This is a genomic window from Pseudomonas serbiensis, assembly GCF_030580745.1.
Lineage (GTDB): Bacteria > Pseudomonadota > Gammaproteobacteria > Pseudomonadales > Pseudomonadaceae > Aquipseudomonas > Aquipseudomonas serbiensis.
In genome coordinates, this window is sequence record NZ_JAUQOO010000010.1 from 57,088 (window position 1) to 114,758 (window position 57,671).

47 protein-coding genes, 1 pseudogene and 1 riboswitch (2 of these 49 only partly in view) are annotated in these 57,671 nt (G+C 59.4%); of the genes and pseudogenes, 38 read left to right on the forward strand and 10 right to left on the reverse strand.

The features are described 5' to 3' along the window. The 7 genes from Q6A51_RS14485 to Q6A51_RS14515 all read left to right on the forward strand — a co-directional run. Window positions 1-2,092: the 3' portion of a TonB-dependent siderophore receptor gene (locus tag Q6A51_RS14485; RefSeq protein WP_304575085.1), read on the forward strand. The gene continues 314 nt to the left of window position 1, outside the view; 2,092 of the gene's 2,406 nt are visible here — the last part of the coding sequence; the start codon falls outside the window, past its left edge; its stop codon occupies window positions 2,090-2,092. Window positions 2,093-2,204: 112 nt separating this feature from the next. Beyond that, a riboswitch (cobalamin riboswitch) is annotated at window positions 2,205-2,410 on the forward strand. Window positions 2,411-2,518: 108 nt separating this feature from the next. Next, window positions 2,519-4,660 (forward strand): TonB-dependent receptor, encoded by a 2,142-nt coding sequence (locus Q6A51_RS14490; protein ID WP_304575086.1) that lies wholly within the window; start codon window positions 2,519-2,521, stop codon window positions 4,658-4,660. Between the two features lie 52 nt (window positions 4,661-4,712). After that, the gene (locus tag Q6A51_RS14495) at window positions 4,713-5,495 is read left to right on the forward strand and encodes an ABC transporter ATP-binding protein (protein ID WP_304575087.1); all 783 of its coding nucleotides are present in this window, start codon (window positions 4,713-4,715) and stop codon (window positions 5,493-5,495) included. Further along, on the forward strand, window positions 5,489-6,460 hold the full coding sequence (locus Q6A51_RS14500; protein WP_304575151.1) for an ABC transporter substrate-binding protein: 972 nt from the start codon (window positions 5,489-5,491) through the stop codon (window positions 6,458-6,460). Before Q6A51_RS14495 ends, Q6A51_RS14500 begins: the two co-directional genes overlap by 7 nt. Window positions 6,461-6,474: 14 nt before the next feature. Further along, complete coding sequence (locus Q6A51_RS14505; protein WP_304575152.1) at window positions 6,475-7,476, forward strand: FecCD family ABC transporter permease; 1,002 nt, start codon at window positions 6,475-6,477, stop codon at window positions 7,474-7,476. A 148-nt stretch (window positions 7,477-7,624) separates the two neighbouring features. Beyond that, the gene (locus Q6A51_RS14510) at window positions 7,625-8,557 is read left to right on the forward strand and encodes a LysR family transcriptional regulator (RefSeq protein WP_304575088.1); all 933 of its coding nucleotides are present in this window, start codon (window positions 7,625-7,627) and stop codon (window positions 8,555-8,557) included. A 110-nt stretch (window positions 8,558-8,667) separates the two neighbouring features. Then, entirely contained in the window at window positions 8,668-9,453 is a 786-nt protein-coding gene (locus tag Q6A51_RS14515) for a putative hydro-lyase (protein WP_304575089.1), read from the forward strand. Between the two features lie 159 nt (window positions 9,454-9,612). On the opposite strand, the gene Q6A51_RS14520 is transcribed toward Q6A51_RS14515, so the two are convergent. From Q6A51_RS14520 to Q6A51_RS14530, 3 genes are read right to left on the reverse strand one after another with little or no spacing between them, the layout of a single operon-like run. Next, entirely contained in the window at window positions 9,613-10,944 is a 1,332-nt protein-coding gene (locus Q6A51_RS14520) for an OprD family porin (protein ID WP_025260414.1), read from the reverse strand. A gap of 51 nt (window positions 10,945-10,995) precedes the next feature. Next, window positions 10,996-12,546, reverse strand: a complete 1,551-nt coding sequence (locus Q6A51_RS14525) for an MFS transporter (protein WP_304575090.1) — start codon at window positions 12,544-12,546, stop codon at window positions 10,996-10,998. A gap of 9 nt (window positions 12,547-12,555) precedes the next feature. Further along, the gene (locus Q6A51_RS14530; protein WP_304575091.1) at window positions 12,556-13,764 is read right to left on the reverse strand and encodes an aspartate transaminase; all 1,209 of its coding nucleotides are present in this window, start codon (window positions 13,762-13,764) and stop codon (window positions 12,556-12,558) included. Between the two features lie 288 nt (window positions 13,765-14,052). On the opposite strand from Q6A51_RS14530, the gene nac reads away from it, so the two are divergent. The 25 genes and pseudogenes from nac (at window position 14,053) to Q6A51_RS14655 (ending at window position 41,455) form a co-directional block, all read left to right on the forward strand. Continuing rightward, window positions 14,053-14,967 (forward strand): nitrogen assimilation transcriptional regulator NAC, encoded by a 915-nt coding sequence (gene nac, locus Q6A51_RS14535; protein WP_304575092.1) that lies wholly within the window; start codon window positions 14,053-14,055, stop codon window positions 14,965-14,967. Window positions 14,968-15,072: 105 nt separating this feature from the next. After that, a complete protein-coding gene (locus Q6A51_RS14540; RefSeq protein ID WP_304575093.1) occupies window positions 15,073-15,519 on the forward strand; it encodes an acetyl-CoA carboxylase biotin carboxyl carrier protein in 447 nt (148 codons plus the stop codon). Between the two features lie 29 nt (window positions 15,520-15,548). After that, window positions 15,549-16,901: an acetyl-CoA carboxylase biotin carboxylase subunit gene (gene accC / locus Q6A51_RS14545; RefSeq protein ID WP_304575094.1), complete on the forward strand. Its 1,353-nt coding sequence runs from the start codon at window positions 15,549-15,551 to the stop codon at window positions 16,899-16,901. Further along, the gene (gene pxpB / locus Q6A51_RS14550) at window positions 16,898-17,569 is read left to right on the forward strand and encodes a 5-oxoprolinase subunit PxpB (protein WP_201019175.1); all 672 of its coding nucleotides are present in this window, start codon (window positions 16,898-16,900) and stop codon (window positions 17,567-17,569) included. The genes accC and pxpB overlap by 4 nt, the downstream gene beginning before the upstream one ends. Next, window positions 17,566-18,537: a 5-oxoprolinase subunit C family protein gene (locus Q6A51_RS14555; RefSeq protein ID WP_304575095.1), complete on the forward strand. Its 972-nt coding sequence runs from the start codon at window positions 17,566-17,568 to the stop codon at window positions 18,535-18,537. The genes pxpB and Q6A51_RS14555 overlap by 4 nt, the downstream gene beginning before the upstream one ends. A 10-nt stretch (window positions 18,538-18,547) precedes the next feature. After that, window positions 18,548-18,976, forward strand: a complete 429-nt coding sequence (locus Q6A51_RS14560) for an acetyl-CoA carboxylase biotin carboxyl carrier protein (RefSeq protein WP_201019173.1) — start codon at window positions 18,548-18,550, stop codon at window positions 18,974-18,976. Further along, window positions 18,973-19,740: a LamB/YcsF family protein gene (locus Q6A51_RS14565; RefSeq protein ID WP_201019172.1), complete on the forward strand. Its 768-nt coding sequence runs from the start codon at window positions 18,973-18,975 to the stop codon at window positions 19,738-19,740. The genes Q6A51_RS14560 and Q6A51_RS14565 overlap by 4 nt, the downstream gene beginning before the upstream one ends. Before the next feature lie 172 nt (window positions 19,741-19,912). Continuing rightward, window positions 19,913-20,665 (forward strand): SDR family oxidoreductase, encoded by a 753-nt coding sequence (locus tag Q6A51_RS14570; RefSeq protein ID WP_198727739.1) that lies wholly within the window; start codon window positions 19,913-19,915, stop codon window positions 20,663-20,665. Between the two features lie 106 nt (window positions 20,666-20,771). Further along, window positions 20,772-21,473, forward strand: a complete 702-nt coding sequence (locus tag Q6A51_RS14575) for an amino acid ABC transporter permease (RefSeq protein ID WP_095066991.1) — start codon at window positions 20,772-20,774, stop codon at window positions 21,471-21,473. A gap of 6 nt (window positions 21,474-21,479) precedes the next feature. Next, complete coding sequence (locus Q6A51_RS14580) at window positions 21,480-22,223, forward strand: amino acid ABC transporter permease (RefSeq protein ID WP_201005301.1); 744 nt, start codon at window positions 21,480-21,482, stop codon at window positions 22,221-22,223. A gap of 22 nt (window positions 22,224-22,245) precedes the next feature. Continuing rightward, window positions 22,246-22,974, forward strand: a complete 729-nt coding sequence (locus Q6A51_RS14585; protein ID WP_198727776.1) for an amino acid ABC transporter ATP-binding protein — start codon at window positions 22,246-22,248, stop codon at window positions 22,972-22,974. A 68-nt stretch (window positions 22,975-23,042) separates the two neighbouring features. Then, on the forward strand, window positions 23,043-23,876 hold the full coding sequence (locus Q6A51_RS14590; RefSeq protein WP_304575096.1) for an ABC transporter substrate-binding protein: 834 nt from the start codon (window positions 23,043-23,045) through the stop codon (window positions 23,874-23,876). A gap of 278 nt (window positions 23,877-24,154) precedes the next feature. Then, window positions 24,155-24,343: a hypothetical protein gene (locus tag Q6A51_RS14595; protein ID WP_304575097.1), complete on the forward strand. Its 189-nt coding sequence runs from the start codon at window positions 24,155-24,157 to the stop codon at window positions 24,341-24,343. 242 nt (window positions 24,344-24,585) lie between these two features. Further along, a pseudogene (locus tag Q6A51_RS14600) lies at window positions 24,586-25,176 on the forward strand (SrfA family protein); the annotation flags it as partial. Between the two features lie 78 nt (window positions 25,177-25,254). Beyond that, the gene (locus tag Q6A51_RS14605; RefSeq protein ID WP_201019229.1) at window positions 25,255-26,589 is read left to right on the forward strand and encodes an SrfA family protein; all 1,335 of its coding nucleotides are present in this window, start codon (window positions 25,255-25,257) and stop codon (window positions 26,587-26,589) included. A gap of 11 nt (window positions 26,590-26,600) precedes the next feature. Next, complete coding sequence (locus Q6A51_RS14610; RefSeq protein ID WP_304575098.1) at window positions 26,601-29,738, forward strand: virulence factor SrfB; 3,138 nt, start codon at window positions 26,601-26,603, stop codon at window positions 29,736-29,738. Further along, window positions 29,735-32,428 carry a putative virulence factor gene (locus tag Q6A51_RS14615; RefSeq protein WP_304575099.1) on the forward strand — a complete coding sequence of 898 codons (2,694 nt, stop codon included), beginning with the start codon at window positions 29,735-29,737 and terminating at the stop codon, window positions 32,426-32,428. The genes Q6A51_RS14610 and Q6A51_RS14615 overlap by 4 nt, the downstream gene beginning before the upstream one ends. Window positions 32,429-32,431: 3 nt before the next feature. After that, complete coding sequence (locus Q6A51_RS14620) at window positions 32,432-33,457, forward strand: hypothetical protein (protein ID WP_095066986.1); 1,026 nt, start codon at window positions 32,432-32,434, stop codon at window positions 33,455-33,457. A 2-nt stretch (window positions 33,458-33,459) separates the two neighbouring features. Then, window positions 33,460-35,439, forward strand: coding sequence for a vWA domain-containing protein (locus Q6A51_RS14625; protein WP_405046152.1), 1,980 nt, complete (start codon window positions 33,460-33,462; stop codon window positions 35,437-35,439). 1 nt (window position 35,440) lies between these two features. Then, window positions 35,441-36,133 (forward strand): ABC transporter ATP-binding protein, encoded by a 693-nt coding sequence (locus Q6A51_RS14630; protein ID WP_122321365.1) that lies wholly within the window; start codon window positions 35,441-35,443, stop codon window positions 36,131-36,133. Further along, entirely contained in the window at window positions 36,117-37,340 is a 1,224-nt protein-coding gene (locus tag Q6A51_RS14635) for an ABC transporter permease (RefSeq protein WP_304575101.1), read from the forward strand. The genes Q6A51_RS14630 and Q6A51_RS14635 overlap by 17 nt, the downstream gene beginning before the upstream one ends. 85 nt (window positions 37,341-37,425) lie before the next feature. Further along, window positions 37,426-38,877 carry a formylglycine-generating enzyme family protein gene (locus Q6A51_RS14640; RefSeq protein WP_304575153.1) on the forward strand — a complete coding sequence of 484 codons (1,452 nt, stop codon included), beginning with the start codon at window positions 37,426-37,428 and terminating at the stop codon, window positions 38,875-38,877. Window positions 38,878-38,910: 33 nt separating this feature from the next. Continuing rightward, window positions 38,911-39,645, forward strand: a complete 735-nt coding sequence (locus Q6A51_RS14645; RefSeq protein WP_201019163.1) for a hypothetical protein — start codon at window positions 38,911-38,913, stop codon at window positions 39,643-39,645. A gap of 7 nt (window positions 39,646-39,652) precedes the next feature. Then, window positions 39,653-40,153, forward strand: coding sequence for a hypothetical protein (locus Q6A51_RS14650; RefSeq protein WP_025260439.1), 501 nt, complete (start codon window positions 39,653-39,655; stop codon window positions 40,151-40,153). 48 nt (window positions 40,154-40,201) lie between these two features. Then, the gene (locus Q6A51_RS14655; protein ID WP_201019162.1) at window positions 40,202-41,455 is read left to right on the forward strand and encodes a vWA domain-containing protein; all 1,254 of its coding nucleotides are present in this window, start codon (window positions 40,202-40,204) and stop codon (window positions 41,453-41,455) included. Window positions 41,456-41,517: 62 nt separating this feature from the next. On the opposite strand, the gene katG is transcribed toward Q6A51_RS14655, so the two are convergent. Beyond that, on the reverse strand, window positions 41,518-43,779 hold the full coding sequence (gene katG, locus Q6A51_RS14660; protein WP_304575102.1) for a catalase/peroxidase HPI: 2,262 nt from the start codon (window positions 43,777-43,779) through the stop codon (window positions 41,518-41,520). A 278-nt stretch (window positions 43,780-44,057) separates the two neighbouring features. Then, window positions 44,058-46,481 carry a glucose/quinate/shikimate family membrane-bound PQQ-dependent dehydrogenase gene (locus Q6A51_RS14665; protein ID WP_304575103.1) on the reverse strand — a complete coding sequence of 808 codons (2,424 nt, stop codon included), beginning with the start codon at window positions 46,479-46,481 and terminating at the stop codon, window positions 44,058-44,060. A 324-nt stretch (window positions 46,482-46,805) separates the two neighbouring features. Between Q6A51_RS14665 and Q6A51_RS14670 the strand changes: the two genes are divergently transcribed. The 6 genes from Q6A51_RS14670 (at window position 46,806) to Q6A51_RS14695 (ending at window position 53,465) form a co-directional block, all read left to right on the forward strand. Further along, window positions 46,806-47,525, forward strand: a complete 720-nt coding sequence (locus Q6A51_RS14670) for a response regulator transcription factor (protein WP_201019159.1) — start codon at window positions 46,806-46,808, stop codon at window positions 47,523-47,525. Beyond that, on the forward strand, window positions 47,522-48,859 hold the full coding sequence (locus Q6A51_RS14675; protein ID WP_304575104.1) for a sensor histidine kinase: 1,338 nt from the start codon (window positions 47,522-47,524) through the stop codon (window positions 48,857-48,859). Before Q6A51_RS14670 ends, Q6A51_RS14675 begins: the two co-directional genes overlap by 4 nt. 112 nt (window positions 48,860-48,971) lie before the next feature. Then, window positions 48,972-51,209: a FepA family TonB-dependent siderophore receptor gene (locus Q6A51_RS14680; RefSeq protein ID WP_304575105.1), complete on the forward strand. Its 2,238-nt coding sequence runs from the start codon at window positions 48,972-48,974 to the stop codon at window positions 51,207-51,209. An 82-nt stretch (window positions 51,210-51,291) separates the two neighbouring features. Then, the gene (locus Q6A51_RS14685; RefSeq protein ID WP_304575106.1) at window positions 51,292-51,579 is read left to right on the forward strand and encodes a DUF3649 domain-containing protein; all 288 of its coding nucleotides are present in this window, start codon (window positions 51,292-51,294) and stop codon (window positions 51,577-51,579) included. Continuing rightward, window positions 51,576-53,129, forward strand: coding sequence for a PepSY-associated TM helix domain-containing protein (locus tag Q6A51_RS14690; RefSeq protein ID WP_304575107.1), 1,554 nt, complete (start codon window positions 51,576-51,578; stop codon window positions 53,127-53,129). The genes Q6A51_RS14685 and Q6A51_RS14690 overlap by 4 nt, the downstream gene beginning before the upstream one ends. Beyond that, on the forward strand, window positions 53,130-53,465 hold the full coding sequence (locus Q6A51_RS14695; RefSeq protein WP_201019154.1) for a DUF3325 domain-containing protein: 336 nt from the start codon (window positions 53,130-53,132) through the stop codon (window positions 53,463-53,465). It abuts the gene before it with no gap. Between the two features lie 57 nt (window positions 53,466-53,522). Here Q6A51_RS14695 and Q6A51_RS14700 read toward each other — a convergent pair whose 3' ends face one another. The 5 genes from Q6A51_RS14700 to Q6A51_RS14720 all read right to left on the reverse strand — a co-directional run. Then, entirely contained in the window at window positions 53,523-53,723 is a 201-nt protein-coding gene (locus Q6A51_RS14700) for a hypothetical protein (RefSeq protein ID WP_201005312.1), read from the reverse strand. Window positions 53,724-53,817: 94 nt separating this feature from the next. Beyond that, complete coding sequence (locus Q6A51_RS14705; protein WP_201019153.1) at window positions 53,818-54,546, reverse strand: GntR family transcriptional regulator; 729 nt, start codon at window positions 54,544-54,546, stop codon at window positions 53,818-53,820. Between the two features lie 20 nt (window positions 54,547-54,566). Beyond that, window positions 54,567-55,166 carry a nicotinamide riboside transporter PnuC gene (gene pnuC / locus Q6A51_RS14710; RefSeq protein WP_304575108.1) on the reverse strand — a complete coding sequence of 200 codons (600 nt, stop codon included), beginning with the start codon at window positions 55,164-55,166 and terminating at the stop codon, window positions 54,567-54,569. A gap of 24 nt (window positions 55,167-55,190) precedes the next feature. Continuing rightward, window positions 55,191-56,027: a 5'-nucleotidase, lipoprotein e(P4) family gene (locus Q6A51_RS14715; protein ID WP_304575109.1), complete on the reverse strand. Its 837-nt coding sequence runs from the start codon at window positions 56,025-56,027 to the stop codon at window positions 55,191-55,193. A gap of 8 nt (window positions 56,028-56,035) precedes the next feature. Beyond that, window positions 56,036-57,671: the 3' portion of a TonB-dependent siderophore receptor gene (locus Q6A51_RS14720; RefSeq protein WP_304575154.1), read on the reverse strand. It continues 512 nt past the right edge of the window; 1,636 of the gene's 2,148 nt are visible here — the last part of the coding sequence; the start codon falls outside the window, past its right edge; it ends in the stop codon at window positions 56,036-56,038.

Below are 57,671 nucleotides of genomic sequence, written 5' to 3' on the forward strand. Positions count from 1 at the left end.
CACCTTGAGCATCGAGCCACGCCCCGAGACTTCAGCCATGGAGCTTTCGGACATCAATGTAAGCGCTGCCAGCCATGAGCAGGACGCCTGGGGGCCGGCTCACAGCTGGGTCGCGCAACGCAGCGCGACCGTGAGCAAGACCGACACTTCCCTGATGGAGATTCCCCAGTCGGTTTCGGTGATCACCCGTGAAGAAATGCAAGCGCGCAAGCACGACAGCCTCGCCGACGCACTCAACTACAACACCAGCGTGATCAGCCAGCCGAACGGCTACAGCCGCGTGGCCGACGACTACCGCATGCGTGGTTTCGATATCGGCCCGCGCACGGGCGGTGTGATGCGCGATGGCATGAAAATGCAAAGCACCCAGTTTGAAGGAGGCCAGGAGCCTTATGGCCTTGAGCGTGTGGAAGTACTCAAGGGCGCGTCTTCGGTGCTGTACGGGCAACTGGCACCCGGCGGGCTGATCAACGCCATCAGCAAGCGACCCACGCTCGACCCGCTGCATGAAATCAATCTGGAATATGGCAACCATGACCGGCAGCAACTCTCCACCGATCACGGCGGACGCCTCGATGAAGAAGGCCGTTTCAGCTATCGACTCACAGCCCTGGTGCGCGACAGCGGCACCCAGTACGACGCCATCGACGATGACAAGCACTACATAGCCCCGGCACTGACCTGGCAGATCAACGACGACAGCCGCCTGACACTGCTCGCCAGCCATCAGCGTACCCGGACCAGCCTGACGCCGCCCATGCGCTATGACATAACCACTTTCAGCTCGACCCCAGGTTACAAAGTGCCTTATGACCTGTTTGCGGGCGAGCCGGATTTCGACGACTACGATGGCACCTTGCAGACCTTCGGCTATCTGTTCGAGCAACGCCTGAATGACAACCTGCAACTGCGTCACGCGGCACGCTACTTCGAGTCACGCACCGACTATGACTACATCACCCTGAACAACAGCCGGATCAGCGGTGCCAATCTGTCGAGCCTGTCGCGTACTTACAACTCACGCGAAGACATTGCCACCGGCTGGACCAGTGACAGCAGCCTGCAACTGGATCTGGAAAGCGGGCGCTGGAAACATACCCTGCTGGGCGGCCTGGACTACTACCGCAAGACCTACGACAGCCACCGTTTCAGCGGCAGCGCACCGGCGCTGGACCTTGCCAACCCGGTATACGGCAACCTGCCAAACGTGAACCGCAACATCGACAGCGGCTCGGACCTGCACAGCCATCAGCTCGGCATTTATTTGCAGGAACAACTGAAACTCGATGATCGCTGGCTGCTGATGATCGGCATGCGACAGGACTGGGCCGACAACAGCACCCGCAACTACCGTGACAATTCGCGCAGCACCACTGACGACAGCAAGACTACTGGACGCATCGGGCTGGTCTATCTGGCCGAAAACGGTCTGGCGCCCTATATCAGCTATAGCCAGTCCTTCCTGCCTTCGTCCGGTACCGACGCCAATGGCGATGCCTTCCTGCCGACCGAGGGCGAGCAGTATGAAATCGGTATCCGCTACCAGCCTCCTGGCCGGGAAATGATGATCAGTGCTGCGGTCTACCAGTTGACCCAGAGCAACGTCATCACCTCGATTGCCGGCTCGGACTTCGACGAGCAGACCGGCAAGGAGCGCAGCACCGGTTTTGAAGTGGAAGCCAAGGCCCAGTTGACCCCGCAACTGGCCATGAACGCCGCCTATGCCTACACCGATGCCCATATCATCAAGGATAACGATGAGGTGCTCGAAGGCTCACGTATCGAAGGTACGCCTTACCATAACGCTTCGTTGTGGCTGGATTATCGTTTCGACTCGATGGGCCTCAATGGCCTGTCGATTGGCAGCGGCGTGCGTTATGTCGGCACCACCCACACCTCGCCCAGCGTCACTGACCGCAAGATCCCGGCCTATACGCTGTTCGATGCCCGAATCAGCTATGACCTGGACGACAACTGGCAAGTCAGCGCCAAGGCACAGAACCTCACCAACGAGAAATACCTGTACTGCGCCAACTCATGCCGCTATGGCGATACCCGTAGTCTGGTGGGGGCTGTCAGTTATCGGTGGTGATCTCTTCGCGAATGAATTCGCTCCTACACGGGCTGCGTAGGAGCGAATTTATTCGCGAACCCCCTCACCGCCAACAAACATCAGTCATTGACGACCTCCAGATTCAATGATCTGATGCGCGCCAGTTTCAGGTGTCCCATGCCGCCGTGCATGGGATTAAACGGGAAGCCGGTGCGTCACTCCCAGTGATCAGTCCGGCGCTGCCCCCGCAACGGTAAGCGAGCGAAGCATTCGACAGACCACTGTGCCAAGGCATGGGAAGGTGAATGCTTCATGACCCTCGCAAGCCCGGAGACCGGCCTGCAACCTTGTTTGGCAAACCCGCGGTGGGCGGGCGCAGGCCGGTCTTCGCGGGCTTTTTGCGCCCGCGATTCCCTATGCGTTGTTCCCTCCGGGATTCATTCATTCCTGATTGGCTGGAATCGCATGTCCCGTTCTTCCCTGCTTCAATCCCTGGCGAATCGTTCGCTACAGATCAGCCTTCTCGCGCTCCCGTCCCATGCGTGGGCTGCTGACGAGCAAACCCTGGCACTGCCCTCGGTCGCAATCACTGGCAGCGCCGATACGCCAGTAACCGATCTGGCAACCCCGACGCCCACCGGTTCGCGCCTGAACCTCACGGCACTGGAAACCCCGGCCAGTACCAGCAGCCTCGACAGCCAGATCATCGAAAGCCGCAATAACCTCACCGTTCAGGATGCGGTCACCCGTTCGCCAGGCATCACCAGCATCGCAACGCCTGGCGATGGCAATACCGCGTTGTCCGCACGTGGTTTTACGGGGCATTCCTCGGTCATGACCCTGTTCGACGGCTCGCGCCTGTATACCGGCGCAGGTACTCAGACCTTCCCGGTTGACCCGTTCATGGTCGAGCGTATCGACGTGATCCGTGGCCCGGCTTCAGTACTTTATGGCGAAGGCGCTACCGGCGCCGTGATCAACGTGGTGCCCAAAAAACCTTTCGAGGGCGAGATCCGCAATCGCCTGCGCCTGGGTTACGGTTCCAATGACCGTCAGCAACTGGGCCTCGACAGCGGCGGTTCGCTGAGCGACACCCTGAGCTATCGCCTTACGCTGAATCAGCAGGAAAGCAATGGCTGGGTCGATAACGGCAATTCCCGCAGCCTGGCCATGAGCGCAGCCCTGCGCTGGCAAGCCACCGATGACCTGAGCTTTACCCTCGCCCATGAACGTGGCGACAGCGAGCCGATGAACTACTTCGGCACACCGCTGATCGATGGCCACTACCGCGACAGCCTGCGCGACAAGAACTACAACCTGCGCAATGCCGTGCAACGCTACAACGATGAATGGACCCGCCTGAACACCGACTGGACCATCAACGATAACGTCAGCGCCAGCAACCAGCTCTACTACATCAAGAGCCGCCGCCACTGGCGCAACGCCGAAGTCTATAGCTGGAGCAGCGCTCAGGGTCAGTTGTTGCGTGGCGACTACCTGGAGATCAAGCACGACCAGGAGCAGATCGGCGACCGCCAGAGTTTCACATTCAACCATTCGCTGTTCGGCCTGGACAGCCGCACGGTGGTCGGAGCCGAATACAACAGGATTCGTTTCGACGTCGCCAACAATTCGCCTTACACCGATATCGGTGGTGACTTCATAGACCCATGGAATCCGGCATCCGGTGATTTCCAGAGCCAGTCACCCTTCCTGCCGCTGACCGAAAGCACCACGCGCACCTTTGCCCTGTTTGCCGAAAACCGCCTGCAACTGTCAGACCGCTGGTCCTTGGTGACTGGCATCCGCCGCGACCAGAACCACCTGGACCGCAACGCCCTGCGTACCGATACCCGTAGCGACCGAAGCCTCACCGGCGGTAACTGGCGCGCAGGCCTGGTGTTTGCCGTGACCGATCAACTGTCCCTGTATGGCCAGTACTCCACCAGTGAAGACGGCGTCAGCAACCTCATCAGCATGAACCCGACCCAGCAGCAGATGGACCTGACCGAAGCGAAACAGACCGAGTTCGGCCTCAAGCAACAGTTCTGGGATGGCAGTGGCGAATGGACCCTGGCGGCCTATCACATCGTCAAGAAAAAGCTCCTGGCCATCGACCCGGTGACCCGCCTGACACAACAGGTCGGCCAGCAGTCGTCCGACGGCCTGGAAGCTTCTCTGGAACTGGCACTTGCCAATAACTGGCACGTATCGGCCAACGCTGCGCTGGTACGTGCCGAGTACGACGATTTCGACGAAAACGTTTCCGGGCAGGTCGTGTCCCGCGCCGGGAATCGCCCGACCGACGTCCCGCGCCGAACCGCCAATCTGTGGGTGAGCAAGGCACTGAACGAAGACCTGGATGCCGGCATGGGCCTGCGCTATGTGGATAAACGCTATGCCGACACCGCCAATACCACCTCGATACCGGGCTACACGGTGCTGGATGCCAACCTGGGCTGGAAGGTGCAGCGCGATGTGCGCCTTGGCTTGCAACTGAACAACCTGCTCGACCGACGCTACGCCGCGGCGCAGGACAACAATGGGCAACAATGGCTGATGGGCGAACCTCGCTCCTTCTTCGTCACGGCTGATTACAGCTTCTGATCCAGTTGGCGGCAGGCTTGCAACCTGTCGCCAGCATGCCTGGAAATCGAGCATGTCCACCCTGAATATCCATCGCCTGAACTGGGCACCGCCACATAGTCAGGGCAAACCCTGGCAACTTGAAGGCATCGACCTGCACATCGCACAAGGCGAGTTCGTCGGGCTGATCGGCCCCAATGGCAGCGGCAAGACCAGCCTGTTGCGTTGCGCCTACCGTTTCAACGAACCGGACAGCGGCTCGCTGCACCTCGACGGGCAGGATATCTGGCAACAGAAGCCCCGCTGGAGCGCTCAGCGCATGGCCGTGATGATGCAAGAGTTCCCGCAGGAGTTCGGCCTGACCGTACAGGATGTCGTGGCCATGGGGCGTACACCTCATCAGGGCTGGTTCGACGGCGAAAGCGCCGAAGACCTTGCCCTGATCGACAAGACCTTGAACCAGGTGGGCCTGCATGGGCTCAGCGGGCATTTGTTCGCATCCCTGTCGGGCGGCGAGAAACAGCGCGTATTGCTGGCCCGCGCACTGGTGCAACAACCTGGCCTGCTGATCCTCGACGAGCCCACCAACCATCTCGATCCCCGTTACCAACTGGAACTGCTGCACTATTTGCGGCAACTGAAACTCAGCACACTGGCCAGCTTTCATGACCTGAATCTGGCTGCGGCTTTCTGTGACCGGTTGTATGTCATCGACCAGGGCCGGATCGTTGCCAGTGGCACGCCGACCGAGGTCCTGACCGAGCAACGGCTGCTGCACATATTTGGTGTCCACGCGCTGGTGGATACCCATCCACTGGCACCTCATCCACGCATTACCTGGATCAGCCCATCATGACCCGAGCCCTGGCCTGCCTGATGCTGCTTGCCGCCCTGCCCCTGGCCGCTGCCGCGGATAACTTCCCCCTGACCGTACAGAGTTGCGGGCGCGAGGTCACTTTCGAGCAACCGCCACAGCGGGCAGTCAGTCACGACATCAATCTGACCGGCATGCTGCTTGCCCTTGGCCTGCGACCACGCATGGTCGGTTACACCGGCATCACCGGCTGGAAAACCCTCGACCCGGCACTGCGCGAGGCTCTGGACGGCCTTCCCGAACTGGCAGAACGCTACCCGTCGGTGGAAAACCTGCTGGATGCCAATGCCGACTTTTTCTTTGCAGGCTGGAGTTACGGTATGCGCGTCGGTGGCCCGGTGACGCCGCAAACCCTGCAACCGCTCGGCATTCCCGTCTACGAGTTGAGCGAATCCTGTTCGCGAATCATGACCCGGCGCGAAGCCAGCCTGGACGATCTGTACCGCGACCTGCACAACCTGGGGCGAATCTTCGACGTCAAGGAACGCGCCGATACGCTGATCGAGGGCCTGAAACAGCGGGTTGCACAGGTCACGACCAGACTGAGCCAGGTCCGGCAACGCCCCCGTGTGTTCTTGTATGACAGCGGTGAAGACCGGCCCGCCACCTCAGGCAAACTGGGCATGCCCCAGGCCTTGATCGAAGCGGCTGCCGGGCAGAACATCATGGACGATATCGCCGCCAGCTGGACTCAGGTCAACTGGGAGAGCGTGGTGGAACGCAACCCGCAGGTGATCGTGATCGTCGATTACGGCCCGACCTCCTGGCAGCACAAACGCGATTTCCTTTTGCAGAACGCAGCCTTGAGCAGTGTCGAAGCCATCCGCCAGAAACGATTCGTGGTGCTGCCCTATGTCGCCGTAACGCCTTCGGTCGATAACGCTGAGGCCATCGAAAAACTGGCCGAGGCGCTGCATCCCGAGCTGTTTGGCGGGAGCGAACTGTGAAACCGATACGCAGCGTGGCCGGTTATCGCTGGCTGATCGGCACTCTGTTCGTTCTGCTGGCGCTGTCGTGCCTGATATCCCTGGGCTTCGGTCCGGCACGGGTGCCGCTGGCCAAAGTACTGGGCATAGTTCTGCAACAAGCCGGAGTCGATGCCGTAGTGGACTGGAGCAAGGGTCAGACGCAAATCATCTGGCTGATCCGCGCACCACGGGTATTGCTCGGGGCGCTGGTGGGTGCAGGTCTCGCGCTGGTCGGTACGGCTCTGCAAGCGGTGACCCGCAATCCGCTGGCTGATCCGCACCTGTTGGGCGTCAGTTCCGGCGCTGCTCTTGGGGCTGTGGTCGCGGTGTTGTATCTGGGGGAATTCATTGGCGTATTCAGCCTGCCGCTGGCCGCCTTCATCGGCGCACTGGGCAGTATGTTGCTGGTACTGGCCATCGCCAGCCGGCAAGGACGCCTGGAAAGCGAGCGCCTGTTGCTGTCAGGGGTCGCGGTGTCATTCGTGCTGATGGCTCTGGTCAATCTGCTGCTCTACACCGGCGATCAGCATGTCGCCAACTCCGTGATGTTCTGGATGCTCGGCGGTCTGGGACTGGCGCGCTGGGAATTGCTATGGCTGCCGGGTGCCTGCGTACTGAGTGGCTTTGTCGTCCTGATGAGCCTGAGCCGCGCCCTCAATGCCTTGATGAGTGGCGAACAGACTGCCGTGAGCCTGGGTTTCAACACCCGACATGTACGCTGGCAGGTGTTCGTCAGCACCTCATTGCTGACCGGCGTGCTGGTCTCACTCTCCGGTGCCATCGGCTTCGTCGGCCTGATGCTGCCGCACATGGCGCGTCGTCTGGTCGGAGCCGAGCACCGCAGGCTGCTGCCGGTCAGCGCCCTGCTTGGGGCATTGTTCATGATCTGGGTGGACGTCGCGGCCCGCACCCTGATTGCGCCACAGGACCTGCCCATCGGTATCGCCACGGCGGCCATTGGCGGTGTGTTTTTCATATTGCTGATACGCCGATAGGGGTTGAGCAAACGCCCTCTCACCAGATCATGCGTTTCATGCTTCAATAGCCCGACAGCAGAGAACAGGCAGCTACCTCTGTTCAGATTTACTGAACAGAGGCCATGTGGTGTGCATGCGGGATTGTCCGCACAAGGTTGTGACCTTCATGAATACACGATTCGTTGAGACCTTCATCCTGTTGGCCCATGTGGGCAGTGTTCGTCAGGTTGCAAAGCAGATGCATACCACACCGGGCGCTATCTCCATGCGTGTGCGCAAGCTGGAAGCCGAACTGGGTCTTGTGCTCTTCAACTGGGACCACAAGACCCTTCAGATAACGCCTCAAGGCGCCAGCCTGCTACCTCATGCCGAGCGCCTGCTGGAAGCCACGCAGGCCTTTCAGCGTGCGGCCAGCTCTCCAGCAAAAGAGCAGGGCCGGATCCGGATTGCGGTAATCGAGACAGTCGTTCACACATTTCTACCGGACTTCATGAAACTCATGAGCCGGACAATGCCCGATGTCACCATCGACCTGTCCGTTGAACTGACTTCAAACTCGAAAGAGCAGTTGATGCGACGTGAAGTCGACCTGATCATCCGGGTCATCGCCGATGACGGCGACAATCCGTTTGCGATTACCAAACCGATTGCAGAGCTGCCCATTCATTGGGTTGCACGCCCACGTGCTGTGCCGACACGGGATATGGTGCGTAAAGTGCTGAGCAAGCAAATGCTGACGCAGATGCGAGGCTCGGCCCCCTATGAGTCCGCCGTTACCATCGCGCAACAGTTGGCATCGGAGCACGGGGTATTGGCCAGTGAACTGCGCATATCCGGTTCCCCTTCCCTGGCAGCGCTGGTATCGCTGGTGAAAGAAGGTGTAGGCGTGGCGATCATGCCGGGCATTCTGGTCAAGAACAGCCTGCAACATGGCGAACTGCAAGAACTCCCGCTGCCCAGCCCGCCCTCGTTCAAGATCGCGACATCCCATATGAAAAATGCGCCTGCGCTGGTATCAGGGGTCGCAGACATCGTGCACAAGGTCTGCCGCACGTACTGTAAACGCCAGGGGGAACACTGGATCATCAGTCACGGCTAAATCACCTGTTCAGTTAAATTGAACAGGCATGGCGATTATTGTTGGATAGACACTGCCTGCAAGCTGTTCAAAGAATGACTCCCCTACTTCGTAATGCTGGAGCCTTCACGATGAGCACGCCCTGGACCAACCCCGCCGAGTTTCGCGCAGCCGTCAGAGCTGGCCTTCATACTGGCCCCACCGCAGACGTCTGCCCTGGCTACACCCAGGGAAACCTGGCCATTCTGCCTCGTGAATACGCAGACGAGTTCTTGCGATTCGCCTGCCTCAACCCGAAGTCCTGCCCGATTATCGGCATGACCGAACCGGGAGACAGCCGGGTTCCTGAACTGGGCGGCGTGGATTTGATGGCCGACGTCCCGGCTTATTGCGTATTCCGCAACGGTGAACAGGTTGATGAAGTGTCGGATCTCAAAGGGCTGTGGAACGATGATCTGGTAGGTTTTGTCATTGGCTGCTCCTTCTCCTTTGAAGGCGCGCTTCTAGATGCAGGCGTACCGATTCGCCACATCGAACAGGGCTCCAATGTCCCGATGTACGTTTCCAATATTGCCAATGGCAAGGCAGGACGTTTCGGCGGGACCACCGTGGTCAGCATGCGTCCGATGACTCCGGCACAGGCCATCCGGGCGGTGCAGGTCACTTCCCGCTTCCCGAGTGTCCATGGAGCGCCTGTTCACTTGGGTGACCCGTCCCAGATCGGCATCCGCGATGTCGATTCGCCCGACTTCGGCGAACGCTCGATTATCCGCCCAGGCGAAATCCCGGTGTTCTGGGCCTGCGGCGTAACCCCCCAACAAGCGATCCGCAGCGCACGCCCCTCATTCGCCATCACCCACAAACCTGGGCATATGGTGGTGACCGATATTCTCAATAGTCATCTTGCGGTGTTTTAAGAATGACGTACTTGCAGGAGGCAGCTTGCTGGCGATAGGGCCTGTTGCAGTTTGACAACACCGCAGTAGTAGCGAATTCATTCGCGAAGGGCCAGCACATCCGACAGAGATATGTCGTTTGATATGCCGTTTTCGCGAATAAATTCGCTTGTGCCAGCTTTAGAGGATATCCAGCGGATAAGTCACAATCACCCGATGCTCATCGCTGTCACGCTGGGAGGCGACTTCGCTGCGCAGCGAGGCATGTCGCAACTGGACGCCTAGCTTCTTCAGCGGGCCGGATTGCACCACGTAGCCCAGGGTCAGGTTGCGTTCCCATTCTTTCTGGTCGCCATTGGCCGTGCGAATGTTCGAGCCGCTTTCGTACATGCCCATGAAAGTCAGGCCCGGAACGCCCACCTGAGCGAAGTCGTAGCCATAGCGAACCTGCCAGGTGCTTTCGCCGGCACGCTGGAATTTGCCGATCATGGATTCGGTCATGAAGTACGCCGTAGAGCCATCGCCCTGGTTGAGCCATACAGCATCGCTGTCGCCGCTGACCTGCTGGAAACCGGCCGCAATGGTGTGGCCGCTGACCAGATAGGTGAACAGCGCGCTGGACAGGCGGCTGTCTACCTTGCCTTTCACCACACCGCCGCCGTAATAGCCGTTGGTGTAGAACGCCGGATCATTGCCATTGGCGCCATCGGACTTGTTATCGAAATAGCGCAGGTCGGAACGCAAGGTGCCCGGCCCGACAGCAATATCGTATTTCACACCCAGGAAGTTCTGTTTGTAGAAGTCTTCCAGATGGCCGTAGTAATACTGCAAGGTCAGGTCTTTAGTGACTTTGTAATCGACACCACCGTAATAGAACTTGTTGACGAACTCGCCAGTACGGGCGTTGTTCGCGCCAGGAATGGACATGCCCATCTGGTTGCTCGACCCGCGCCCTTTTACATGTTCCAGCTGGCCCAATGTAAAGGTGAAGTTATCGATATCCCTGGACTGAACCTGGCCACCATTGAAAGTCTGTTGCAACATGCGATCGGTGGACATCACTACCGGCAACATCGGCACCAGCGTGCCGTAACGGAACTCGGTCTTGGAAACCAGTGCCTTGGCGGTCAGGCCAACACTGCCGAATTCATCGACGGCACGACCATCGCCGTCGGTAGGGAACACGTTACCGTTGAACGCTGAACTGGTCGGGTTGTAATGACGGCCCTTGCCGGAGTCCAGACGAAAACCGGCCATGCCCAATGCGTCGACACCAAACCCTACAAGCCCCTGGGTATAACCGGAACGAAAATCGAGAATGAAACCTTGCCCCCACTCCTGGGTGTAGTTCGGGTTGTCCGCCCCGCTGCGGTTATCGGCATTACTGAAGAAGTTACGGGCCAGCACACTGGCCTTGCTGTCCTCTACAAAACCGGCACTGAATGCCTGTTGGGCCATGACCATACCGCAAATACCAGCCACCAGACGGGGCGAGCGATTGATAAGCTCCATCGAAATATCCTTTGCTGTAAGTAAGTGGTGTAAGCAGTCAGGAGTAGGCAGTTAAGTTTTATTGTTTTGAGGAGCAACGAGAGTCGGCGCGGTGACTAACTTGACCGCGGGCAAGCGATACAGAACCAGTAATGCAATTACCCCAAGGCCTGCGCACATCAGCAGCCCGATCCCCACCGAGCGTGCCAATGCCTCACGGGCCAGTTCCAGCAGGTGCCAGGCTTCGCCCGAATCATCAGAAGTCGATGTCAGCAACACTTGTGGATTGATATAACGGGCAATCGAACTTTCCTGGCCAGCCGCCAGAAACGCACGGTTCAGATGAGTGACATACAGCAGGTTGACCAACACCCCCATGACCGCAGTGCCCAGCAGGCCGCCGACCAGCCGCAGTGACTGGATCAGGGCCGTGGCAATGCCCAGAAACTGCCGTTCTGCCAGGGTTTGCGTGAATACGGTCAAGTTGAGCAGGATGAACCCAAGCCCTACCCCCGCCAGCAGGATCAGCATCAACAAGGTATTGAATGATGCCGTGCGCCCCGCCAGCGCCAGGCCGGCACAAGCCAGCAGCAAGGCAAGAAAACCGGCCAGCGGCAGCAGGTTCGGGTTGCTCAAGCGGGTCACGATGCGGCTGTTGACGATGGCACCCAAGGTGATGCTCAAGGCCAGTGGTGTAATCAGCAGACCGGCATCTTTCGGGGAGTAGCCGTAACTGCCTTGCAGCAGCAGCGGCAGATAGAACAACAGGCTGAACATGATCGCCCCGGCCAGCACCGACAGTAGAAACAGTGTGCGCATGCTCGATACGGCGAACATCGCCGGTGGTAACAGCGCTGACGTGCAGCGCCGCTCCCAGAACCAGAGCGTCGCCCCGCAAATCAGGCAGATCAGGGCCAGGGATGCACTGAGCAAAGTGCTCGAATGCCCCATCCACTCAACACCCAATTGCAGGCTGCCCAGTGCGACCGCGATCAACAACGCGCCGAACCAGTCCAGGCGAATGCCCTGGGTCTGCACGGGCCGGTAATACGGCAGGTAGCGCCAGGCAAAGAACAGCGCGATACAACCCAGCGGCAAATTGAGATAGAACACCGAACGCCAGCCATAAGCCTCCGTCAGCAAACCACCCAGACCAGGACCAATGGCGTTGACCACACTGAACAGCGCACTGAGCATCATCTGCCAGCGCAACCGTTGCCGGGTATCCGGGAACAGCTCGGGAATACAGGCGAATGCCGTACCGATCAGCATCCCTCCTCCGACACCCTGCAACGCCCGACCGATCACCAGCACCAGCATGTCGGTGGCCAGCGCACAGATCAGTGAAGCCAGGGTAAAGACGATGGTTGCCGCAATCACGAAGGGCTTGCGTCCGAAGTAATCGCCCAGCCGACCGAACACTGGAATGGTCACGATCGAGGTCAGCAGATAACCGGTGGCGACCCAGGCATAGAGTTCAAAGCCCTGCAGTTCGGCGACGATGCTGGGCAACGCATTGCCGATCACCGTCTGATCGAGCGCCGAGAGCATCAGCACCAGCGAGATGCCAAGCATCGCCAACAGCGCTTGCCTGAAGCTCAAGGCACTTACCTGAGTCGTCATCGGCACGCCTCAGACCAATGCTGCAACGGCAGTGGCGATTCGCGAGCAACCCTGTTCAAGGGTTTCCAGCGCCGTGGCAATGGACATGCGAAAGAACGGCGCCAGGCCATAGGCTGTACCGGCAACCACCGCCACGCCCTGGCTTTCCAGGAGGTACATCACCACGTCAGTGTCGGTTTCCAGAAGCTTGCCATCGGGCGCGCGCTTGCCGATCAAGCCCCCGCAGTTCACGTAGAGATAGAACGCGCCGTCGGGTTTGAGGCAGCTCAGGCCGTCAATGGCATTGATCAGTTCCAGGCAGCGATCACGGCGCTGCTGATAGACCTTCACGCTCTCTTTGACGAAAGACTGATCACCGTTCAAGGCTGCCACCGCAGCCGCCTGGCTGACAGAGCTGGCATTGCTGGTCGACTGCGACTGCAAGGTGGCCATGGCATTGATCACATCGGCAGGCCCGGCCGCATAGCCAATCCGCCAGCCGGTCATGGCGTAGGTCTTGGAGACGCCATTGATGACCAGCACCCGGTCACGCAAGTCAGGCTCGACGCACAGGATGTGCGCGTTATCCGAACCCTCGAAACGAATGTGCTCGTAGATGTCGTCGGTCATCAGCATCACATCGGGGAACTCCAGCAACACGTCAGCCAGCGCACGCAACTCCTGCGCGCTGTAGCTGGCCCCGGTCGGGTTGCTCGGCGAGTTGAGCAACAACCAGCGGGTACGCTCGGTGATCGCGCCACGCAACTGTTCGGCGGTGAGCTTGAAGCCGTTCTCTTCCGGGCAAGCCAGCGTCACCGGCTCGCCTTCACAGGCCAGCACCATGTCCGGGTAAGAGACCCAGTAAGGCGCGGGAATCAATACCTCATCGCCTGCGCCAAGGGTTGCGGCGAAGGCATTGAAGATGGCGCTCTTGGCTCCGCTGGTCACCACGATCTGCGAAGCCGGGTAATCCAGACTGTTTTCCCGGGCGAGTTTGGCGGCAATGGCCTGACGCAGTTCCAGTGTGCCGACGTTCGCCGTGTAGCGGGTTTCACCACGCTCGATGGCAGCGCTGGCAGCCTCGCGGATGTGTTTGGGGGTATCGAAGTCGGGCTCGCCGACGACCAGATTGATGATCGACTTGCCCTGACGACGCAGTTCGTTGGCACGGTCGGAAGCCGCGCTGCTTGGCGAAGGTTTGATGCGTTGCACGCGGGCGGCGATGCGGGAGGCGTTCAAGGTCGTAATCCTCGGAGGTGACATTCGAGGCTCTACGTTACGAGTCGGGATCGTTGAGCGGATAAGACCGTTTCGTTCTGGTTTGATAGGAAGTCCTTATGACCGCTTGCAGACCGGCAACGCACCAAAATGAAACAGCCTCGGGACTGTTGCGCCTCACGCAGGCAGAACCGGCTGCTGATCAGCACGCCATAGCAAAGGCTTATATGTAGCGTCCGGCCTGCTGCGCGGCATGGCCTGTCTTTTGCTATGACCCATGGGATGTCAGCCCCAGCATGAGTCCGTCTCTTGAATCTCCGTCGTCTGAAATATTTCGTGAAAATCGTCGACATCGGCAGCCTGACCCAGGCCGCCGATGTCCTGCACATTGCGCAGCCCGCCCTCAGCCAGCAGTTGGCAACCCTGGAAGCCGAGCTGCATCAGCAATTGTTGATCCGCACCAAACGCGGCGTGACACCCACCGAGGCGGGCAAGGTGTTGTACGGTCATGCGCAGCACATTCTGCGTCAGTGCGAACAGGCCATCAGTGACGTGAACGACACCGGACACGCCTTGTCCGGCCAGGTTTCGGTCGGGCTGGCACCGGGCACGGCAGCGTCCACCCTCGCCCTGCCGCTGCTGCGCCGGGTTCGCGAGCGCTATCCGGGGATTCTGCTGTACCTCAATGAAAACTTCGGCACCACCCTCAGCGAACTGATCATGAATGGCCGCATGGACATGGCAGTCTTGTATGGCGGGCGCGAAGTGCATGGCCTGAGCTTCGTCCCCCTGCTGCGGGAAAACCTGTATCTGGTCAGCGCAGACGAACACCTGGACGAACGTGATGAAATCGCCCTGGCAGAACTCGCAGCCATGGAGATGCTGCTGCCGCGCCCCTACAACATCATGCGCAAACTGGTAGACGAAGCGTTTCTGGGCATCAGCCTCAGCGCCCGAGTGGTGGCTGAAGTGGAGTCCTCGGCAACCCTGACTGCCGCCGTGGCCGAGCGCTTCGGCTCGACGATTCTTCCCGAGTCGGCCGCCAAGGTGCTCGTTGCCGCCACAGGTGCGCGCATGTTGCGCATTATCGAACCCGGCATTCAGGCACCGTTGGCGTTGTGCCTGTCCGGTCACCTGCCATTGTCGGTGCCTGCTCAGGCAGTGAAAGCCATCCTCCTGGAACTGGTGGCAGAACTGCGTAACCAGACCGAGCCCGGGTCATAAGCGAGCCTTATCACCCCACAGCCAAACCGTCTTGGCGGTCCTGCGCGGCCCTCGTTAGATTGAAATTCATTCAATACGGCAAGCGGCATAGGTAAAGGCAAGGGTATGGATCAAGAACGTATCAAGGCACTGATCGGGTTACTGGCAGAGTCCGACCTGATCGAGCTCAGCCTGACGGAAGGTGACAGCACCCTGCGTCTGTTCAAGGAAGCCACGGGCAATGTCGTTCAGGCACCTTCGATATCCGCCAGGGCGGCAATCGGCAAGACAGCCAGCGTATCGGCACCGACCATGAAGGCCAGCGCTCCTGCGCCCGCCAAAGGCGAGATCAAGGCCAGCCTCTACGGCGTCTTGCACCTGACCCCGGCAGTGGGTGAAGCGCCCTTTGTACAGGTCGGCGATAGCGTGGAAGCAGGACAGACTCTGGCGATCATTGAAGCCATGAAGATGTTCCATCCGCTCAAGGCCAGTCGCTCAGGCATCGTCGAAGCGATTCTGGTGGACGGTGGCACGGAAGTCGAAGCCGGCCAACCCTTGTTCCGTATCGGTTGACCCCGACGCACATTTTTCAGGTATCTCGAATGTTCGATAAAGTGCTGATCGCCAACCGTGGCGAAATTGCCCTGCGTATCCAGCGCGCTTGCCGTGGCCTGGGTCTGAAAACCGTCGCGGTCTACTCCGAAGCCGACCGTCATGCGCAGTACGTCACCCAGGCCGATGAAGCGCTGTGCATCGGCCCTGCCGCGCCCACCCAGAGTTATCTGAATCAGGCGGCCCTGCTCTTCGCCGCCAAGGTCAGTGGCGCACAGGCCATTCATCCCGGTTATGGCTTTCTGTCGGAAAACGCCACCTTTGCCGAACGTATCGAGGCGGCCGGCATGACCTTTATCGGCCCCAGCGCCGAGTGCATTCGCACCATGGGCGACAAGGTTTCCGCCAAGCGGGCCATGCGTGAAGCCGGTGTGCCTTGCGTACCGGGGCCGGACTCAAGCATGTCCAGCGACCCGCAAAGCATTCTCGCCGTCGCCCGGGAAATCGGTTATCCGGTGATCGTCAAAGCCGCTGGCGGTGGCGGCGGTCGTGGCATGCGCGTGGTGCAGCAGGAACCGGAACTGCTGGAAGCGATTGCCCTGACCCGTGAAGAAGCGCGTCTGGCGTTCGGCAATCCCGAACTCTATATCGAGAAGTTCCTCGGCCATCCTCGCCACGTCGAAATTCAGGTGCTGTGCGATGCCTACGGCAATGCCGTGTGGCTCGGCAGCCGCGACTGCTCCTTGCAGCGTCGCCATCAAAAGGTACTTGAAGAAGCCCCAGCGCCCGGCATCGACCCGCAATTGATTGCCCATGTGAGCGAGCGCTGCGTCAAGGCCTGCCAGCAGATCGGCTATCGCGGCGTCGGCACCTTCGAGTTCCTTTATGAAGACGGCCAGTTCTTCTTCATCGAAATGAACACCCGCTTACAAGTCGAGCATCCCGTCACCGAGATGACCACTGGCATCGATATCGTCCAGCAGCAGTTGCGCATGGCCCGAGGTGAGCGCCTGGAGTTGCGTCAGGCCGATATCGTCGCCCAGGGCCATTCACTGGAATGCCGGATCAACGCCGAAGACCCGCTCAGTTTCATGCCCACTCCAGGGCTGGTCACGCGCTGGGAAGTGCCGGGCGGTTTTGGGGTCAGGGTCGATTCCCATGTCACCACCGGCTACCGCGTACCGCCCTACTACGACTCCATGGTCGCCAAGGTCATCAGCCACGGTGCCACTCGGGAAGAAGCCATGGCCCGCATGCGTCTGGCCCTCAGCGAGCTTCATGTGGAAGGCATTTCCACCAATATTTCCCTGCACCGGGAAATCCTCGACGACCCGGCATTCTGTGCAGGCGGCGTCGATATTCATCACCTGGAGCACTGGCTGCAACAACGGAGCCCACAATGAGCATCGCGCACACGGACACAGGTCCGACCATCAGCCTGCTTGGCACCACGGCCCTTTTGTTTGAAGCACCGGGCAGCCTCGATCTTGCCCCGCAACAACGCATCTGGGCCATGGCTCGCGTGACCGCACAGTGGCCGGAAATCAGCGAATCGGTGCCGGGCATGAACAACCTGATGCTGACCTTCAGCACCCCGCCACGGCACTTGAGTGCCCTGACCGAACGCCTGCTGGAAGCCTGGCAAACCTGCGAGCCGCTGCCGTTGGAAGGCCGCATCATTGAATTGCCGGTGACCTACGGCGGCGAACACGGCCCGCACATGAGCGACGTGATTGCCCATACCGGGCTGGACATCGAAACCATCGCCCACCTGCACAGCGAGCCGCTGTATCCGGTCTATGCCTTGGGAAGCCACCCTGGTTACTGCTATCTGGGCGGCATGGACCCACGCATTGCCACGCCACGGCGCAAGGTTCCGGTGCTCAGCATCGGCGCTGGCGCGGTGTCCATCGGCGGCATACAGACCGGCGTTTCCGCCTCTGCCGGCCCCAGCGGCTGGAACACCATCGGCCGTACCGAAATGTCTTTCTTCGACCCCGAGCAATCGCCACCAGCACTCTTGCAGCCGGGCGACCTGCTGCGCTTTCGCATCGAGAGGATCATTCGATGATCGAGATTCTATCCGCCACCGCCCTGGCCACTGTCCAGGATCTGGGCCGCATCGGCAGCCTGGGTTACGGCGTAGGCACGTCCGGGGCCATGGACACACTGGCCGTGGCGACCGGCAATATTCTGCTGGGCAATGCCGATGACGCAGCGGCCATCGAGATTCCGGTGTTCCCTTTCGAGGTCCGCCTGCTGGAAGACTGCGCCTTTGCCGTGACCGGCGCAGCCTGTGCCTTGAGCCTGGACGGCGTCGCCTTCCCGCCGAACTGGGTGATGCAGGGCCATAAGGGCCAGACGCTGCTCATCGACCACCCCACGGCAGGTTGCCGCGCCTATCTGTGTCTGGCTGGCGGCGTCGATGTGCCGGTGGTGCTCAACTCGCGAAGCACTCAACTGCGAGGCGAGTTCGGCGGTTTTCAGGGCCGTGCCTTGCAGCAAGGCGACCGTTTGCATGCCTGCTCGCCGGGCATCAGCACGCGGGCCACGGATTTCGGTGTACTCAACCCTGCCCATGCCTTGCCGTTGAGCGTGGACGGCGTACACGCCATGCGCGTTCTGCCTGCGGCGGAATACCAGGCATTCAAGGCGGATTCCCGAGCGTCATTCTGGAGCGACGACTGGAAGATCACATCCCAGAGCAATCGTTATGGCTATCGCCTTGAGGGCACACCGGTCTTGCCCGAGCACGCCATGGAAGTGCGCTCCCACGGCATCGTACCGGGCGTGATTCAGGTACCTCACGGCGGCCAGCCGATCATCCAGATGCGTGATGCACAGCCCAGTGGCGGCTACCCGAAGTTCGGCACGGTGATCGAAGCCGATCTGTGGCGTCTGGGCCAGGCAGCCATCGGCAGCCGGATTCGTTTTATCGAATGCAGTTACGACGAGGCCCTGGATGCCCTTGAGCAGAATCAGGCCTATCTCGCCGAAGTGCGACGTCTTGTGACCCTGCATGACCTGGCCCGGCGCTGAGGAAATGAACATGAACATTGAAGAGATTCGTCAACTGGTGGCTGATCTGACACTGGCAGGTTTGTATGGCGCAGAGATCGAGAAGCCGGGGTTCAAGCTGAGCCTCAAGCGCGGCGTTGCCTGTCAAACCTTGCCTTCTTTATCCGTAGAGATCGCGGCAGCAGAGTCGGCTTCCAGCACTCTGGACATCAAGTCCAGCGGCATCGGCCACTTGCTGGATGCCCACCCGGACAACGGCATCGTACTGGCACCGCCTGGCAGTGAAGTGCAGGTTGGCCAACTGGTCGCACTGCTGGCCGTCGGCAATCTGATTCTGCCAGTGCGCAGCCAGCATGCAGGTCAGGTTTGCAGCCTGCTGGTGCCCAGCGGCACAGCGGTCGGTTACGGCCAACCGCTGATACGTCTTTCTCCCAATGCCACAGAAGCGGAGCAACCATGAAGATCGACCTGAATGCAGACATGGGCGAAGGCTTCGGCGCCTGGCGCATGGGCGAAGACGAAGCCCTGATGGAGATCATTTCCTCGGCCAACGTCGCCTGTGGTTTTCATGCCGGTGACCCTCTGATCATGGATAACACGGCGCGACTGGCCAAGGCCCGAAGTATCGATCTGGGAGCCCATGTGGGCTTCCCCGACCTGATGGGTTTTGGTCGTCGCCAGATGAACATCGATATCAATGAACTGAGCACTTACGTGACCTACCAGTTGGGCGCACTGGCAGCGATGGCCAAGGTCGCGGGCCATCGCATGACCCACATGAGCTTTCATGGCGCACTGGGCAATATGGTTGCCGCCGATACGGAGATGGCTGCGCACCTGATTCGCAGCGTGGCGGCGTTCGACCCCGGGATCATCATCAGTTCGTCCAGCAGCCGCGCCATCGAAAGCGCCGCCAGCCAGTGCAACCTGCGGGTGGCGACAACCTTCCTCGCCGACCGCGCTTACGACGATGACTGTCTGCTGGTGCCACGCAAGATCGCCAACTCGGTCATCAAAGACCCCGCGACGGTACTGCAACGGGTTCGACAACTGCTGGAAGACAGCACCGTGACCAGCATCACCGGCAAGGTCATCAAGGTCAGCGCCTGCTCGATATTGCTGCACGGCGATACACCCGGCGCGGTTGAGCTGGCGCGTACGGTGCGCCATGAAATCGAATCGGCGGGCGGGCAGATCGTGCCGATTTCGCAGCTTGTGGCGTAAGCCGTCGCGGCCAAGGCCCCTCCCACATGAGCCGTACAATCCTTGTGTGAGGCTGCATGAAACGAATCATAAGAGACGCTTATAGCCACACAGCCAATCCGTCTTGGTCGCCGGGGTTTGTGCTGGATAGAGTCGATGCATGAGCAACACACAGCATTCAGAGGTAAACGCAATGCCATTTTCCGATTACAAAACCGCGCTGGTCACGGGCGCATCTTCCGGCATCGGTGCCGCCGTGGTTGAGCGTCTGTGCCAGGAAGGTATCGAAGTTCACGCGCTGGCCCGCAGCGCCGACAAGCTGGCCGATCTTTCAGCACGCACCGGCTGCATCGCACACGCAATCGATGTCACCGATCTGGCAGGGCTGACGGCACTGTTCGGGCAATACGACTTCGACATTCTGGTCAACAACGCCGGCGTCGACCGTCCGGGCTCGATCCTAAAGGCTGACGCCGAGGGCATCGACTTCCTGATCGACGTCAACCTGCGTGCCGTGCTGCATCTGGCACGCCTGGCCTTGCCAGGCATGGTCGAACGCGACAGTGGCCATATCATCAATATCAGCTCGATTGCCGCAGCCTATAACTTTGGCGGTAACTCGACCTACCACGCCACCAAGGCGGCGGTGAGCATGCTTTCTCGCCAGTTGCGCATCGATGCCTTCGGCAAGCGTGTGCGGGTCACCGAGATCTGTCCGGGCCGGGTCGCCACCGACATCTTCGCCCACGTCCATGGCGACTCCGAAGAGACCTACAAGCGCTTCGTCGAAGGTTTCGAGCTACCCGTCGCCGCCGATATCGCCAATGCCATCGCCTTCGCGATTGCCGCGCCGGTGTCCATGAACATCGGCCATATGGAAATCACCCCGACGCTGCAAGTGCCTGGCGGCCTGTCCACTGCACGCCCACAGGACTATCAGGGCTGAAAGCGTCACCCCCGAGAACAGAACGGATCAATCCGTCACATGCTCCCTGGCCGGGCCGGACGCCCGGCATTTTTTCTGCCCCTACCCATGCTGATAGGGATTGACCATGAAGCAAGACTTCGATTTAGCCCCGATCCTGCAAGGCGAATACGCCGAGCTGATCCTCAAGGGCATCGAAATGACGCTGCAACTGGCTTTGTTCGCCTGGTGTCTGGCCATGGCCCTCGCGCTTGTGCTGGTGACCGTGCGCCTGACCGGTAACAAATACGCCAATCGTCTGGTAGCGGCCTATGTCTCCTACCACCGCAACGTGCCGACACTGGTGCAGTTGATGCTCTGGTATTTCGGCATCCCGACCCTGCTGTCCAGCTCCACACAAATCTGGCTGGCAGGTTACAACACCGAATACCTGTTCTCGATCATTGCCCTTGGCCTGTGCCAGGCCGCGTATTTCAGCGAAGACATCCGCAGCGGCCTGCGCGCCATTCCTGCCGGGCAGACCGAGGCTTCTCGGGCGCTGGGCATGGGCTATGTACGCTCGATGCGTTACGTGATCCTGCCGCAAGGCGTGCGCAACTGCCTGCCGTCGCTGATCAACCATACGGTGCTGTTGTTCAAGAACACCAGCCTGGCCATGGCCATCGGTGTCATGGAGCTGACTTACGCAACGCGGGAAGTCGAGAACTACACCTTCCGCACCTTTGAAGCCTTTCTGGTGGCTTCGGTGGTGTACCTGGCCTTTTCGCTGCTGCTGATGGCCCTCGGTGCCCTGCTGGCCAAGCGATTCAACAAAGCTTTGGCGAGGTAAGCGACCATGTTCGATATCTTCACGATTCTCCAGCAGAACTGGACGCTGTTCCTGATCGGCCAATACCCTCACGGCCCTTTGGGCGGCCTGGCGAGCACCCTGATCCTGGCGATTCTGGCGCTGCTGTTCGCCTTCCCCCTCGGCCTGTTGCTGGCACTGGCAAGGACGTCGCCCTGGAAAGCACTGCGCTGGCTCTCGACCGTCTGGGTCTATGTGCTGCGCGGCATTCCGCTGCTGATGGTGATCTTCTGGACCTACTTCCTGGTGCCCTTGATCATCGGCCACAACATCACCGGCTTCACCACCATGCTCTGCACCCTGGTCATTTACCAGAGTGCCTATCTGTGCGAAATCATTCGCGGCAGCATCCAGGCGTTGCCGAACGGCCAGTACGAGGCCTCCCGCGCTCTGGGCATGGGCTACATGCGTACCACGGTCTGGGTGATCCTGCCTCAGGCGCTTTATAACGCGCTGCCCAGCCTGCTCAGCCAATTCATTTCCATCATCAAGGAAACCTCGCTGGGCTATGTGATCAACGTTCAGGAAATAACCTTCGCCGCCAATCAGGTGAACAACCAGTTACTGACCAAGCCCTTCCAGGTGTTCTTCATTCTGGCGGTCATTTACTACCTGCTCTGTTTTGGCCTGACCCATCTGGCCGACTGGCTCGAGCGTCGCATCGCCCGCAAGCGCCAGGGCACCACCGTTGCTGCCGTTACCGACAGCCCTTTGCCTACCCCTATCAATTGAAGAGGGCTGACTCATGCGTCCAATGATCATGTTTTCCAACGTCAACAAGTGGTACGGCGAGTACCAGGCCCTGACCAATCTCACCGCCCAGGTGAATACCGGTGAAGTCGTGGTGCTGTGCGGCCCTTCCGGCTCGGGCAAGTCGACGCTGATTCGCACCGTCAACCGCCTGGAAGACATTCAGGAAGGCCAGATCCTGTTCGACGGACAGGACGTGAACGGCACCGACGCCAACGTGAACCGGCTGCGCAGCCGGGTGGGCTTCGTATTCCAGAGCTTCAACCTGTTTCCGCATTTGTCGGTGCTGGACAACATCATCCTGTCGCCCACCAAGACTCTCGGCCTCAAGGGCTCGGCGGCAAAACAACGCGCAATGCAACTGCTGGAGCGTGTCGGCCTGGCGCACAAGGCCGGCGCCTATCCCGCGCAATTGTCCGGCGGCCAACAGCAGCGCGTGGCGATTGCCCGTGCGCTGGCCATGGAGCCACCGGTCATGTTGTTCGACGAACCCACCAGTGCCCTGGACCCGGAAATGGTCGGCGAAGTGTTGAGCGTGATGAAGGGCCTGGCAAAGGACGGCATGACCATGATGTGCGTGACCCACGAAATGAACTTCGCCCGCGAAGTCGCAGACACCATCTGGTTCATGGATGCCGGACAGATTCTGGAAAAAAGCGACCCGGAAAGCTTTTTCAGCCAGCCCCAACACCCGCGCGCGCAGCGTTTCATCGCTGACTTGCGTGCTCATTGATTGGCAAGAACGATTTGTAAGAACTGCCGCTGGACCGATTACTGATTCTTAATCTTCTGGAGTTCCCCATGCGTATCAAGCATCTGTTCGCCGCTGTAGCGTTGAGTCCCTTGGCAGTAACCCTGGCCCATGCCGATCAATTGAGCGACATCATGGCCAGACAATCCATGAGCTGCGGCGTGTATGCCGACGTTCCGCCCTTCTCCGCACCGGACCCGAAAACCCGTGAGCTGGTGGGCATGGATGTCGATCTGTGTACCGCGCTGGCGAAAAAACTGGGCGTGAAGCTGGAGCTCAAGCCGATGTCGGTGGAAGCACGGGTTCCGGAAGTGAAAATGGGCCGCGTCGATGTGCTGTTCGCCAACCTGGCCTACACCCAGACCCGCGCCGATCAGATCCAGTTCAGCGACCCCTACTACATCGCCAAGGAAACACTGGTAGTGCATGCCGTCAACGCTGACAAGGACAAGGCCTTCTTCAAGGGCAAGCGCATCAGCTCCACCAAAGGCTCCACCTCCGAGCAATCGATCCGCATCGCTGGCGCAGTGCCGGTGACCTTCCAGGACACAGGTTCTGCTTACATGGCCCTGCAACAGAACAAGGTTCTGGGCCTGGTCACCAACACCATGACCGCCATCAAGCTGGTCAACCAGGCCAAGGCCTCAGGGGTGGAGCTGGCAATCGTCAAAGAACCGATGGCGCTGGAGCCGATTGGTGCCGGTATGCGCAAAGGTGAGCCCGCTTTCCTGGCCAAGGTCAACGAGTCCCTGAAAGCCATGGACGACGCAGGCGAAATCGACGCCATCTGGGACCGCTGGATTGGCCCGAACACCGAATACAAGATGGTGCGCGAAGACAAGGTACAAAGCCTGAGCAGCCTGAAGTTCGATCCATTGCCTTGATCGACGCATAAGTCCCAAACGCCCTAATGCCGATCAGTTAAGGCACAAACAACACTTGTGGGAGGCAGCTTGCTGGCGAAAAAGGCCTGAAACTGGCAGATATTCTACGTCGTACGCCGAAGTCGCCAGCAAGCTGACGCCCACAAAGTGATTCATTGACCTTAACTGATCGGCATTACCCAAACGCCCTGCTTTTGCAGGGCGTTTCTTTTTCGGGTTCTGTTATGAAACAAGAGCCTGTAGCATCCGGTTGCATGTAAAACCAGAGACAGACAAAGATGGCACATTCGCTTCAATATCAAGTGTCAGACTCCATTCGCGGTATCGAGACCGAAGTCGGCAGGCTGCTTGATCTGGTGACCATGCTCAAGGAAGCCGGCAATGAAGACCTGGCCGCAAAAGTCAGCCTGCAGGCGCACAAACTGCTTGAGGTGGCAGTGGCGTTGAGGATGGCTTTGGCGGGGTGAGTCATACGAGGTTAACCACCGCAATAACAGCCAAAAACACCGTGTCGCTGCACACTTCCTCCCCCCGGCAATACGCCGTCTACCCGCCAAAACTGCCCGAAAAGACCCGCTGATGATTTTTCATCACGGCCCGGAAACCTTTTGTATAAAAATTGACGTAAACATCACTTTGCCATTACTGTTGCGCCTTGCGGCAGCATCATTGCTTCGCCAACGGATTGAATTACAAGGGAATGTAAAGCATGCAGGCTGCGCTGCTTCGTACGGGCAAAAGTGACGAATTCATCGCTGTAGGCGAAACCGGGCAATCCGTTTACAAAGCCGCCCTGCAGTTAATCGCAGCCCTCACCCGCAAAGATCCCTCTCTGGCCAGATTCCTTGCCGTGCCCAAAAGCAACGAGCAAGGCAGCGTGATCGACTGGTACAGCCCGGTCCCCGGCGACGTGGTGCCCTGGAGTTCGGCAAGCGAAGACGAGCGCGACGACGCCAGGGCACAACTGCTCCGATTCAAGGACGCCGTCGCAGGCATGAGCAAAGCCTTGGTTCAGGCCGCAAACAAGGATGAGCAAAGAGACCAGATCATCTTTGGAAAATTGCTGGGGCTGATTCCTCATGCACCTGCCGAAGACTACCTGTATCTGGTCCAGACAACTCGCACTGAAACCAACGGCGGCAACGAACCCTGCATACAGCCGGTGCTGACTTTCTGGGGTTTCGTAAAGAGCGAAGCCGACCGCTATCATGACCCGCTATATTTTCTGGCCCAGAGTCCAATCGTCCCAGACATCTCCTCCTCACCAAGTCCGGCATCTGCTGCAGATGTGACGAAACCGCAGATTACAACCACCTCCGTTACATCTGGCCAGCCTAATCCATTGCTTCGTACGGGCAAAAGTGACGAACTCATAGCAATGGGTGAAACCGGGCAGGCGGTATACAAATCTGCCTTGCAGCTCATTTCAGCACTCGCTCGTAAAGATCCCTCCCTGTCCAGATTCCTTGCCGTGCCCAAAAGCAACGAACAGGGCAGTGTGATCGACTGGTATAGCCCGGTTCCAGGCGATGTAGTGCCCTGGAGTTCGGCCAACGAAGACGAGCGCAACGCAGCACGGGCCCAACTGTCCCGTTTCAAGGAAAACATCGCTGCGATGAGTCAGGCGCTTGTGCAGGCGGGTAAAAAGGATGGGCAAAGCGACCAGGCCATATTTGGCAAATTGCTGGGGCTGGTTTCGCATGCACCAGACGAAAGCTATGTGTATCTGGTCCAGACAACACGTACCAATGCCAACGGCGATAACGAGTCCTACCTGCAGCCGGTGCTGACTTTCTGGGGTTTCGTAAAAACTGAAACAGATCGTAATCGTGAACCACTGTACTTTTTGACACAACAGCCAAAGGCCCATGCCCCATCACCCGACTCGACACCGTCTGCAAGTCCAGCTACGCCCCAGATGACAGCAACTCCTGTTGTTCTGCGCCCTTGGTGGCGTCGCTTCTGGTGGTTATGGCCACTGCTGCTCTTGTTGCTGGCCTTACTGTTGTTCGGCCTGCTTCGCGGTTGCTTGCCAACGGCAACGTTGCCTGTGGGCGGCCTTTCAATACCACCGACAGGTATCTCCACAAACACAAACACCATCAGTGCAAGTAGCCATCCAGTAGATGGCATAGCGCTCAATGGTTCGACACTGCCAACCAGCAGGGCCACTGTGAGCACCACTCAGCCTCAGACACAGACGACCGATCCAGCATCGATAGCGCCTGAGCCGACAGCACAGCCTCAAGCCAGCGAAACCGCTGCAGCCGAATCCGAAGCTGCACCTGAACTCCCAGCAGAACAACCGACAGCCGGAGCCCAGACACCGCAATCCGGAACGCCTGGCGAACCGTTAAGCATTCCACAGGACACAGCCGAAGGCCCGGCCTCCTTCCTCAACGGCAACTACCGTGCAGGTGCAGGCATCATGGATGCCAAGACTTCAAGACCCTTGCGCCTCCAGTATGCATTCGAGAAAGGCAAGGGCAACGTCACTATCCGCCGTCCTGACGGTGTGTCCTGTACAGGTGCGGTCAATGCCGCCATGAATGGCGGAAGCCTGGGCATCAACAGCCAGGATCAAGCCAACTGCACCGACGGCAGTCGCTATGACATGCCACAAGTGTCCTGCAAACCAGGTGCCCAAAGCATCGCGGATTGCCAGGGCAACTACGGCAACACTCAATTCCCCATGTCCATGCGGCGCGAATAAAGGCTGGACCCATGCTGCCAGAACTGACTCAATTTGAAGAAACCGTCCACCTGATCAATGACAGCGGGCTCCAGTTCATGGACTTCGCGGTCAAGCTTGATCTGCGTAACGAACCCGCCGGGCGCTTTGCCAGGATGGGCAACACCTTGATCGCACGCCTGTTGCAGAATCAGGAAAGCAAACAGTACTTCCACTTCGGCCCGGTGGGCACGGCCAGCCAATCCGGCGAAAGGCTGGCACAGTCACAGGCTCAGGAACGCCTGATCAGTGAAGTCGACGACGAAGATCTGACTCTGAGCATGCAGACCAGCCTCAGGCTGCTCGATGGATTGTGGCTGCCCGTCCCCTTCTTTCGTTTCCTGCCGCCAGAGCGTTATGACGAAGGCCCGACCAACTGGGCAAGAGCGCGCCTGGTCGAGCTTGAGCAAGCCGATGTAGACGGCAACACTCACCGCCTGACCCTGGCGTTCGACACTCGTGCCATGGCCTCGGCAGCAGGCATGCAGTATCTGGCACCTACCCGCGACGACATCAATGCCGGTTCATCTTTCCGTCTGGCGTGCCATGCACGTCAGAGCCGCTGGTTTCTGGACCAGAAATGGGTGCAGGACTGGCTGGCGGAAATCTATCGCGAAAGCAACAAGCATCGTCCCAGCGAAGACATCGACGAAGAACTGATCGAGCAACGCCACATTGGTCACTACCTGAACCTGCTGAGCCTGATGGCCCGGCCAATTCCCGAGCAGCGTACCAGCGAGCCCGCACGCATCGAGGTGCCGGAGGTCAAGCTCACCGCCAACGGCGTCGACTCCATCGACCCGCCCATTCCAGTGGATCTGGTGCTGGACGTCGGCAACTCACGCACCTGCGGCATCCTGATCGAGAATCACGGGCAATCCGGCGATGGGATGAAGCACAACTACATCCTGCAGATACGTGACCTAGTACGTTCAGAGCGGGTTTACAACCAACCCTTTGAAAGCAGGATCGAGTTTTCCCAGGCAGCCTTCGGCAAGGAAAACTTTTCGGTACAAAGCGGTCGCCATGACGCTTTCCAGTGGCCGACCATCGCCCGCGTCGGGGTCGAAGCAGGACGTTTGTCCGCACGCCGCCGTGGCACAGAGGGCTCGACCGGTCTGTCGAGCCCCAAGCGTTATCTCTGGGATGAAAACGCCTACACCCACGGTTGGCGCTTCAACAATTCCTACGTGCAGACCGACAACGAGCCCAAAGCCACTGCTGCGCCCTTCTCACACAAGATCACCAAACTCGGCCAGGCGTTCTACAAGCTCAAGAACGAGGACGATCGCCTGCCCGCGTTCTCCCCACAGTACTCACGCAGCGCGCTGATGACGTTCATGCTCGCCGAGGTGCTGACCCAGGCTCTGTCGCAGATCAACAGCCCGGCGCAGCGGACCCGCATGGGCCACACCCAGCGGCCACGCCAGTTGTCCAGCATCACCCTGACCGTGCCGCCGGGCATGCCGCAAGTCGAGCGCAGCCTGCTCAATGACCGTCTGCTACAAGCCCTGGCGCTGGTCTGGAAATGCATGGGCTGGCACGAAGGCGACCTCGACCCGAGCAAGGCCAAGGGCCTGAATTCAACGGTACCGGCGCCACGGGTCCCATTGCCAAGGGTAAAAGTGGAATGGGATGAAGCTACCTGTGGCCAACTGGTTTACCTGTACACCGAAATCCGCGAAAACTTTGCCGGTCATGCCCAGGAGTTCTTCGACACCATCGCACGCCCGGACAAGTCCAATCGGGAACAGATCACCCTTGCCAGCATCGATATCGGTGGCGGCACCACCGATCTGGTCATCACCGATTACGCGCTGGAGCGTGGTGCCGAGCATGCAAGCGGCAGTAACGTATCGATCATCCCCGAGCAGCGCTTTCGGGACAGCTTCAAGGTCGCCGGTGATGACATCCTGCTGGATATCATTCAGCGTTTCGTACTGCCGCCGCTGGAACAGGCACTCAAGGACTTCGGCGTGGTATCGCCACGCTCGCTGCTTTCGCGGTTGTGCGGCGATGAAAGTACCAGTGCTCAGGACGCCATTCTGCGCCAGCAACTGAACCTGCAAGTGTTTGTTCCTCTGGGCCTGCGCCTGCTCAAGGACTACGAGGCATACGACCCGGAATTGCCAAGCCCGGTCCATGACTACAGCTTCGCCGAACTGCTGGAAAAAGACGCGATCAGCGAACGTATCCATGAATACGTGGCCGGTGGCGTACGCCGTATCGATGGTGGCCGTGACGGCTTCGACCTAAGCAAGGTCGTGCTGCTCATCGACTTGCCTGCCATTCATCAGGCCTTCCTCAAAGGCCAGATCAACCTGAGCAAGATTCTCGATGCCCTGTGCGAAGTGGTGTTCCAGTACCCTTGCGACGCGCTGCTGCTGACCGGTCGGCCATCGCGCTTGCCGGGCGTGCAGGCTTACATACGCCGAAAGGTGCCACTGCCTCCGGGACGCATCGTGCCTATGAACGGTTATCGCACTGGCGGCTGGTACCCGTTCCACCGCAATGGCCAGATCGACGACCCAAAGAGCACGGCAGCCGTTGGTGCCATGCTGTGCCTGCTCAGCGAGCAGCGCAAAGTGTCGAACTTCTATTTCAGCGTTGGCCGCCTCAAGCCGTACTCGACCATGCGCCATATCGGAAAGCTGGACGAAAACAATCTGGTCATCGACCACGACATGCTCTACCGGGACGTGATCAAGAGCGACGCCCTGGGCAATGAGTTCCTGCAACTGCACGAACCACAACTGGAAGGTCCACAACTGCGGGTACTGGGCAAGACGCGCCTGGGTTATCGCCAGTTGAATGCAGAACGCTGGGTCGCGGCACCGCTGTACCTGATCGAACTCACTGAGCGCGGCACTCGCAAACTGGTGGGAAAACCAACAACCGACGGTAAAGAAGCCTGCCTGCTGTTGCGCTTTCGCGTAGAGAGCGCCGACGCAGACCGCAGCGACGCCGACATTATCGCCGAGACACTGGTGATCGACGACAACATCGAAAGCAACGTCCTGGATCAATCCTTCGACCGTAAGGACGTGAGGCTGCAGCTCTACACCATGTTGAGCGCTGAAGGCGGTGCCTCCAACTATTGGCTCGACAGCGGGAGCGTGAGTCCGAAATGACTACTCTGACCACCGAACAGATTCAACTCGCACACGCATGGACATCAGTACACAAGGGCGCTGGCCTGGCCCTGGACTGGGTGGAAGAAGTGGCGGGCAAAGTCGAGGAAGTAGCGGCCAAGGCCGTCCCGCTCAATCGCGACCTGCACCGCGCCCGCAATCTGGCACGCAGCCTGGGTCGCGTCTCCACAACGCCCATGGGCATAGGTTTCTTCGGTTTGTCCCAGGCAGGCAAGAGCTACCTGATTTCCGCCCTGGCTGCCGACAGCAAGGGCCAGCTTCTGACCCAGTTCGGCACCCAGTCACTGGATTTCATCAAGCATGTAAATCCAGTGGGTGGCGGCAAGGAGGCTACCGGTCTGGTCACCCGCTTTACCCGCCGTGCCGAGCCCGGCAAGGACCCTCAGTATCCGGTGGAGTTGCGTCTGTTCCGCGAGATCGAGATCGCCATTATTCTGGCCAATGCATGGTTCGAGGACTTCGATCATCAGCGCCTGAACAGCCAGATCACCGACTCACACATCGACGCTTTGCTGCAACGCTTTGAAGATCATGCAGCGACCGAACCGACGCCGGGGGTCAACAGCGATGACGTCGTGCTGCTCTGGGACTATCTGGAACACAACTACCCCAACGCCGTACGCCCACTGAATGCCCGCTACTGGCCACGGGTGGTCAAGCTGGCTCCAAGGCTGTCGGTTCGCGAACGCGCTCAGTTGTTCTCCCTGTTGTGGGGCGGCATCAACAAGATGACCGAAACCTATGAGCAACTGGCAGCCGCCCTGCACCGCCTTGGTCTGGCCGAAACGGTCTTCGCACCGATCACAGCACTGGTCAGCGAGCGTGACGGCCAGATGATCCAGACCAACAGCATCATCAACGTGGACATCCTCAGCCGCCTGGGCGGTAGCGGTGACAGCGCACTGGAAGTCCGTCCGGCCCATGAAGGCAACCTGCGTGCGCCGGTATCGGTAAGCAGGGCCGAACTGGCGGCACTTACCAACGAGCTGATTTTCCGCCTGGACAACGAACCGGCCAACGCCATCGTCAACAGCGTCGATCTGCTGGACTTCCCCGGCTACCGCAGCCGCCAGAAACTGATGAGCATCGACGAAGCCAGCGAAGTGGACAGCAGTGGCGCAACCAACAATCCGGTTGCAAAGCTGCTGCTGCGCGGCAAGGTCGCCTACCTGTTCGAGCGCTACACCAATGAACAGGAAATGAACGCGCTGGTCATGTGCACCAGCAGCTTCAAGCAGAGCGAAGTGGTCAGCGTGGGGCCAGTGCTCAAGAGCTGGATCGACAAGACCCAGGGCACCAGCGCCCAACAGCGGGATGGTCGTGCCAGCGGGTTGATCTGGGCCTTGACCATGTGTGACGGCTTCATCGGCGGCGCGCTGAACGGCGAGACAGTGCAGTTCCCCGAGTCCTGCGACAACATGCTCAAACTGACCATGATCGAGCGCTTCGGCAACGAAGAGTGGATGAAACAGTGGGGTAACACACCGTTCAAGAACACCTATCTGGTACGCAAGCCACGCTTCAAGACGAGCTTCATCGACCTGGCGACAAGTGGCGAAGAACTCGGCTTCAACGAATCATCCAAGGCCGCCTTGCAGGCCTTGCAGGAAGCCTTCAGCAATAACGAACTGGTCAAGCGCCACGTCGCCGAACCGCTGGATGCCTGGCAGGCGATGCTCAAGATCAACGATGGCGGCATGAGCCGCTTCAGTACCGCCTTCACGCCCGTGGCCGACATCAACTTCAAGTTGCAGCGCATCAAAGAGCAACTGGATGACTTGATGGTGAAATTGCTGCCGCGCCTTGAGGAGTACTACGAAGCCGGTGGCGAGGATGAACGGGCCAAGAAAAAAGCCATCGCCAACCTGATCGTCCGCCCCTTCGCCACCACCAAGCACGGTAAATACGTACTGGGTGAACTGCTTGCCTACATGGCAGTGCCGGAAGACCAGTTGCGTGACCTCTACCTGAACGGTGACTTCGACAGCCCGTCTATCGAAACCACAGAAGCGGCCCCCGCCAACAGCGCCCCGGAAGTGGAATACGACATTTTCGGTGACGCCGTTACCCCGGCAGCAGAAGCGCCGCCTGTCGCAGCAGCCGCGCCGCAATACCAGAGCCATGAACACCGCTTTGCCCGCGCCGCATTCAATCTGTGGGCAACGCACTTGCGTGGCCTCAGCCGTCGCCAGCATTTGCTCGACCTGCTGGAGTTGCCGTCCGAAGCCATTGCCTTGCTGGTCAAGGAGCTGGTGGTCTGCGCCGAACGCCTGGACCTGCCCTTGCAGCTCAGCCAAGCCCTGCTCAAGCGTGCCCAGAGCGGCGTGCGCAGGGAAAATCTGGTTCAGCGACAGGTGCTGACTGCACAACTGCTGCTCAACGACTTTGCCGCCTGGTTCGGTCATACCGCACAGCCAGCCAGTCAGCGGCCTGCCGGCCTTCTGGGCGCAAAGCAGCCGCTGTTCTCCTTCTATCAGAAGGAAATGCCAGGGCGTTTCCCGCTTCTGGCAGCGCAAGCAGACGACCAAAGCGTGATCTTTGCCGACGACTGGATTTCCGGCATTGCCATTCACACACAGAACAATGTGGGCCATCGCAAGGGCAAAGAAATCACGCCTGAGCAGAACGAAGCCCTGGGCCGGGTCATCCAGGCCTTCAAAACGAGATAACTCATGTCCATCACGATCAAACTCACTCCCTTGGCAACCCCCGCTCCAGGGCGCGCCTTTCTTCAAGTACGTGGCTGGGAACATGATGCTGGCAACCTGGAGTTCGCCATTCAGCGCAATCAGGATGACTACTACCTGCAACACGACCAGCAATGGGGCAATGCACCCTGCTGGTTTGCTCAGCATTTCGTGGAAGATGCCGATGGCGACTCGATCAGCTATCAGGCTGGCCCGGAAATCGTCGACCCCTTGCTGCTGAGTTCAGCCACTGGTGTATTCAACTTTCGCCTGCGCAGCCCGGATGGCAGCGCCGAAGATGAAAACCCGATGCGCCTTGCTCCCGGCTTGAACTCATCCCTTGCAGTGAGTGCAACCGGTGTCGGCGCAGCGCAAACCACTGTCAGCCTCGCGCAGCCACAGGTAATACCGCAACCGGCTCTCGAACCTGAGGAAGTACAACCGCTGCCCGAACCCGTCGCGGAGCCAACACCACCGGCACCGCCCGAAGCACCACAACCGACCAAAAGCCGTCTGCCCCTGCTGCTGATCGGCCTCCTGGTCTTGTTGGCTATCGCGGCAGGTCTGTGGTTCTGGCTCAAACAGCCAGTTGCTCCCGAGCCCGTTGTCGTTCCGACGACTCCAACGGTCATCGCAGAACCTGTGCCTGCCTCGGCAGTAGCCGCAGCGCCGTGCAGTGTCGAAGCATTGAGCCGCGAAACCGAACTGAACTTTGTCCAGGGCTGCATCAAGCAGGCACCGGACAGCGCGGCGCTGCTCAAGGTCATCGAGCTGGCCAAGGCCAACAAACAATGCGGTGTCGCGCAGCGGCTGTACGCCAATCGCGCCCAGGCTGGCAATGTCGAAGTGGCTCAAGCCTATGCCCGCGAGTATGACCCCAAGTACCTGCAACCCAGTGCCTGCTTCGCCACCCCGGACAATGCCACTGCCGCTTACTGGTACGAGACCATCCTCAGCTATCAGGCCGACAACGCCGAAGCCGCACAACGTCTGAAGGAACTCAAGCCGTGAGCCTGCGCAATGCTTCCCTGACTCTCGCCGCCTGCCTGTGTTTGAGCAGCGGTTACACTTTGGCCGCCGACAAACCGCTGCTGCAGGAAGGCAAGAAAACCCTGTTCCAGCGCGTACTCACAACGCCCGGATGCCACTTGAGCACAGCCGCCGGTGGCGCTCCCGGCGCGGAGCAACCGGCGTTCAGCCGCTTCTATGTCTATGAGCATGCCACCACTGGTAATGCTGAATGGCTGAAGGTCGGCCCTGACAGTTTCGGCAAGACCAGCGGCTGGTTGCCTGCTGCCTGCACCGTGGACTGGAAGATGCAGTTGACCCTGGCCTTCACCAACCCGGCCAACCGCGACCGGTTGATGTTTTTCAAGGAGCGCAAGACCCTTGAAGGCATCCTTGATGCGCCGGACCCGGTAAGCCATGTTGCCCCGCTGCGGGCCAAGCTCAAGCAGAACACGCTTGCGCCGGGCGTACTGGCCCAGGAGCCGGAATACTTCATCGACATGCAAAAGCAGTTCTATCTGCTGCCGGTCCTCAGTGGCGAAGAAGTCATGACCGAGGCAGGCTTTCGCACCCGTATTCTCAATGTCGCCTCGGTCAGCAAGGCTGATTCGGCAAATCTCGGGCAAGCGGGCCAGACCGGTGCAGCACAGGGTCAGGGGCAGCAGCCTGTAGACGCCGCCAGCCAGCTCAAGGAGTTCAGCGCCGCAGTAGTGTTCGTGATCGATTCGACCATATCCATGGACCCTTACATCGAGCGTACTCGCGAAGCCATCAGCAAGGTCTATGCGCAGATTGCCAAGGAAAACCTTGGCCGCCAGGTGAAGTTCGGTCTGGTCGCATTCCGCTCCAGCACCCAGGCAGTACCGGGCCTGGAATACGTCACCAAGATGTACGCCGACCCCAATACCGTGAAAGACGGTGATGACTTCCTGGCCAAGGCCGCCGATCTCAAACAGGCGAAAGTGTCGAGCAAAAGCTTCGACGAAGACTCGTATGCCGGTGTCATGCAAGCCATTGAGCAGGTGGACTGGAGCCCCTTCGGCGCTCGCTATGTAGTGCTGATTACCGATGCTGGCGCTCTGGAGGGAGACGACAAACTGTCCAAGACAGGGCTGAATGCTGAACAGGTGCGCATCGAAGCCAGTAACCCCGGCGTGGCCATCTACACCCTGCACTTGAAAACCGCTGCCGGCGTCAAGGACCACGCCAAGGCCGAGGCCCAGTATCAGGCGCTGTCCACCTACAGCGGCACCAACACTTCGTTGTACTACCCGGTGGATGCCGGCGACCTGAATACCTTTGGCAGCAAGGTCGATACCCTGGCCAGCGCCATTACCAGCCAGGTGAAAGCCGCCTACATGGGCGACGATGCCATTGGCAGTGCCATGAACGCCAAGGCCACCCCCGCCGAACAGAAGATGCTCGACGATGCGGCGCTGATCGGTCATGCCATGCGCCTGGCCTATCTGGGTGAGAAAACCGGCACTCAGGCACCGCCGGTCTTCCAGGCATGGATCGCTGACCGTGACCCGATCAAACAGAACGTCCCGACCACTGATGTGCGGGTGCTGCTGACCAAGGCACAACTCAGTGACCTCAGCGACGTGCTGAAAAAAATCCTCGATGCCGCCAACGAAGGCCTGATTTCCCCGAGCGAAATGTTCGGCCGCCTGCGTTCGGTTGCCGCCACCATGGGCACCGACCCCAACCAGCTCAAGCAAAACGGCACCGCCAAACTGTCGGAGCTCGGCGTGCTGGGAGAGTACCTGGAAGACCTGCCCTACCACAGTGAAGTGTTGAACCTGGATGAAGAAACCTGGAAAAGCTGGGATGGCCTGGCTCAGGAAAAATTCATTCGCACCCTTTCGACCAAACTGCGCCATTACCAGGTGTACAACGCCGATGTGGACCGCTGGGTATCACTGGCAGAAGGTAGCGACGCCCGTGACAACGTCTACCCCGTGCCGCTGGAAATGATGCCCTGACATGCTCCGGATCAAGGGACTGAAGATACAGCGAGGAGTCGGCGCAAGTGCGCACCGGGTTCATGTGCCAGAGTTGAATCTGGCACGCGGCGCAGTGCTGGCGATTACTGGTGAGAGCGGTTGCGGCAAAAGCACATTGCTCGAAACGCTGGGGCTACTGCTGGCTCCCGACGCACTTGGACAGTATCAGTTGGGCAGTCAGGACATTGCTGCCCTGCTGGCCGCCGACGATCAAGTGGCACTGGCCGATGTGCGCGCCCGTTCACTGGGTTTTGTGCTGCAAAGCGGCGGGCTGCTGCCTTTCCTCAAGGTCCGGGACAATATCAACCTGCCCAGGCGCCTGCTGGGGCTGAGCAACAAAAGCGATCATGTAGAACGGGCCATCGCGGCTCTGCATCTGGAACCCTTGCTGGAAAAACTGCCTCAGGCGCTGTCCATCGGTGAGCGGCAACGGGTTGCCTGCGTGCGCGCCATTGCCCATCAACCGCAACTCCTGCTGGCTGACGAACCCACAGCGGCACTCGACCCCCACAATGCACGACAACTGTTCGAGTTGCTGCTCGGGCTGGTGGACGAACTGGGCCTCAGCGCGCTGGTGGTTTCCCATGACTGGGGGCTGGTGGACAGCTTCGGTCTGCCGCGCCTGAGTGCAGTCAACCTGCCGGGGGAAACGCGCTTTGAAACGGTCCATTGAGCGCCTCTGCCTGTTGGCAGGCCTGGCTCTGGCCGACCTCTGGCATGACCGAAAGGTGTCCTTGTGCATAGCGGCCTCGCTGGTGGCAGTGATTGCTCCCCTGCTGTTGTTGTTCGGACTCAAGCATGGCGTGGTCAGCCAGTTGCAGGGTGAGTTACTTCGCGACCCACGCAATCTGGAAATCAAGCTATTGAGCAGCGGCAACTATGACCAGCAATGGCTGAGCGCACTGCAACAGCGGCCGGAAACCGGTTTTGCCCTTGGTATGACCCGCTCGCTCAATACCCAAGCCGACCTGATCGGCAGCAAAGGCCGTTTTGTCGACAACGCCGAAATCATTCCCACCGCTGTCGCAGACCCGTTATTGAACATGCCTGCCAGCGCACTTCTGCCTGACCAGGTGATTCTCAGCTCTGCAGCTGCCGAACGTCTTTCCCTGATAACCGGCGATACCCTGCGCCTGCGTGTGCAGCGACGTCTGGACGGAGCCCTTGAAAGAGGCGAAACCTCCCTGACCCTGGTTGCCACCCTGCCCGCTGCGGGCTTTTCGCGTCCGGCGGCATTCGTCCATCCCGAACTGCTGCTGCAACTGGAGCGCTTTCGCGATGGCTATGCGGTCGATGCCCTTGGCGCCACAAGCGGCCAGCCATCAGAACGCCTGACGCCCCGCTATGCTCGCGCCCGCCTGTATGCACGAGACATCGAAAGTGTCGCGCCGCTGGAGCGCTGGCTGAACGCACAGCACATTGAAACCGGTAGTCGACTGGCCGATATCGAGAATGTCAAAGCGATAAACCATGTGCTGGGTGTGATCTTCGGAGTCATTGCCGGTGCAGCCTTGCTGGGCTGTATCGCTTCGTTGGTGGGCGCCTTTCTCGCCAATATCGATCGCAAGCGCCGCAGCCTGGCTTTGTTGCGACTTATGGGTTTTACCGGCCCGGCCGTTGCAGGCTACGTGGTCTTGCAAGCCGTAGTGCTCGCATTGGCAGGCTATCTCGGCGGCCTGTGTTTCTACCTTGCCGGAAGCCAGGCCTTTAACCAACTACTGGGTGGACAACGCATCACCGGCAGTTTCGTTTGCCACATCACCCCTTTGCACGGCCTGGCAGCGCTGGCGCTCGCCCTTGCAGTCGCGGCGCTGGTCGCACTGGTCGGTGCCACACGGGCTATCAGAATCCAACCTGCGGAGAGTCTTCGTGAACTCTAGACACTGGCGCCACTTGCTGTTTGTGCCACTAGCCCTGGCCAGCCTTCAGGCTTCGGCTGCCTGGGAAGAGAAACTCTACAACCCAATGCCCGCTGCAGAAGATGTGGTATTGCCCATGCCTTGCGACGGCGCCATGGTGTTTCGCAAAGTATTCATTCCCCTGGCAGGCCCGCTGGACGACTACCCCATCAATATAGGTGGCGACAACAGCGAATGGGGCTATGTGGAACAGACTCACCCGGCATTCATAGCGGGCAGCTTCACCGCCGAGAAAACCGCCAAATCGCGTTACTACCTGCTGGCCAAATACGAGATGACGGACCTGCAATACCGCGCCCTGACGCAGGCAGAATGTCCGACGCCCTCGAACAAGCAACGCTTTCCAGCAGTCTCCCTGAGCTGGATGCAGGCCATGGAAGCCGCCGACAAATACAACCTGTGGTTGCGCCAGAACGCAGCCGACAAGTTGCCTAAGGAAGATGGAGTGGCCGGTTTTGTGCGTTTGCCGACCGAAGTGGAATGGGAGTTTGCAGCTCGCGGCGGGCTGAATGTCAGCACTGCCGAGTTCCGGGATCTGCGCTATCCGATGCCAGACGGACTGAACGCTTATGAATGGTTCGCCGGTGCCCAGTCTTCCAACGGCCAATTGCAACTGGCGGGCCTGCTCAAGCCCAACCCCCTGGGCCTGCACGATATGCTCGGCAACATCGATGAGATGATGTTCGAGCCGTTCCGCCTGAACAAGCTCGACCGCCAGCACGGTCAGGCCGGTGGCTATGTGGTGCGCGGTGGCGACTACCGCACGGCCCAGGGTGAATTGCGTAGCGCTTTGCGCAAGGAGCGCAATTACTACGAAGACAAGACCGCCGCTACCAGCAAGACTACAGGTCTGCGTCTGGCACTGGTGTCCAGCACTCTCACCTCCCGCGAGCGGGTCAGCAGTATTGAAAGCAGCTGGAAAAAACTTGGCACCGGCAGTGGCGAAGCAGCTCAAGGTAACGACAAGAATGCCGTGCAGGCGCTTGGCACTCTGGCTTCGGGGGTTGCCGACGAAGCCTTGAAGGAACAGCTCAAGACCCTGGAAAACCAGCTGCGCGCCAGCAACCAGCAGCAGGAAGAAACCCGTGACCAGGCCATACGCGCCAGCCTCAATCTGGGTGCGTTCCTGTGCACCAAGATGCTCGACGACGGCAAGTACCTGGACTTCCTGCAGAAGAACTACGAGCTCAACTGCTCGGCAAGCGAGCAGGACAGCAGTTGCCCGATGCGCAAAAGCAAACTCGACGAACAGAAAGATCGTCTGCACAAGCTAAGCCGCTACTACGCCAGCAGTCTGGTGGATTCCGGCACCCTTTATGGCGAACCGCTGTTGGCCCGACAAGTACCGGTCATGGGTGAAATCGTCGCCCGCAACGAACAGCTCAAAGAGCTCAAGCCGTATCTGCAGACCCACTGGGTCAATCAGCAGGCCTTTCTCAAAACCCAGAAAATCGACACCGATGCCTGGCTTGGCCGCTGCAAGGCCGTCAGTCAGTAATTCGATGCACCGTTTACCACCAGGAGCTGTAGCATGAAACAAGTATGTGATTATCTTCCCAAGGCCATGCTGGGCCTGTTTCTGTCCGTCAGTCTGGTACTGGGCGGTTGCGCTCACACAGGCAGCAATATGCTTGGCGAGACCGGCACGGCACCCGACCCTCGCCTGACCCAGAGCGCCGACGCCAAGTTCTTCTCCTCCTCGGGCCTGACAGCCTGTGCCGGCGCTGCAGGAGTGGGCATTCTGGCGTGCGCAGTGGCCAACCCCAACGACAAGGTCAAATGCATGGTGGTAGCCGGTATCGCCGCATGCGGCGTGGCCATGGGTGCCAACTATTACTACGACTATCGCCGCAGCCAGTACTCCAACACGACCCAGCGTCTGCAGTTGATGAATGACGAAGTCAAAGCCGATACCGATAAAGTCGCCTTGCGTACCGCCACCCTGCAGCAGGTGATCAACGACGACAAAGGACGTATCGCCGATATACAGAAGTCAATCCAGAACAAGACCGTGGACAAGGCCAAGGCCCAGCAGGAAATCGCCAGCGTCGACAGTAACATCACGCAAATGCGCAAGGACCTGGACGGCATGCGCAACAAAGTGACCGAATACCAGAAAACCGCGCAACTCGAGCGTACCAACGGCGGCGGCAAGCAAGTTACCGAAATCGAAGGTGAAATTGCCAAAATGAACACCAAGGTCGCGTCCCTGCAAAAGGAAGTCGACGGCCTTTATAGCCAGCGCTCGGCTATCACTCTGGGTTGAGGTGGACATGATCATTCGCGCATTGCTGGTCAGTTCAGGGCTGTTGCTGTTGGGTGGCTGTGCCACTCAACCTGGTAGCTGCGACTCAAACAATACCGAGGCCAGCCTGATCACCAAGATGAACTGCGATCATTCGGGTGGCTACAGCGACCAGATCCGCCAGCGTGAGCAGGCATTGGCGGCGGCACGCAACGAAAACGCCGCCTTCCACGAGGTCTACGACAATCTGGTGGCCCAACAGCAAGCCACCAGCAAAAACCTGGCCGAACAACAACGCCAACAGGCCGTGCTGGACACGTCCATGAGCAAACTGCTGGGTCAGCTCAAGACCCGTCATGCCAACAAGTCCCAGGTTCAACAGCAGATCGCCGACCTGGAAAAACAGATGGCCGCTCAGAAAAAACTCACCGCCAGCACAGATCCGTCAGTAATCGAAGCCCGCAAGCTGGAGCTCAAAACCCTGCAGCAGAAGGTTTCAAGGCTGCAACTCAGCCTCGGCTACGAATGACCCTTTCTTGAGGCCCTGCGGGGCCTCTTCCTGTTCTGGACCCGCACCATGCAACGCATCACCCGCGACGCCACATCCCATCCTCCAGAACTGCTGCGTAGCCTGGAAAGCAAGGTCGAACTGCTGCACCGTCACTTTCCGCCCAGTGTTGCCAGCCTTTATGCCATCCCGCGAGCCGGAACCCAGGACACGCTGCAATGGTGGTCGGAACTCGGAGGCCAGCCGCTGACCTATGAAAGCCTTGGCCCCACAGCACGGCAAGCGCTTCTGGCTCGCTACGAACAACGCCAGCAGGCCATCCGGCAATTGGCGGATGAGCTGAAAGCCCGCGGCAAGACCGAGGATTCTCAGGCACTGAACACCCTGATCGGTGCGCCGGATCTGAACAATCTCTACAGCCTGAACGATGAACCGGTAGTGGTTCGCTGGGGCCTGAAACCCAAATTGCCACCCGTTGTACCACCCGTTTCCAGTCCCGCGCCTTCACCCGGAGTGACGTCAAATCGCTGGTGGCTGCGCATTCCCCTGTGGTTGCTATTGTTGCCTTTGCTGCTTCTGTTGCTGTGGCTGCTCTGGACCTGGCGAGGCAGCTTGTGGAACCTGATTTATCCAACGCCCATAGAAAGTTATGCCTGCACCGCGAACGCGCCCAAACCGGATTTCGTGGTGGTGCTGGACACCTCCGGCTCGATGAACATCAACATCAATGCAACGGCCGCAGACGAAGAATGGCTTTCTCAGGTAGGTCAGAGCCTGCCTGAAACCAACCCTAGAAAAGCCCGCCTGCTGGCAGAACCCACCCGCATGACAGTGGCCAAGCAATCCTTTGCGGCCATGATCGATCAACTGCACCCGGACATCGATACCCGCCTGATTACCTTCAGGGGCTGCGCCAATACGGTGGATCAGGGCTTGTTCGGCCGCAACGCACGGCCACAGCTGATTGCCGGCGTCAACCAGCTTCAGGCAGATGACGGCACACCTTTGGCAGACAGTCTTGCCAAGGCAGCCAGCAAGGTCGACGGGCGCTTCAAGGATGCGGTCGTGGTGATGTTTGTCGACGGAGAAGATGGTTGTGAGCAGAACGCTTGCGAGGTGTCGGCACGTATCGCCAGCCAGCAGCCACGGCTGCGAGTGAACGTGGTCAATATCAGTGACAGCGCCCTGTCCAACTGCATCGCCGAAAACACGGGAGGCCGGGTCTATGCGGCAAACAATGCCGTAGAGGTGCAGCGCATGCTGCGTGAAGCCATGGATGAGGTATCGGACAAACCGAACTGCTCGGGCGAGCAGAGGCCATAACGATCCGGAGAATGGCCTGAAGCGGCTCACGCCGCTTCAGGTTGTTACTTGCCGGAATGGCTTCAGACGTCGAAGCGATCCAGGTTCATCACTTTGGTCCAGGCTGCAACGAAGTCGCTGACAAACTTCTCCTGGGCGTCAGCACTTGCGTAGACTTCGGAGATTGCCCGCAGTTGAGCGTGGGAGCCGAAGACCAGATCGACGCGGGTACCGGTCCATTTCACCTGACCGGTCTTGCGATCACGTCCCTGAAAGCTGTCGTTGGCGCCTGAAGTCGCATTCCACGCTGTCCCCATATCGAGCAGGTTGACGAAGAAGTCGTTGGTCAGCGCCTCTGGCCGCTTGGTAAACACGCCATGCTGGCTGCTGTCGGCATTGATATTCAGGACCCGCAGGCCTGCCAGCAACACGGTCAGCTCAGGCGCGGTCAGGGTCAGCAGTTGCGCCTTGTCCACCAGCAGCGCTTCGGCCGATACCTTGTAGTTGCCTTTCAGATAGTTACGGAAGCCATCGGCGATGGGTTCGAGGAAACCGAAGGATTCCACGTCGGTCTGCTCCTGCGAAGCATCGGTGCGGCCCGGTGTGAATGGGACCTTGACGCTCTGCCCGGCATTGCTGGCTGCTTTTTCGATGCCTGCGCTACCCGCCAGGACGATCAGGTCGGCCAGGGAAATCTTCTTGCCGCCAGCCTGTGCGCTGTTGAATTCGGCCTGAATCCCTTCAAGTGTTTTCAGTACTTTCGCCAGTTGTTCAGGCTGGTTGACCGGCCAGTCTTTCTGCGGAGCCAGACGGATACGCGCACCATTGGCACCGCCGCGCTTGTCGGAACCACGGAAGGTCGACGCCGATGCCCATGCGGTGGACACCAGTTGCGAAACAGACAGGCCCGAAGCCAGGATCTTGCTCTTGAGGGCTGTAACGTCGCTGTCATCCACCAGGGCATGGTCGAGGGCTGGAAGCGGGTCTTGCCAGAGCAGTTCTTCGGTGGGGTTTTCCGGCCCGAGATAACGTGCCAGCGGCCCCATGTCGCGGTGGGTCAGTTTGAACCAGGCGCGGGCAAAGGCGTCGGCCAGTTGATCCGGGTTGGCGAGGAAGCGACGGGAAATCGGCTCATAGATCGGGTCGAAACGCAGCGCCAGGTCGGAGGTCAGCATGCTCGGTGCATGACGTTTGGCTGGATCGTGGGCATCAGGCACAGTGCCGGCGCCCTCGCCGTTCTTCGGCGTCCATTGATGTGCGCCTGCCGGGCTTTTGGTCAGTTCCCAGTCGAAGCGGAACATGTTTTCCAGGTACTCGTTGCTCCACCTGGTTGGCGTGGAGGTCCAGGTCACTTCCAGGCCGCTGGTGATGGTGTCGGCGCCCTTGCCGGTGCCAAAGCTGTTTTTCCAGCCAAAGCCCTGCTCTTCCAGACCAGCGGCTTCAGGCTCGGCGCCTACATGGCTTGCCGGACCTGCACCGTGGGTCTTGCCGAAGGCGTGACCGCCCGCGATCAAGGCAACGGTTTCTTCGTCGTTCATGGCCATGCGACCGAAGGTTTCGCGAATGTCCTTGGCGGACTCGACAGGGTCCGGGTTGCCTTCAGGGCCTTCCGGGTTTACGTAGATCAGGCCCATCTGCACGGCGGCCAGCGGATTTTCCAGGTTGCGCCCTTCACTGTCGGTGCGCTTTTCTTCGCTGCCATGCAGTTCAGGCTCGGCCACCAGAACGCCCTCGCCCGGTGGCTGCGCGTCCTTGCCATAGCGGGTTTCACCGCCCAGCCAGGTGGTTTCAGAACCCCAGTACACGTCTTCTTCTGGTTCCCACACGTCAGGGCGACCGCCGGAGAAGCCGAAGGTCTTGAAGCCCATGGACTCCAGCGCCACGTTGCCGGTGAGGATGATCAGGTCGGCCCAGGAGATCTTGCGGCCGTATTTCTGCTTGATTGGCCAGATCAGGCGACGCGCCTTGTCCAGGCTGACGTTATCCGGCCAACTGTTGAGCGGCGCAAAACGCTGCTGACCCGCACCGGCACCGCCACGCCCATCGGCTGTACGGTAAGTGCCAGCACTGTGCCAGGCCATGCGCACGAACAGCGGACCGTAATGGCCGAAGTCGGCTGGCCACCAGTCCTGGGAATCGGTCATCAGGGCATGCAGGTCTTTCTTTACGGCCTCCAGGTCGAGGCTTTTGAACGCTTCTGCGTAATCGAATGCCTCACCCAGAGGATCGGACAAGGATGAGTGCTGATGCAGGATCTTCAGATTGAGTTGCTCTGGCCACCAGTCTCGGTTCGTTGTACCACCACCTGCTGCATGGTTGAACGGACATTTTGATTCGGTTGACATTTACGGCTACCTCTTGGTCTGCATCCTGCTATCCGGCCAGGCCTGAAGCCCGGGCCGCGACAGATGATGTCTATGGCATATACAGGGCCCACGCTTGTATGGGCTCCGTTCTCACGGCGGTGCTCGTTATCGACCATCAAGTAACTGTCTCAGGGCTTGGGTCGGCATCGATTAGCCTAGACGAGTCCATGATGCAGAGCTAGAGAGGAATCTGACAGGCAACAAAAAAACCGCGGCCACCCTGAGCGGGCGACAGCGGGTTTCGGATGTTGCGCAGCTTACTTGCTGTCAGGCAGCGCGTAAGCGATCACATAATCGCCACGATCAGGGGACTGACGGGCACCACCGGCAGTGATGACGATGTACTGCTTGCCGGTCTTGGGCGAGACATAGGTCATCGGGCCACCCTGGCTGCCAACCGGCAGACGGGCTTTCCAGGCTTCTTCGCCGTTGGCGGAGTTGAAGGCGCGCAGGTAGTAATCCTGAGTACCGGCGATAAACACCAGACCGCCCTGAGTGGACAGCGTACCGCCCAGAGTCGGCATGCCGATCGGCAACGGCAGGTGCATCTTGACACCCATGGGGCCTGTGTCTTCAACAGTGCCAACCGGCACTTGCCAGGCGACTTTCTGGGTCTTCATGTCGATGGCGGTCAAGGTGCCGAAAGGTGGCGCCTGACAAGGAATACCGGCCACCGACAGGAAGCGGTTCTTGTTCACGGCGTACGGTGTGCCCTTGAGCGGTACTGCGCCCATGCCAGTGTTCAGTGCTTCGCCACCGGAAGATGCCTTGGCATCTTTTTCCTGGGGAACCATCTGGATCCACAGGCCCAGACGCATGTCGTTGACGAAGATGAAGCCATGCACCGGATCCGTCGAAATGCTGCCCCAGTTCAAGCCACCCAGAGAACCCGGGAAGCTCAGCGAGACGTCAGTGCCCGGCGCGGTGTACAGGCCTTCATAACGCATTTTCTTGAACGAGATACGGCACATCATCTGATCGAATGGAGTCGCACCCCACATGTCCGACTCCGTCAGGTGTGGCGCACCGATCTGTGGCATGCCCACCGACAGAGGCTCGGTCCTGGAGTAAGGCTCGTTGGGAATGTTGGACGGCTTGACCGGGATCTCGTCAACCTGGGTCAGTGGCTGACCAGTGGCACGATCCAGCACGAAGATCTGACCGGCCTTGGTCCCGATCACCACTGCAGGCACCTTGCTGCCATCTGCTTTGGTGAAATCGATCAGGCTTGGCTGCATCGGCAGGTCAAAATCCCACAGGTCGTTATGAACGGTCTGGTAGACCCACTTCTCTTCGCCCGTGGTGGCATTCAATGCCAGCACGGAAGCGCCGTACTTGTGATCCAGCGCAGTACGTTCCACACCATAGATGTCGGTGGACGAGCTGCCCATGGGCAAGAACACGGTGTTCATCGCCGGGTCGTAAGACATCGGTGCCCAGCTATTGGGCGTACTGCGCACATACGTGCGGCCTTCAGCCGGTGCTGTCTTGTCTTCAGGGTTGCCTGGGTCGAACGCCCAGCGCATTTCACCGGTCACCACATCGAAACCACGGATGACGCCACCGGGCATGTCAGCCTGAACGTTGTCAGCGACACGACCGCCGACAACCACTGTTGTACCGGCCATCAAGGGTGCCGACGACAGTTGGTAGTAAGCATCCGGGACCTTGCCCAGACCGGCTTTCAGATCGACCTGGCCATTATTGCCGAAGCCCTGGCAGAACTCGCCGGTATCGGCATCCACGGCAATCAGGCGCGCATCAATGGTGTTGGTCAACAAACGACGCTGGCAATTGGCACCCGCCGGTACAGAAACGGCCTTGGCTGGCGTGCTGCCGTCGGTTGGTTGAGCAACGGCTGCGGTGGCATCGAAATAAGCCAGGCCACGGCAACGCTGCCAGACCGCCGCCTGAGCGTTGATCTCGTTCTTCCACAGCTTTTTGCCGGTGTCGGCGTCCAGCGCAATGATGTTGTTGTGCGGGGTGCAGATAAACACCTTGTCGCCCACCTGCAACGGAGTGGTCTGGTCTTCAGCACCATTACCATTGCTGATTGCGATGTCGCCGGTGTTGTAAGTCCAGGCCGGTACCAGCTTCGAGACGTTGCTGCGGTTGATCTGATCCAACGCCGCGAAACGGCTACCGCCTTCATCGTTACCGTAATGCTGCCAGTCTTTCTGTGCCTTTGCCGGGTCGACGCCAGTCAGGCCCGGGCCGTTTCCGGTAGGCGAAACCGAAGCGTGAGGCACGAACATTCCCGCACCCGCCGCAACAATCGCGATGGCCAGAACACCACCCAGGGCATAACCGGAACGACCCGCTTCCCGGCCATTCGCCTTACGCAAGGCCGGGTAGATCAGCGCCACCAACAGGCTCAAGACACCCAGAGCGAACAGCCGCGAAATCAGCGGCCAGAAGTTCAGCCCTGCATCGGCCAGCGCCCAGATCAGCGTCAGCACCATCACTGCTGCGAACAGCCAGGCACCCGCCAGGCGTTGTTTGAAGAGCAGGACACCTGATGCGATCAGGCCAAGACCGGCCAGCAGGAAATACCAACTGCCGCCCAGCGTGACGAGATAGCCGCCGCCTGCGGCGAAAAGCAATCCAAATACCAGCACCCCCAGAGCGACAACCCGGATGGGCCAGCGACTGAAGGATGCCGAAGGTTGAGACTTAGTCATGTTGCATGATCCCGCTGATGCATGAACGTTGCGAAGGAAAGAGTCTTTCGAGCAGCTTGAAACAGAAGCCGCTGAAGGGTTTTTCAGGGGCTGGGCATCCTTTCTGATGCCAGCAAAAATTATTAACTAAACGGTTAATATTGGTAACGATACCAAAAAAATCTTTATCCGCGTCAATTTGTCACTCTCACAAAATGAGAATAACTATTACATAAACAGTAACAATCCACTCATCTGGAAAGGAATGAAAGTGCCGATGGGAATCTTCAGCGACATTGGTCAGAATACGGATCAAGGAATCGTTCTCATCCGCAGGTGCTTCTCATGCAACTCCACCACCCCGCTGGCGCACGTGCTCATATTCTGGCCATAGAAGATGATCCACTGCTGGCAGCTCATCTTCAGAGCCACCTCAGCGAACGCGGTTTTACGGTGACCCTGCGCCATGACGGCGACGAGATTCTGGAACTGGTACGTTCGCAGGACTTCGACCTGATCCTGATGGACATCATGCTGCCCGACAGCAACGGCCTGGAAATCCTGGCCCGGCTGCGCCAACGCCAACGCTTGCCGGTGATCCTGATGTCGGCACTGGGCGCCGAGCAGGATCGTATCGTCGGCTTCAGCCAGGGCGCGGATGATTACTTGCCCAAGCCCTTCAGCATGCTGGAGATGGATGTACGTATCGACGCCATTCTGCGCCGCGTGGCGTACGAGCATGAAGCACAGACAAGGATCGTCAGTAATGAATCGCAGTTGACCTTCGACGAGCAGCGCGCCGACGTCTGCCTGAATGACCAGTGGGCCGATCTGAGCACCACCGAATACCGGATTCTGGAAACGCTGGTACGACACATGGGTGAAGTGCTGGGCAAGGCTTTCCTCTATCAGCAGGCCATGCACCGGGCGTACTCGCAGCATGACCGCAGCCTGGACATGCATGTCAGCCGCATCCGCCGTAAATTGCAGGCCATCGGTTATAACGACAAGCGCCTTGAGACGGTGCGGGGCATGGGTTACGTGCTGACCCGGTTGACGCCATGAAGCTGCCCAATCGCCACTCACTGCTATGGAAACTCATCGGTGGCCTTGCCCTGCTCTGCCTGCTGATGGCCAGCCTGCAAACCGACCTGAACCGCAGACTCAACGAGGCGACAGAGCGGTTATCCGAACCGACCAAGCGTGCCCTTAACGACTACGCACGACGGGCCGAAGCCGCCTGGCAGAAGCGCGGCGCCAGCGGAGTCGACGAGGTGCTTCGCGAGCTGCGCAGCCGGGAAAAGGTCTGGGCTGTGGTCGTGGACAGACAACAGAACTCGCTGTCTTCACAGCCTTTGACGGAGCCGGAACTGGAAAGGCTGCATTTCGTACGCAGGCTCGATGGCATGGTGGGACGCCCCGGCGGTGTGCCTACTTTTTACATCCCGTTCAAAGACACTGAAGCACGCCTGGTAATGGATCTGCCCGGCCACTTTCATCCTCGCCAGCACAACGAGCTGTGGGACCTGCTGCTGCAAAAAGTGCTTCCTGCCAGCCTGGCACTGCTGCTGGCCGCTCTGCTGTACCGCATTCTGATCTCGCCCATCGTGATCCTTCACCGCCAGGCCAATGCCTTGAGCACCGGAGATCTGGCGGCGCGAGTCGAGCCACAGGTAGCAGAGCGCCGTGACGAACTGGGCGAGCTGGCACGAGCCTTCAATCAGATGGCCGGGCGTCTGGAGAACACCGTGGTCTTTCAGCGCCGCCTGCTGCGCACACTGTCCCATGAATTGCGCACACCGCTCAGCCGCTTGCGGGCAGCCGGCGAGCGTGAACTGGATATCGACACCATGCGTCAGCGCCAGGAACGCGAAGTGCAGATCATGGAAAAGCTCATCAGCGACACCCTGGAGCTCGTGTGGCTGGATACCGAACGCCCTGCTCTGCCACTGGAAACCGTAGAAGTGAAAGAGCTGTGGAACCTGTTGTGCGAGGACGTGTGCTTCGAGACCAACTGGCCCATGGAGCGGCTGCCATGCGACTTGCCGTCCGACTGCTACGTCAGCGGCAACCTGAATGGTCTGGCGCAGGCGTTGGAAAACATTCTGCGCAACGCCATTCGCCACTCTCCGAATGACGGCGTGGTGCGCCTGACCGGTTGCCGCGAAGGTGGCTATTGGCACCTGTGGATCGAAGATCAGGGGCCAGGTATCGAGCCCGAAAAACTGGAGCATGTCTTCCAGCCGTTCACCCGCCTCAACGCTGAACGCCCGGGAGGTGAAGGCTTCGGCCTTGGGCTTTCCATCGCCCGCAGCATCGTTGAATTGCAGAACGGACAAATCTGGGCAGAGAACGCCACACCGGGGCTGCGCCTGCATCTACGTTTGAGAAGTGTATAAAGTGTAAAAAAGATTTACTCACATATGAGAATAAATACCATCTGCATCCAGTCCGGCAGCAGAGAGAGCCCACGCCTCTCTGCACGCCATGAATGTCACAGGAGTGTTGCAGATGCATCCGCGATTCAAGCTCAGCCACCTTTGCCTGGCCCTGCTGGCCGCCTGCCCGTCAGTGGCGATGGCCGAAACGCCAGAGTCCATCCGATCCGAAAAGACCGATGACTCCGTCCAGTTGGCCGACACCCATGTGGTGGCCACTGCCGAGCAAGAGCTGAAACAGGCATCGGGTGTGTCGCTGATCAGGGCCGATGACATCAAGAAACGCCCTCCGGTCAATGACCTCTCCGATATAGTGCGCAAGATGCCGGGCGTCAACCTGACCGGCAACAGCGCCAGCGGCGCACGTGGCAACAATCGCCAGATCGACCTGCGCGGCATGGGGCCGGAGAACACCCTGATCCTGATCGATGGCAAACCCGTCACATCGCGTAACTCCGTACGCTATACCCGCTCCGGCGAGCGTGATACCCGCGGCGACAGCAATTGGGTACCCGCCAGCGAAGTCGAAAGCATCGAAGTACTGCGCGGCCCGGCTGCGGCCCGTTACGGCTCGGGCTCCATGGGGGGCGTGGTGAACATCATCACCAAACGACCGACCGAATCCCTCACCGGCTCGGTCACCGCCTACACCAACCTGCCGGAAGACGATGCGGAGGGCATGACCAAACGCACCACGTTCAGCCTCGCCGGCCCGTTGACCGATGCCCTCACCTTCCGTGTCTACGGCAACCTCAACAAGACCGATGCGGACGATGCCGACATCAACCAGGCACATACCGATACAGCCTCCGGGGCATCGCTGGCGGCAGGTCGCGAAGGTGTGCGCAACAAGGATATAAACGGGCTGTTGAGCTGGGCGCTGGACACCAACCAGACCCTCGACTTTGAAGCCGGTTACAGCCGTCAGGGCAATATCTATGCAGGTGATGTCGGCACTGGCGGCACAGACGCGCTGGTCAACGGCAGTACCGTCAACAACTGGCTGGGCCGGGAAACCAACACGATGTATCGCCAGAACTTCTCGGTCACCCATAACGGTGACTGGGCGTTCGGCACTTCACGCCTGCTGGCGCAGTATGAGAAGACCCGCAACAACAGGTTGCTGGAAGGACAGACCGGTAGCGTCGATGGCGATATCAGTGCCAATGCGGACAAGAGCACCAGCACCTATGACAGCTACCTGCTGCAAGGACAACTGGATATCCCGCTGGAATTCCTGCGCCCGCAGACACTGACTGTCGGCGCCGAGTGGAACCGTCAGGAGCTGGATGATCCCAGCACCATGGACCGCGACATCGGCACCACGCTGCCCAACTCGGCAGCCGGGTCGCGTCCGACCGACATGGACGCCACCATCATGGCTGTGTTCCTCGAAAACAATATCGAGCTGACGCCAAAATGGTTCCTGACTCCGGGCGTACGTCTCGACCATCACGATCAGTTCGGCGCCAACTGGAGCCCAAGCCTCAACTCCTCCTACAAGCTGACCGATGACATCACACTGAAAGGCGGTATTGCCAGGGCCTTCAAGGCACCGAATCTGTACCAGTCCAACCCGAACTACCTGTACCGCAGCAACGGCAATGGCTGCGCACCGAGCCTGAACTCAACCGGTTGCTATGTGCTGGGTAACGAAAACCTCGACCCGGAAATCAGCATCAACAAGGAATTGGGCATCAGTTTTGTCAGAGATGGCTGGAGCGCCGGGCTCACCTATTTCCGTAACGACTACGAGAACAAGATCGTCTCGTCCAACGACCTGACCGGCCGGACGGCGAACAACGAGGCCATCCTGCGCTGGGACAATGCCGAGGATGCCGTGGTCAAGGGCTGGGAAGGCAATATCGGCGTCCCGCTGCTGGGCCAGAACGGCGACATCCTGAGCTGGAACACCAACCTCACCTACATGCAATCCAACGAGGATGATGACGGCAACCCGCTGTCGGTAGTGCCCGAATACACGGTCAACACCATGCTCGACTGGCAGGCTACCGAAGCGCTGTCCCTGAGCCTTACAGGCACCTACTACGGCAAGCAGGAACCACGAGTCACCAACCCGCTTCGGGGTGTCGCCGTCACGGCAGAGAACGAGATGAGAACCCTCGATCCTTACCATGTCTGGGGTATTGGCGGGACTTACGAGATCAACAAGAACCTGTCGATCGGTGCCGGTCTCAACAATATGTTCGACAAGCGTATCTATCGCGAAGGCGCTGGCACCAGCGCGGGTGCCAGCACTTACAACGAGCCGGGACGTTCGGTCTATGCGTCCATCACCACGTCGTTCTGAAGCTGACCTGACGCTTGTAATGCAGGCCCGACCGGGAAACCGGTCGGGCCTTCATGCGCACGCGGCCTGATGAGTATCACCCATGAAAACACGATCCTTTTCCTGGTCCACCGTCTCCCGGATTGTCGCCGCGCTGCCGGGTGGATATCTGTTCACCTATGCCTTTACCGCAGCACTGGCGCGCCTGTTGCCGCTGGACAAGGTTGATGCGCTGGTGGTCTCCACTTTGCTGTCCTTTGTGGTTTACACCCTCGTCATCCTCTGGGCCTTCAGTTGCCGCAGCGCCTGGCGGGCCTGGGGCGGTCTGACATTGGCGTTGCCCTTGGCAGCCGTCGGCTTCTGGCCGCAATTGCTGGAGCAACTGGCATGAAACACAAGACCCTCACTCAATCGCTGGCCTGGCTGCACACCTGGAGCGGCCTGGTCTTTGGCTGGTTGCTGTTTTCGATCTTCCTCACCGGAACCCTGGCGGTGTTCGACAAGGAAATCGATGGCTGGATGCGACCGGAAATCCCGGCGCACTCGTTCGATCAGACGCAAGTGACGCAGCGCGCACTCGACTACCTGCAAGCCCATCACCCCAAGGCCAGTGCCTGGAACATCGGTCTTCCCAACGAGCGATCACCCAGTCTGGTGGTTTCCGCCGGGGAACAGCGACGCGGTGGCGGCACCTATCTGGACCCGTACACCAGCGAACCTCTGGATGTACGCGCGACGGCAGGTGGCGGGTTCTTTTTCCTCTTTCACTTCACCCTCAACCTGCCGCGCAATATCGGCATCTGGATCGTAGGCCTGGCCGCCATGGTCATGCTGGCGGCACTGGTCAGCGGTATCGTGATTCACAAGAAGTTCTTCAAGGAATTCTTCACATTTCGTCCGGCCAAGGGCCAGCGCTCCTGGCTGGACGCCCATAACGCCACAGCCGTGCTGGTACTGCCGTTTCACCTGATGATCACTTACACGGGGCTGGTGATTTTCTACCTGATCTACATGCCAGCGGCGACAGATGCTCTGTTCGACGGCAACCGCGATGCCCTGAGTCGTGCAATCCGTGGCGGGCCGACAACCGAGCAACAGGGTCAACGGCCAGAACAATCGGCAAGGCGTGGCGAGGCAACGAGCACAGCAACGCTGACACCGTTAGGTCCGCTGCTGGCTGAGGCCGAGCGATTGATGGGGCCGGTGGCCGGGTTCTCTATCCAGAACCCCGGCAGCAGCGCTGCCAGAATCGAAGTGCGGCCCGTGCTGGGCAACCGTATCGAACTGACCAAGGGCCAGAGCATGCTGTTCGATGGCGTGACCGGCAAGATCCTGCGCCAGCCTCCAGAAAGTCGCCCAAGCCTGCTGACCCAGAAAGTCATGGCCGGCCTGCACTTCGCCCAGTTCGGCGGCTACCCGATGCGCTGGCTGTACTTCATCTGCGGCCTGGCCAGTTGCGCGATGATCGCTACCGGCATGGTGCTGTTTACTGTCAAGCGACGCCGACGCCACGACAATGAAGGTGCCATCGGCGCAGCGCTCTACCACAGTGCCGAACGCCTGAACGTCACCGTAATCGCGGGCTTGATGCTGGCCTGCGTCGCGTTCCTGTGGGCTAACCGCCTGCTGCCGACAGAACTGGCCCAGCGCGGTCAGTGGGAGATCCGCGTGTTCTTTATCGTCTGGCTGTTGAGCCTCGGCCATGCCATTGTCCGACCATGGCTGGCCGCCTGGCGCGAACAACTGGCCCTCACCGCCCTGCTCTGCATCAGCCTGCCGCTATTGGCACTGACCACCACAAATCGCGGCGAACATTTCGTTCTGGAAGCCACGACCGTAGTCCTCGGCATCCTGCTGGGCTGGACCTGCTGGAAAATAGGCCAACCCGCCAGGGAACGCCCCGCAAAACACCCCTCCACCGCCACAGCGCAGGTCAACTGAATGAGCATTGCATTGATCACCAGCCTGCTCCTGGCCTACAGCGGCATGCTGGGTTTGTGTCTGGGGCTGGAGCGGCATTACAAACAGCTGTCGCAACGCCCGCCGTCCAAAGCATTACGCCACACCCTGCGCAGTGCCGGCTGGCTGGCATTGGCGGGCAGTTTCCTCAGCAGCGTTCAGGTCTGGGGCTGGGCCATGGGACCAGTGGGCTGGCTGGGGCTGGTTTCAATGACAGGCCTGGCGCTGGTCTTGTTGCTGCCGTATGCCATACGACTGGCCGTGGGAGTGAGTGGTGCGGGTTGGATACTGCTCGGGGTGTTCACCCTCTCGGCATAGGAGCGAACTCATTCGCGAATGACGATTTTTCGCGAATGAATTCGTTCCTACCGGGTTTTACCCGAGGGACGGCTCTTCATCTTCGTCTATCGGCGGGTTTACCGGCAGATCAGGATCGTCGCTCTGGTCATTGATGAGATCATCAAGCGCTGGATCGGCCTCGGGCAGGGAGTCCGGTTCATACCCTGTTTCGTTATCTGTCGGTCTGGTAGCGGGGCTTTGCGAAACATTGCCCGGTGCATTCTCATCAATTTCCATGACCACTCTCCGCGTGAAGCGCAGGATATCCGCGCCTTATAGTAAGAAACGCGATAGATCCGGGAGTGCAAGGGAAACGATGAGTGGCGGATTATCAGCCCGGATAACGAGTCTCCATGACCACAGACAAGGCATCCGGCCTCCAGAACTCCTGATCGAACTCTACGGGCTGGTCCTGCTCACCAAAATTCAAGCGCTCCAGATACAAACTGCTCGACCCCACTGTCAGCTGCAATAACTCGGCCTGATGCTCATCCACGATGCTGTTGTGCATGGTCAGTTCGCAGCGGGACTGAACCCGCCTGAAGCGCTCCCTCAGCACTTGGGTCAGGGAAGTATTCAAATCGGCTTCCAGCAATCCCGGACACCAACTGGCAACCAATGCGTTGTATTCCAGCAGCACCGGACGACGATCAACCCAGCGGCGACGTTGCAGATGAAAGACCGGCTCATCGGCAGACCTCAGCCCCATTCGCCTGGCCAGCCAACTGCCCGCAGCACGAAGTTCGGCACTTAAACATTCGGTCACGGGAGTTCGGCCCTGTGCGGCGACGTACTCCATGAAACCGGTAATGCGGGTCGGATCGTAGCGAATGCGTTGCGGGCTGACGTACCAGCCTCGCCGGTTTTCCCGATACACCTGGCCTTCGGCCTCCAGTTGCTGCAAGGCCTGGCGCAATGTCACCCGCGTACAGCCGAAACGCTCGGACATCTCGCGCTCGGAGGGGAATTTCTGATCGGCCCGCGGTGTTCCGCCAGCGATATCAGCAGCGATCTCATCACGAATACGCTGGTAATGAGGGGGTATTGGATAAAAAGGCATGCATGAGTCCGAGTGATCAATCAAACGATGTTATGACGATAAACTGCTGCCGGGCGGGCTTCCTGACTCAACAGATCACGCCTCCAGGCCAGATAGCCGTAAAACGCCAGTACCACGAATCCCGCATACAGACCCGCAGTCAGGTGCAGGTCCTTGTGCCAATACATGCCGACATACAGGCAATCCAGGACAATCCACAAGACCCAACTGACCACATACTTGCGGGCCGCCCACACGCTGGCGACAAGGCTGAAAGCGGTCAGTGAGGCATCCAGCCAGGGCACGGCTGCATCCGTGAAGGTCGCCATCAGGCTACCCAGCAACACCGCGCCCAATGCGCCAACCGCCAGACTCAATACCGCACCGCGCGCTGACAGGCGCGTCACATGGACCTTGCCTTGGTCGAGCCCTCCCTGACTCCAGCGCCACCAGCCATACCCCTGAAGAAAAGCAAAGATCAGTTGCAGGAGCATGTCCGAATAAAGTCTGGCCTCGTAGAAGATCCACACATACAACAGAACCGCCACCACACTCACCGGCCAACACCAGCGAATGCGCTGAGTGGTCAGCCAGACGCCGAGGATATTGATGAGCACGGCGATTATTTCCAGGGTTGACATGCTGTTCCCCTCGACACAAATGCCTTATTGCTGCAGATCCAGCGCCTGTTGTTTGAGCTCACGCTTGCGGGTTACGGGCAAATCTTCCTGATCACCGTAAGGGGCGCTGTACCATTTGCCATAGGTGGGATTGGGCAGCAGGAACCAGCGCTGTCCCAGCCAGGCCAGATAAGGCGCCGCAGCCTTGCGCTGGGCGGCGAGGTTGTTGCTGTCGGCCTGCACGAAATCACCGAATGAATCCCCCACCAGCATCAGCACACGGGCATGGTTGGCCACCCATTGGCGGCGGCAGGTTTTACCGTAGCCATCCTTTTCACAGTGTCCGGTGGGCGTTGCAGCAGCCAGGACCTGTTGCGCATCGCTGATCGGGAAACCGCGCAACCGCAGGTTCCTGACCGTAGCCTCGACCTGCGAATGTTCGCGGTTGGTCAGGTAATAGACCTGAACGCCGCGCTGGCTTGCGGCCTGAAGGAAGGTGACGGCTCCAGGCAAGGCCTGTGCTTTGGCCTGCTCGACCCAGAGGTTCCAGCGGTCATAGGAATAGGTCTGGTCATTGCGGATATCCCTGGCATTGAGCGGTACGTTATCCAGCAGGGTTTCGTCGATATCGACGATGACTGCCGGTGGCAATCCTGTGAGATTACGCGCAGGTTGCGGCAAGGCATCCCAGGCAGGATCTGCCAGCGCCGCATCCAGTTGCCGGGTGGCGCTGGCAAACACCTGACGGTAGATCAACTCATGCTCGATGGACGTTTGCGTCCACAGCACGGCATCCAGTTGATCGTTGGCCGGTGGTCGCTGCTGACAGCCGGCGAGTGCGGCGAGTACGGCAAAAGTGCCGCCGATAATGAGCTTGCCCATGGTTGACCTCAGAAATTCACAGTGGCTGACAAACGCGCCGTGCGAGGAGCGCCGGGGAACAAATAACCGTCGCCCATGGACTCACCGACATCACGCCAGTAGCGCTTATCGAACAGGTTATCCACGGTCAGACGTAACACGGTGTCGTAACCTTCGACCCTGGTGCTGTAACGACCACCGACATCGAATACCGCATAGTCGTCCACTTTTACATTGCCCTGGCGGTTGGCGTACTTGCTGCCGCTGTACTGCACGCCGCCAAGCAGCGCCAGACCGTTGAAACCGGGAATGCTGTAGTCGCCATGCAGGCTGGCGCGAACCTTGGGAACGTTGATCGCCTGATGGCCATCGTAAGCATCGGTGCCACTGTCGGTAACCCGAGCCCGAATGGCAGCGACGCTGGCCGATACTTGCAGGTTCGAGGTCAGGTGACCGTTGGCAGACAGTTCCAGACCGGTATTTTTCTGTTTGCCCTGCTGCACATAGGTAAAGGTGCCGTCGTCATTGGGCCGGGTGTACTGATAATCCTGGGTGATCTGGAACAACGCGGCGGTCAGGCTCAAACGCTGCCAGTCGTGTTTGACTCCCAGCTCTATCTGCCGGGAAGTGGTGGGCGGCAGAACCTCCTCGGCATTAGTGCTGAACCAGGATGCTTCACCTCCCAAAGACAAACCTTTGCTGTAGCTGATGTACAGGGACGTGTCCGGGCGCGGCTTATAGATCAGGGCCGCTTGCGGCAGAAACTCCGAACGGGTCGTGTGGCGGGTCGTGGCGCCGGAGCTGTCGTAGGTTTCTTCGTCGAGGCGAATCTGACGCCCACCCAGAACGGTCTGCCACTGCTCGTTGAAACTGATCCGGTCGGTGGCGAACAGGCCGTATTGTCGGCTGTCGAGACGCCGATAGCTGTTGCCCAGTTCCCCGGAATAGGGTTCGAGGGTTTCGGGCGTGGAGCCAATGACGCCAGTACCGATAAATTCATTGATCGACGATCGGCGATCCACAACACGACGAAAAGCCGTCGTGCCGAAGGTCAGGTCATGCTTGAGGGTTCCGGTGCCGAACTGTCCATTGATAGCCGCCTGAGCTTCGTCGTTGCGGCGTGTATCGTCAGGGCTACGGTAGTCGGAAATGTCGTATTCACCTTCCGGGCTGAAGTAATTGGGTACCGCCGCGCTCGCACAACTGGCAGAACCATAGCAACCCCAGGCAAAGGTGCTGTAGTCGTCAATCACCACACGACTGCGGGAGGCACTGAAACTGGCTTTCCACGACTCGTTGAAACGGTACTCATACAAGCCATCGAGATTCAGTGACTGGATACCCACCGGGTTGGACCAACTCTGGTAAGCCAGCAGGTCCTTGGGGTTCACTTTATGGGGCACCGTTGTACCGCCCAGCAACTGGTAGCCCGGCACAGAACGCTGTTCGCGGTTCTGATATTCGGCGTTGAGTTGCAGCACGCTGTCGGGGTTGATATTCCAGTCCACCGCCAGGGAAGCGAAGTCGCGCTTGCCATCCGCATGATCGACGTAGGAACGGATGTCTTCGTGCGCCAGGTTGGCCCGTACACCAAACTGTTGCTCGCTACCGAACCAGCTTCCCAGATCCGTCGCCAGATAACGCTCGCCCTGCTCGTTGGTGGAC

Coding starts and splice junctions, on each gene's coding strand:
- Q6A51_RS14490 (WP_304575086.1), top strand. CDS start 2,519: ATGTCCCGTTCTTCCCTGCTTCAATCCCTGGCGAATCGTTCGCTACAG.
- Q6A51_RS14495 (WP_304575087.1), top strand. CDS start 4,713: ATGTCCACCCTGAATATCCATCGCCTGAACTGGGCACCGCCACATAGT.
- Q6A51_RS14510 (WP_304575088.1), top strand. CDS start 7,625: ATGAATACACGATTCGTTGAGACCTTCATCCTGTTGGCCCATGTGGGC.
- Q6A51_RS14515 (WP_304575089.1), top strand. CDS start 8,668: ATGAGCACGCCCTGGACCAACCCCGCCGAGTTTCGCGCAGCCGTCAGA.
- Q6A51_RS14520 (WP_025260414.1), bottom strand. CDS start 10,944: ATGGAGCTTATCAATCGCTCGCCCCGTCTGGTGGCTGGTATTTGCGGT.
- Q6A51_RS14525 (WP_304575090.1), bottom strand. CDS start 12,546: ATGACGACTCAGGTAAGTGCCTTGAGCTTCAGGCAAGCGCTGTTGGCG.
- Q6A51_RS14540 (WP_304575093.1), top strand. CDS start 15,073: ATGGATCAAGAACGTATCAAGGCACTGATCGGGTTACTGGCAGAGTCC.
- accC (WP_304575094.1), top strand. CDS start 15,549: ATGTTCGATAAAGTGCTGATCGCCAACCGTGGCGAAATTGCCCTGCGT.
- pxpB (WP_201019175.1), top strand. CDS start 16,898: ATGAGCATCGCGCACACGGACACAGGTCCGACCATCAGCCTGCTTGGC.
- Q6A51_RS14555 (WP_304575095.1), top strand. CDS start 17,566: ATGATCGAGATTCTATCCGCCACCGCCCTGGCCACTGTCCAGGATCTG.
- Q6A51_RS14560 (WP_201019173.1), top strand. CDS start 18,548: ATGAACATTGAAGAGATTCGTCAACTGGTGGCTGATCTGACACTGGCA.
- Q6A51_RS14565 (WP_201019172.1), top strand. CDS start 18,973: ATGAAGATCGACCTGAATGCAGACATGGGCGAAGGCTTCGGCGCCTGG.
- Q6A51_RS14570 (WP_198727739.1), top strand. CDS start 19,913: ATGCCATTTTCCGATTACAAAACCGCGCTGGTCACGGGCGCATCTTCC.
- Q6A51_RS14575 (WP_095066991.1), top strand. CDS start 20,772: ATGAAGCAAGACTTCGATTTAGCCCCGATCCTGCAAGGCGAATACGCC.
- Q6A51_RS14580 (WP_201005301.1), top strand. CDS start 21,480: ATGTTCGATATCTTCACGATTCTCCAGCAGAACTGGACGCTGTTCCTG.
- Q6A51_RS14585 (WP_198727776.1), top strand. CDS start 22,246: ATGATCATGTTTTCCAACGTCAACAAGTGGTACGGCGAGTACCAGGCC.
- Q6A51_RS14590 (WP_304575096.1), top strand. CDS start 23,043: ATGCGTATCAAGCATCTGTTCGCCGCTGTAGCGTTGAGTCCCTTGGCA.
- Q6A51_RS14595 (WP_304575097.1), top strand. CDS start 24,155: ATGGCACATTCGCTTCAATATCAAGTGTCAGACTCCATTCGCGGTATC.
- Q6A51_RS14605 (WP_201019229.1), top strand. CDS start 25,255: ATGGGTGAAACCGGGCAGGCGGTATACAAATCTGCCTTGCAGCTCATT.
- Q6A51_RS14610 (WP_304575098.1), top strand. CDS start 26,601: ATGCTGCCAGAACTGACTCAATTTGAAGAAACCGTCCACCTGATCAAT.
- Q6A51_RS14615 (WP_304575099.1), top strand. CDS start 29,735: ATGACTACTCTGACCACCGAACAGATTCAACTCGCACACGCATGGACA.
- Q6A51_RS14620 (WP_095066986.1), top strand. CDS start 32,432: ATGTCCATCACGATCAAACTCACTCCCTTGGCAACCCCCGCTCCAGGG.
- Q6A51_RS14630 (WP_122321365.1), top strand. CDS start 35,441: ATGCTCCGGATCAAGGGACTGAAGATACAGCGAGGAGTCGGCGCAAGT.
- Q6A51_RS14640 (WP_304575153.1), top strand. CDS start 37,426: ATGCCCGCTGCAGAAGATGTGGTATTGCCCATGCCTTGCGACGGCGCC.
- Q6A51_RS14645 (WP_201019163.1), top strand. CDS start 38,911: ATGAAACAAGTATGTGATTATCTTCCCAAGGCCATGCTGGGCCTGTTT.
- Q6A51_RS14650 (WP_025260439.1), top strand. CDS start 39,653: ATGATCATTCGCGCATTGCTGGTCAGTTCAGGGCTGTTGCTGTTGGGT.
- Q6A51_RS14655 (WP_201019162.1), top strand. CDS start 40,202: ATGCAACGCATCACCCGCGACGCCACATCCCATCCTCCAGAACTGCTG.
- katG (WP_304575102.1), bottom strand. CDS start 43,779: ATGTCAACCGAATCAAAATGTCCGTTCAACCATGCAGCAGGTGGTGGT.
- Q6A51_RS14665 (WP_304575103.1), bottom strand. CDS start 46,481: ATGACTAAGTCTCAACCTTCGGCATCCTTCAGTCGCTGGCCCATCCGG.
- Q6A51_RS14670 (WP_201019159.1), top strand. CDS start 46,806: ATGCAACTCCACCACCCCGCTGGCGCACGTGCTCATATTCTGGCCATA.
- Q6A51_RS14675 (WP_304575104.1), top strand. CDS start 47,522: ATGAAGCTGCCCAATCGCCACTCACTGCTATGGAAACTCATCGGTGGC.
- Q6A51_RS14680 (WP_304575105.1), top strand. CDS start 48,972: ATGCATCCGCGATTCAAGCTCAGCCACCTTTGCCTGGCCCTGCTGGCC.
- Q6A51_RS14685 (WP_304575106.1), top strand. CDS start 51,292: ATGAAAACACGATCCTTTTCCTGGTCCACCGTCTCCCGGATTGTCGCC.
- Q6A51_RS14690 (WP_304575107.1), top strand. CDS start 51,576: ATGAAACACAAGACCCTCACTCAATCGCTGGCCTGGCTGCACACCTGG.
- Q6A51_RS14695 (WP_201019154.1), top strand. CDS start 53,130: ATGAGCATTGCATTGATCACCAGCCTGCTCCTGGCCTACAGCGGCATG.
- Q6A51_RS14700 (WP_201005312.1), bottom strand. CDS start 53,723: ATGGAAATTGATGAGAATGCACCGGGCAATGTTTCGCAAAGCCCCGCT.
- Q6A51_RS14705 (WP_201019153.1), bottom strand. CDS start 54,546: ATGCCTTTTTATCCAATACCCCCTCATTACCAGCGTATTCGTGATGAG.
- pnuC (WP_304575108.1), bottom strand. CDS start 55,166: ATGTCAACCCTGGAAATAATCGCCGTGCTCATCAATATCCTCGGCGTC.
- Q6A51_RS14715 (WP_304575109.1), bottom strand. CDS start 56,027: ATGGGCAAGCTCATTATCGGCGGCACTTTTGCCGTACTCGCCGCACTC.